This is a genomic window from Streptomyces sp. NPDC127038, from assembly GCF_042725875.1.
Taxonomy (GTDB): Bacteria; Actinomycetota; Actinomycetes; order Streptomycetales; family Streptomycetaceae; genus Streptomyces.
The window spans coordinates 1-56,074 of sequence record NZ_JBHXDQ010000058.1 but is presented as its reverse complement, the minus strand read 5'-3'; the positions used below and the strand labels follow the sequence as shown (position 1 = coordinate 56,074).

Below are 56,074 nucleotides of genomic sequence, written 5' to 3'. Positions count from 1 at the left end.
CTGGGCCGGGACGGTGGCCGGGCCGCGAACGCCGACGGCCGGGCGTCCCGGCCGGCCGGGACCCGGACGGCGGCCCGGGGGGCGACGGACACCGACACCGGCACCGGCACCGACACCGGCTCCGATGGGCGAGGAGCCCCGGCCGACAGCCGTACGGGGCGCACGGAAGGCACGGGACGTGCGGAGCGCGCGGACGGCGCCACGGCAGTCGGCACGGCCGGTGCGTCCGGCGTGCCCGGTCCTTCCGGCTCGCGGGGTTCCGGGTCGCGTTCCGGGTCCCGTGACGCGGGGGATTCCGCCGGGCCGGACGAGCGGATGCTGCCGCTTGACGACCACGACAAGTTCTCGCTGCGGATGCGGCACGCGGTCGGCGGGTTCATCGACGGGCCGCAGGCCTCCGTCGAGGAGGCCGACCAGGTGCTGGAGGAGCTCGCGGGCCGGTTCACCGAGGCGGTGACCCGGCGGCGACGCGACCTGCGCACGTCCTGGCAGTCCGGGGCCGAGGGCGCGACCACGGGCACCGACACCGAGCGGCTCCGGCTCGCCCTGCGGGACTACCGCGAGATGACCGAGCGGCTGCTGCGGCTCTGACCGGGCCGGGCATGCTCCCCGGTGAGAAGTGAGGCCGCGTCCCGGACCATGCCCCGGGACGCGGCCTCACGCGCACGCCCGCCGAGCGCCCCGCCCCGGCCGCCTAGGGCCCAGCGCACCGCCCGGCCTCACCCGGCCGCACGCACCGCGCACCGCCCCGGCCCTCACGCGGACCCGGTTCCGCCCCGTTCGCCCGGGGCCGGGGTCTCGCGGGCCGTGCGCCACTCCTGGACGAGCTTCTCCACGTCGTACGGCTTGAGCCCGAGCGGAGGTCCCGGCGGTGGTTTGAACATGACCTCGCGGATCTTGGCGTTGATGTCCTCGACGCTCCGCCGCACCGCCCGTTCCGAGGGGAGCGCGGGGACCGCCGCGAGCACGTCCTCCGCCTCCTTGCGCAGGGCCAGGGTGGGCGGCAGGACCGACAGCCCTTCACGGGCCATCTTCCTCTTGATCCACCAGAGTTCGTCGTACGGGGTGTCGGTGACCTCCGGCAGCGGCTTGCCCGCGCCGGGGAGTTCCGTGAACTCGCCGCGGGCCTCCGCCTGGCGGATCTGCCGGTCGACCCAGGACTCGAAGGTGACACCGGGTGGCTTGCGTTCGGTCATGCGTCCATTGTGCCGGAGGTCACACGGCGACGGTGAAGCTCGAATTATCATGCGGCGGCGACGGGGCAACCTCGTTCCCCGGCGGGACAATTGGACCAGCACCTCACGAAGGAGCGCGCGTTGCTCGAACTCACCATGGCCTCGGTGTCCGGAGCGGACGCCGGAGCGACGGCCGGGATGCAGATGGCCGACGCGCCGAGCGACCCCGGAGCGCTGCTGCGGGTGGGCAGGGACCGGGCCGTGTGCCGTCTCTCGCCCCCCGACGACTGGCTGTTCGTCTCCCGGGTGCACCTGGAGTTCCTGTGCGGCCCCGAGGGGTCCTGGCAGGTCACCTGGCTCCGGGGTTCGCACCCGGAGCCGTCCTCCGAGGTACGGCTGGTCCTCACCGGCCTCCAGCCCCAGCCGCTTCCGTACGGCGGCACGGCCAGACTTCCCGCGGGCGGCTCCGGCGAACTCGTCATCCAGGACCGCAGCGGCCCCCACACCGTGAACGTGGGCTTCTACCACGAGGTCTAGGACCGTTCGGCGGTGCGGGGCCGGAGGGGGCGCGGGGGAGGGTCCGGGCGGTCAGGCCCGTACGCGGGCGAGCGCGAAGCCGTCGTACCCCTTGCTGCCCACCGTCTGCACCGCCGTGCCGTCCAGCCTGGGGTGGGAGGCGAACAGTTCGAGCGCGGCCCGGGTGCCGACCACGCTCGGGTCGGTGCTCTCCGCGTCGGTGACCGCTCCGCCGCGGACCACGTTGTCCAGGACGATCACGGCGCCGGGCCGGGCGAGCCGGACCGCCCACTCGACGTAGTGCGGGTTGTTCACCTTGTCCGCGTCGATGAAGACGAAGTCGAAGGGCTCGGGATTCTCGTCCGCCAGCTTCGGCAGGGACTCCAGGGCGGGGCCCACCCGCACCTCGGCGATCTTGTCGAGGCCGGCCCGCGCGAGGTTGGCGCGGGCGACCTCGGCGTGCCGGGGGTCGTACTCCAGGGTGACCAGCCGTCCGTCGGCGGGCAGCGCGCGGCCCAGCCAGATCGTGCTGTAGCCGCCGAGCGTGCCGATCTCCAGGATGCGCCGGGCACCCTGGATCTCGGCGAGCAGCCGGAGCAGCTTGCCCTGGTTCGGCGCGACGTTGATGGGCGGCAGTCCGGCCGCGTCGCTGTCGCGCAGCGCGGCGGTCAGGACCTCGTCGGCGGGAGCCAGCAGGGTGGTGAAGTGGTCGTCGACGTCGTTCCAGAGCTGCGACTCGCTCATGCACCGGGCCTTTCGTAGCCTCGTTAGCTGCGCTAAAGACTTCCGGGACCGAACCTAGCCGCCGGCACCACGGTGTGCCAGCGGGATTCGGTCCGTTCCGGCGGATTTCGGCCCGGGATCGTGCGCGGTGCGTGTCAGCGGTCCGCGGGTTCCACCGCGGGCGCGGAGCCCGGCAGCGGCCGGCCCGCCGACTCCTTCATGAACCAGACGGCCGCACCGCCGATCACGGCGGCGCCCATCATGTAGTAGGCGGGCATCATCATGTTCCCGGTCGCGCCGATCAGGGCGGTGACGACCAGCGGGGTCGTGCCGCCGAAGAGCGAGACGGAGACGTTGAAGCCGATCGAGAGCGAGCCGTAGCGGACCCGGGTCGGGAACAGCGCCGGGAGCGCGGCGGGCATCGCGGCGGTGAAGCAGACGAGCAGCAGGCCGAGGGCGCCCATGCCGAGCGCGACGGCGAGCAGGCTGCCCTGGCGGATCAGCAGCAGGGCCGGGACGGACAGGGCGAGGAAGCCGGCGCAGCCCGCGGCGATCACCGGGCGGCGGCCGATCCGGTCGGTCAGGGCGCCCGCGAAGGGCTGCACGATCATCATCAGCGCCATCACGCCGAGGACCACGAGCAGGCCGTGCGTCTCGTCGTACTTCAGCTCGCTGGTCAGATAGCTCGGCATGTACGACAGCAGCATGTAGTCGGTGACGTTGAAGACCAGGACCAGGCCCATGCACAGCAGCAGGGTGCGCCACTGGCCGGTGATCATCTCGCGCAGCGGCACCTTGGGGCGGGCGGCCTCGGACTTCTCCAGCTCGGCGGCGAACGCCGGGGTCTCCTCCAGGCGCATCCGCAGATACAGGCCGACGATGCCCATCGGGCCCGCGATCAGGAACGGGACGCGCCAGCCCCAGGACAGCAGGTCGTCGGTGGACAGCAGCGCGGTCATGAGGGTCACCAGGCCGGCGCCGCCGATGTAGCCGGCCAGCGTGCCGAACTCCAGCCAGCTGCCGAAGAAGCCGCGCTTCTTGTCGGGCGCGTACTCGGCGATGAAGGTCGAGGCACCCGCGTACTCGCCGCCGGTGGAGAAACCCTGCACCAGGCGGGCCGCGAGCAGCAGGACGGGAGCGCCGACGCCGATCGTGCCGTAGGACGGGATCAGGCCGATCGCGAACGTGCCGGCCGCCATCAGGATCATGGTGAGGGCGAGGACCTTCTGGCGGCCGATCCGGTCGCCGAGCGGGCCGAAGACCATGCCGCCCAGCGGGCGCACGAGGAAGGCCGCGGCGAAGGCGCCGAAGGTCGAGAGCAGCTGCGCGGTCGGGTTGCCCGAGGGGAAGAAGACCTTGCCCAAGGTCACCGCGATGTAGCTGTAGACGCCGAAGTCGAACCACTCCATCGCGTTGCCGAGCGCCGCGGCCTTCACGGCGCGCCTGACGAGCGCGGGGTCGGTGACGGTGACCTCGGGGGAGACGGGGCGGGCGGGTGCGTGGACGGCGGGGGCCGCCGGGGTCGCGGTCGGCAAGGGCGTTCCTTTCGCAGGGGACGGGGACGGGTCCGCCCGGGAGCGGACCTCCGGCCCGCCCGGAGGCGGACCGAAGAAGCGACCTTAGGACCGTTCACCCCCGTCACGTGGCGTGCGCGACCGGCCACCCGGCGCACATAAAGGCCGTGTACGCAGGGGCGACGGGGCGGCCGGCGCCCTCCTCGGCGAGGGTCTTTTGTGATCCATGTCCCGGTCCCGGACGGGAACCGGACGCCTTTCCGGCCGTCGCGACCCCGACACGAACGCGGGAGCTCCCCGGCTCGGTCAGGTGTTCCCGTGCCGTTCGGCGAGGGTGGCCGTGTCGCACCGAGTCCTGATATGGGTTGACATAAGTGGCCCGTGAGAAGCGGGCCGGTCAATGGGTCGGGAGGGTCGACGGGGCGTGGCGGACGTGGAGCACGGCGGACGACCGGGCGAACGCTTCGTGGGGGCACCGGACGCGGCGCGGGCACGGCTGCGCACGCTCCGCGTCGCGCTCTGGGCCCTCGCCGCGACCCTCGCCGTACGACAGGTCGCCGCCGTCCTCGGCACGCCCAGGGCGGAGCGGCTGACGGACCTGGAGACCTGGGTCGGACCGAACGGCGTCCTGCACGTGACGGGCTCGCTGTACGACTCGACGCGGTTCACCGGCACCCCGTTCGGCGGTCTCGTCCTCAAACCCCTCACCCGTGCGGCGGAACAGACCCTCGGCTGGGGCTGGACCTTCGGCACCCTGCTCCTCGTCGTCGCCCTCGGCCTCGTCGCCGCCCGCGCCCTGCCGCCCCCCGTGAGCCGGCGCACGTCCCTGCTCGCGGCGCCCGTGGCCGTCAGCCTGCTGATGCTGTCGCTCCCCGTGCGCAACGCGCTCTACCTCGGCCAGACCGGCATCATCCCGGTGCTGCTCGTCCTGCTCGGCTGCTTCGCCGTCCGCGGGGAGCGCGCCTGCGGGGTCCTCGTCGGGCTCGCGGCGGCCCTCCAGCCCACCGTGCTGCTCTTCACGCCCCTGCTCCGGTACACCGGGCGCCGCCGTGCCGCCGCCTCCACCCTGACCACCTTCGCCGCCCTCACCGCCCTCGCCTGGGCCGTGATGCCCCACGACTCGAACAGATACTGGGTGCACCACCTGGCGGGCGTCGGCCTCGGCAAGGGCGCCGACGACGTCGCCAACCAGTCCCTGCACGGCGCGCTGCTGCGGCTCGGCCTCGCCGGACCGCCGGAGATCGCCCTCTTCCTGGCGCTCGGCGCCGCCGTCGCCGTCGTCGGGCTCCGTCGCGCGGTGCGCCACGCCCGTGACGGCCAGTTGCTGCTCGCCGTCGCGGTGACCGGCTGTGTCGCCGTCGCCGTCTCGCCCGCCACCTGGCAGCACCAGGTGCTGTGGGTGCTGCTCGCGCTCGTCGGCCGGGCCGGCCGCAGGACCCCGGACCGCCTGGTGTGGCCCGTCGCGGTCGTCCTCGTCATGACGCTGCCGGCCCGGATGATGCTGCCGGACATGCCGGTGCTCGACCCGCTCCGCGACAACCTCGTACTGATCGCCGCGCTGGCCGCCGCCACCGCCGTGCCGTTCCTGTCCCGCACCTCCCCGTACTACGCGAACCCGGTGCCGACCGGTCGCGCGGCGCCCGTCCCCACCCGGTGGAAGCGGGTCCCCGCGCTGCCCTCCGGCCGGGTCCTCGCCCGCCCGAACCTGCTGCTCGAACTGCTCCTGATCCGCGTCGGCTACTCCGCCTACGGCTCCGTCCGCCTCGCCGTGACCGACGGGTCCAACGCGATCGGCCGGCCCACGGCCGAGGAGCACGGCCGCCAGATCCTCGGCGTCGAAAGGTTCCTGGACCTCGACATCGAACGCTGGGTCAACCGCACGACCGCGCAGGTCCCCTTCCTGAGGGACTTCTTCGCCTTCTACTACGAGTCGTTCCACTTCGGCGTCCCGCTCACGATCCTCGCCGTGCTCTACGTCCGCCGTCCCGCCGACTACCGCTGGGCCCGGTCCGCCCTCGGCTTCGCCACCCTGCTCGCCCTCGTCGGCTTCTGGTTCTACCCGCTCGCCCCGCCGCGCCTGATGCCGGGCCTCGGCGTCATCGACACCGTGCACGGCGTGCAGGACTTCTCCAAGCCCGACTACGGCGTGCTCACCGCGCTGACCAACCAGTACGCGGCGATGCCCTCGCTGCACTTCGGCTGGTCCCTGTGGTGCGGGATCGTCGTCGTGATCCTCGCGCCCCGGCGATGGATGAAGGCGCTGGGCCTGCTGCACCCGCTCCTGACGGTCTCCGCGATCGTCGCGACCGGCAATCACTGGGTCCTGGACGCCGTCGGCGGCGCGGCCGTGGTCGGCGCGGGCTTCGGGCTGACGTACCTGCTTCAGGGCCCCCGCGTCCGGACGGCGGCGGGAGCGGTGAGGGCGGCGGTGGAGCCGGTGGGTCACGGGCCGGAGCCCGGGCCGGGGCCGGGGCCGGTGTGCGGGTCTCGGGGGAGGCAGGGGTGAGCGCGGGGACGGCCCCTGCCTCCCTCGGGACGGGCCGACGGAGCCGGGAGGCCGTCGGCCCGGGTGCGCGGTGCCGCCCGCTACGCGCGGGCGACCCGGAGTTCCTTGACGCCGTTGAGCCAGGCGGAGCGGAGGCGGCGGGGAGCGCCCGCCAGCCTGAGGTCCGGCAGCGCGTCCGCGATCGCGTTGAAGATCAGGTCGATCTCCAGCGTGGCCAGGGACTTGCCGAGGCAGAAGTGTGGCCCTCCGCCGCCGAAGCCGAGGTGCGGGTTGGGATCGCGGGTGATGTCGAAGACCTCGGGGCTCTCGAACACCTCGGGGTCGTTGTTGGCCGATGAGTAGAAGATGCCGACGCGGTCGCCCTTCCTGATCCGCTGCCCGCCGAGTTCGGTGTCCTGGGTCGCGGTGCGCTGGAAGGAGACGACGGGGGTCGCCCAGCGGACGATCTCCTCCGCGGTGGTCTTCGGCCGTTCCCGCTTGTAGAGGTCCCACTGGCCGGGGTGGGTGAGCAGGGCGTGCATGCCGTGCGTGATGGCGTTGCGCGTCGTCTCGTTGCCGGCGACCGCCAGCAGCAGCACGAAGAAGCCGAACTCGTCGGACGCCAGGTTCCCCTGGTCCTCCGCCGCCACCAGCGTGCTGACGATGTCCTTGGCCGGACACTGCTTGCGGTCCGCCGCCATGTTCATCGCGTACGAGATGAGCTCGGTGGCCGAATCGGCGCCGACCTCCTCGGTGATCGCGTACTCCGGATCGTCGTACGCCACCATCTTGTTGGACCAGTCGAAGATCTTGACGCGGTCCTCCTGCGGGACGCCGATGAGTTCCGCGATCGCCTGGAGCGGCAGTTCGCAGGCCACCTGGGTGACGAAGTCGAAGGAGCCGTCGGGGTCGGCCTGGGCGAGCGCGTTCGCCACGATCGAACCGGCGCGGGCGCGCAGCGCGTCCTCCAGCGAGCGGATGGCGCGCGGGGTGAAGCCGCGCTGCACGATCTGGCGGACCCGGGTGTGTTCGGGCGGGTCCATGTTCAGCATGATGAGCCGCTGGACCTCGATCTGCTCGCGCTGGATGTGCTCGTTGAAGCGGATGACGGCCGTGTTGAGGAACGAGGAGAACAACTCGGGGTGCGTCGAGACGTACTTGACGTCCGCGTGCCGGGTGACGGCCCAGTAGCCGTCGTCCTCGAAGCCGGCCACACCGGGCTGCTGCCGGATCCAGTGGACCGGTTCGGACCGGCGCAGCTCGGCGAACTCCGGGAGGGGCACGCGGTGGTGCAGCACATCGGGGTCGGTGAAGTCGAACCCGTCGGGCAGCGCTGGACAGGACATCGGCAACTCCAGGCTCTTTCTCACGCGGTTCTGACGGGTCATCAGGAACAGGGAATCGCCGTGAAGGTAGTAACGGGTTCTACAAGAGGCAAGAGGTGCGGGGCTCCCAATCGCGTGCGAGGTTTGTGTGGATCGCGGCTTCGGGAGCTGCACGACCCTTGCGGGGCGGGGGGTCCGCTCAGCAGACTGCACAGAGAACTGGTACGCGTTCTAGTTCTGCGCGGTGGGTGGGCCGGGACGCCCCGCGCTGCGCGGGTCAGCTGGGCCTGGCCGCCGGGCAGGCCTGAGGAGAGGACGAGCCCCCATGGCCGCGGAACCCGTGATCGTCGAAGCCGTACGGACCCCCATCGGCAAGCGCGGAGGCGCGCTCGCCAATCTGCACCCCGCCTATCTCCTGGGCGAGACCTACCGTGAACTCCTCGGCCGCACCGGCATCCCCGCCGACTGCGTCGAGCAGATCGTCGGCGGCACCGTGACCCACGCCGGCGAGCAGTCGATGAACCCCGCGCGCACCGCCTGGCTGACCGTCGGGCTCCCCTACGAGACGGCCGCGACGACCGTCGACTGTCAGTGCGGCTCCTCGCAGCAGGCCTCCCACATGGTCGCCAACATGATCGCGGCGGGTGTCATCGACGTCGGGATCAGCTGCGGTGTCGAGGCGATGTCGAGGGTGCCGCTGGGCTCGGGGTCCAAGCACGGTCCGGGCAAGCCGTTCCCCGACGAGTGGAACGTCGACCTGCCCAACCAGTTCGAGGCGGCCGAACGGATCGCGCGCCACCGCGGGCTGACCCGCGAGAACGTCGACTCCCTCGGGCTCATCTCGCAGGAACGCGCCGCCGTCGCCTGGTCCGAGGAGCGCTTCAAGCGCGAGACGTTCGCCGTGCAGGTGCCCACCACCGAGGACGAGCAGCGGGCCGGGCAGGGCATGTGGCGGCTCGTCGACCGGGACGAGGGGCTGCGCGACACCTCCATGGAGGCGCTGGCGAAGCTGAAGCCCGTGATGCCGACCGCCGTGCACACGGCCGGCAACTCCTCCCAGATATCGGACGGTTCGGCGGCCCTGCTGTGGGCGTCCAAGCGGATGGCGCGGGCGCTGAAGCTGCGGCCGAGGGCGCGGATCGTGGCCCAGGCGCTGGTGGGTTCCGACCCGCACTTCCACCTCGACGGTCCGATCGACGCCACCCGGGCCGTGCTCGGCAAGGCCGGGATGTCGCTGCGGGACATCGACCTCGTCGAGATCAACGAGGCCTTCGCGTCCGTGGTGCTGAGCTGGGCGCAGGTCTTCGAGCAGGACCTGGAGAAGGTGAACGTGAACGGGGGCTCGATCGCGCTCGGGCATCCCGTGGGTGCCACCGGGGCCCGGCTCATCACCACGGCGCTGCATGAACTGGAGCGTGCGGACAAGGAGTTCGCGCTGATCACGATGTGTGCGGGTGGGGGGCTCGCCACGGGGACGATCATTCAGCGGTTGTGAGGGTGCGGGGGCGCGTTGCGGATTGCGGGGCGCGGGGTGCGGGGTGCCGTGTGCGGGAGGGGGGGCGTTACTCCCGGCCCGAGACGGTCGCCGCCAGGGTCGCCGGGATCAGGGCGGCGATCAGGAGGGGGAGCGCCAGGCCGTGGTGCAGGACCAGCCACGCGCCGAGCAGGGCGCCCGCCGCCATCGCGAGGACGGAGGCCGTGCGGCGCGGGGAGTGGTGGCCCGCGCCGCCGCCGGCTCGGCTGTCCGCGGCCAGGCCGGTGAGGGTCATCGTCAGGACGGTGGTCGTCAGGTCGGCGATGCCGAGCCTGCGGACCGTCGCGTTGCGCAGGCCCATCGCGAAGGCCGTGACGGCGATCACCGTGTAGACGGTGGCGGTGGCGTGCGGGGCGGCGAAGGCGACCGCCGCGCAGGCGCCCGTCAGGACGGCCTCGGCGGCGAACACGGCGCGGGCCCAGGTGCGGCGGGGGCCGTCGCCCAGGCGCACGGTCGTCCGTCCGCCGGCTGTGGCGCCGGCCACGAAGAAGCACAGCGAGGTGAGGGTGTGCGGGACCGAGAAGCCGGGGGCGCCGGCGGCGGCGAAGCCGAGGACGACCACGTTGCCGGTCATGTTGGCCGTGAAGACGTGGCCCAGGCCGAGGTAGCTCACCGCGTCGATGAGGCCGCTGACGACGGTCAGTGACAGCAGCGCGGGCACCAGGCGGAGGCCTCTTGACTCGGAGTCGGTCATGGAGGTCAGTCCACCACGGCTCGGGCCGGTGGGTGGGTCGGGGCCGTGCCGGTGCATCAGGCCGTCGCCGTCGGGTGAGGTGTGGGCGTCGGTGGCGACGGCCATCGATGTACCGGCCCGGCCCCGACGGCGCGTACCCGGCTGCGGGTGAGAGATCCAGCCCCTCCGGCGTTTGAGGAGCGGGGTCTGGGGCGGAGCCCCAGGGGTGGGACGGGTAGGGGCGGAGGGGGCGAAAGAACGTTGTGGCCGGGTCGGGAGCCCCCGGGTACGACGAAGGCGGCCGCCCCGGGAACGGGGTGCCGCCTTGTGTGGTGGGCTGATCAGTACCAGCCGTTGGCCTGCCAGAAGCTCCAGGCGCCGGCCGGGCTGCCGTAACGGGAGTTCATGTAGTCCAGACCCCACTTGATCTGGGTCTTGGGGTTGGTCTTCCAGTCGGAGCCCGCGGAGGCCATCTTCGACCCGGGCAGGGCCTGGACCAGGCCGTACGCACCGGAGGAAGAGTTCGTGGCGCTGATGTTCCAGCCGCTCTCGTGCTCGACGATCTTGCTGAAGGCGTTGAACTGCGAGGCGTCCGGAATCATCGCGTGGGCGATCGACTTCGCGGAGGAGGCGCTGGTCGGCGTGGCGGCCTGGGCGGGCGCCGCGGCCAGGACCATACCGGCGGTGGCGGCGGCCACGGCGGTACCGGCGAGAGCCTTCTTCGGGTTGGAGACGATGCGGCGGATGACGGAGACGGACACGGAGAACCTGTTTCTTCGGGGACATGGAGTCGCTGGTACGCCGTGTCCACGTGGTGTGTGGAAGGAGCGGCGTACGTCGGCGCCGCGGCCCGTGGGGGCTCGTGGCGCCTGGCGACGTCCTCAAGACAAACAGGATCCCGGCCCGTCCGCAATGACCCTTTTTACTAGTTGTGGTCGCATTCGAGAGGGACGCGCGTGATGTGATGCGGCTCTCAAAGTGCAGGTCGGAGGGGGTGGGGGTGCGTGCATGCCAGGCGTCTTGATCTACTAAGCCGCCTCGTATGTGACCTGGGCCCTGTGGGCCGCTTCACCCCGCGCCTGACGGACGGTGCGGGGGAGGCCACGGGGTGCTGCCGGGTGATGTGACGTGGGTCCCGGATCACCGGGGGTCGAAGGTGACGGGGCTCTCGAAAGCGGCCCGGCGCGTGGCCCGGCGCAGTGCCTTCAGGAGGGTCGTGCCGATCGTCAGGGTCAGGACGACGGTGACGACCGCCCGGCCCAGGTCCCAGCCGAGGGAGGTGGCCAGGCAGTACGTGACGAAGCGGGCGAGGTTCGCGGGGAGGGCCGCGTGCGGGTCGAAGGCGATGTTCGAGGCCAGCGCGTCCATGAAGGGCCAGCCCGCCAGGTTCATGACGGTGCCGTACGCGAAGGCGGCGAGGAAGCCGTACGCGGCGAGCATCAGCAGTTCCGCGCGGCCGCGCAGCCGGTCCGGGCCCGGCAGGAGACCGGCCCCCATCGTGAACCAGCCCATGGCCAGCATCTGGAAGGGCATCCACGGCCCCACCCCGCCGGTCAGCAGCGCCGACGCGAACATGGTCACGGACCCGAGGACGTAGCCGAACCCCGGCCCGAGCACCCGCCCGCTCAGCACCATCAGGAAGAACATCGGCTCGATGCCGGCGGTCCCTGCCCCGATCGGGCGCAGCGCGGCGCCGGTCGCGGCCAGCACCCCGAGCATGGCGACCGCCTTCGGGCCGAGGCCCGACTCGGAGATCGTCGCCGCGACCACCGCGACCAGCAGGACGAGGAGCCCCGCGAACAGCCATGGGGCGTCCTGGGCGTGCGCGCTGACCTGCGAGCCGGGCCCCGCGAACAGCGGCCAGCCGAACCCGGCGGCCCCGGTCGCGCTGACCAGGACCAGGGCGGCGACGGAGCGCGGGCCGAGGCGGACGGCCCGGGCCTGCGGCTGTGGCCGGGTCCGGGGAGCGGGGGAGGCGGCCTCCGTCGTCCTCATGAGAGGGCACCTCTGACCTGGGCGACGGTGAGCCACGGCTCGGGGGCCAGGATCTTGGCGACCTGAGGGGCGAAGGACGGGGACGCGACGACCACCTCGGCGGTGGGACCGTCGGCGACGACCTCGCCGTCCGCGAGGATCACCACCCGGTCGGCGAGCTCGGCGGCGAGCTCCACGTCGTGGGTGGCGAGCACGATGGCGTGCCCCTCGGCGGCGAGTCCCCGCAGCACGGTGAGCAGCCGGGCCTTGGCCGCGTAGTCCAGGCCGCGGGTCGGCTCGTCGAGGAGCAGCAGCGGGGGACGGGCCGTGAGGACGACGGCCAGCGCCAGCGCCAGCCGCTGTCCCTCCGACAGGTCGCGGGGGTGGGTGGTGTCCGCGATGTCCGGCAGCAGCTCGGACACCAGCGCCCGGCAGGTTCCGGCGGCGGCCCCGGCGTCCTCGTCGGCCGCCGCGCACTCGGCGGCCACCGTGTCCGCGTACAGCAGGTCCCGGGGTTCCTGCGGTACGAGTCCCACGCGCCGTACGAGGTCACGCGGCGCCGTGCGGTGCGGGGGCGCCCCGCCGACCCGTACGGCACCCGAGGCCGGTTCGACCAGGCCGACCAGCGCCGCGAGCAGCGTCGACTTCCCGGCGCCGTTGCGGCCCATCAGCGCGATGGTCTCGCCCGGCCGCGCGGTCAGGTCGATCCGCCGCAGCGCCTCGACGCGCCCGCGCCGGACGGCCAGCCCGTCCACGACGGCCACCTCGGGTGGCGGTGCCACGGTGGCATGGTCCCGGGCCCGCTCGCGGTTGCGGCCGCGGAGCAGGCGGGAGAGCGGAGAGGGGGAAGGGGAGGGTGAGGTGCGGAGGGTGGGGGGCTGGGGCCTGACGGTCGGCTGCGGTGGTGGGGCGGTCGTCAGGCGTTCGCGCAGGGGGCCCGCCCGGCGTCGCGCGTCGCGCACGGTCAGGGGGAGCGGGGACCAGCCGGCCAGGCGGCCGAGGTCCACCACCGGCGGGCGCACGGGGGAGACGGCCATGATCTCGGAGGGGGTGCCGAGCGTCAGGGGTGCTCCCGGCGCCGGGAGGAGGGCGAGCCGGTCGGCGTACTGGACGACGCGTTCCAGGCGGTGTTCGGCCATCAGGACCGTGGTGCCGAGGTCGTGGACCAGACGCTGGAGGACGGCGAGGACCTCCTCGGCCGCTCCGGGGTCCAGGGCCGAGGTGGGTTCGTCGAGGACCAGGACCCGCGGGTGCGGGGTGAGCACCGAGCCGATCGCGACCCGCTGCTGCTGGCCGCCGGACAGGGTGGCGATCGGGCGGTCGCGGAGATCGGCCAGCGAGAGGAGGTCGAGGGTCTCCTCGACGCGGCGGCGCATCACGGCGGGTGCCAGGCCCAGCGACTCCATGCCGTAGGCCAGTTCGTCCTCCACCGTGTCCGTCACGAAGTGGGAGAGCGGGTCCTGGCCCACCGTGCCGACCACGTCGGCGAGTTCACGCGGCTTGTGGGTACGGGTGTCCCGTCCCGCGACGGTCACCCGGCCGCGCAGGGTCCCGCCCGTGAAGTGCGGGACCAGTCCGCTCACCGCGCCCAGCACCGTCGACTTGCCGACGCCCGACGGGCCGACCAGCAGCACGAGTTCGCCCTCCGGGACCTCGAAGTCCACGTCCCGGACGGCGGGTTCGGGTGCTCCGTCGTACGTCACGGAGACGTCCTCGAAGCGGATCACGATGACTCCTCGGGGGCAGGGGTCCGCCGGGGGGCCGGGGCGGCGAAGGCGGGGAGCAGGCCGAGCAGGACCACGGCGGCGGGCAGGAGCGGGAGGCCGGGGGCGACCAGGGGGACGACCCCGGGGCTCAGCCCGGCCGGGTCCCGGGAGGCGGCCACGATCATCAGGGCCGCGACCGCCACGCCCGATCCGGCGACCAGCCAGGCCCGCACCCCCCAGACGTCCGGCCGGTACCGGGTGCGCGGCGAGCGGCGCCCGCCCAGCCACAGGCCGCCGAGCGCCGCTCCCAGTCCGGCCAGCAGGACCGGGAGCCCGTAGCTGTCGCCGGCCGCGGTCAGCAGTCCGTAGGTGCCGGCGCAGACGCCGAGCAGACCGCCCAGGGTGAGGGCCCCGGTGGTCCGGCGCACGGCGGCCGGGACCTGTGCCGTACGCCCGTACCCGCGTGCGTCCATCGCCGCCGCAAGCGCGACCGAGCGTTCCAACGCGCCCTCCAGGACGGGGAGTCCGACGTGCAGCAGGCCGCGCAGCCCGCGGTCGGGGCGGCCACGGAGCCGGCGTGCGGCGCGCAGCCGCTGGACGTCGGCGATCAGATGGGGCGCGAAGGTGAGCGCGACGACCACCGCGACGCCCGCCTCGTACAGCGCTCCCGGCAGGGACTTGAGCAGCCGGGCCGGGTTCGCCAGGGCGTTCGCCGCGCCGACGCAGACGAGGAGGGCGGCCAGTTTCAGTCCGTCGTAGAGCGCGAAGAGCAGGCCTTCCGCGGTGACCCGGCCGCCGACGCGTATCCCCTGGGCCCAGTGCGGCAGGGGGATCTCGGGCAGGGTGACGATCACGTGCGTACCGGGGATCGGGGAGCCGAGGACGACGGCGAAGACCAGACGGATCCCGAGGACGGCCACGGCCAGTTTCACGAACGCGGTGTAGGAGCGGGCCCAGGGCGCGTCGGTGCGGTGGGTGGCCACCACGAAGCCGGCCACCGCCATGAGCAGCGCGAGGAGCAGGGGGTTGGTGGTGCGGGAGGCGGCGGTGCCGAGGCCGAGGGCCCAGATCCACCAGGCACCGGGGTGCAAGGCGTCGGCGCGGGCCCCGGCAGGGGTGGCGGCGCCGGTCGTACGGTCCGCGCCACCGCGAGGACGGGGCCGGGAACGGGAGTCCGGTGACGGCCCGGCCGGGTCGGCGGGCGGGGGTGACCCCGCACCGCCGGGGCGCGGCGACCGCTCCGCCGGGACGGCGTTCGGCGGCCCTTCCGCCGGGGCGGGACCCTGCCGGAACGGCGCCCCGGCAGAGCGTCGGGAACCCGGGGTCCGGGATTCCCGCTGCTGTCCGGGCAGCGGGGAACCCCACCGTGCCGTCGGACGGGTGCCCGGGGCGGAGGTGGGGCGGTCGTGGTCGCCCTCGTTCATGGCCGGTGCCTCAGCCCTTGCGCCGGCGGGACTGCCACACGGCCGCCGCGCCCAGCACGGCCACCGCCGCCGCTCCCGCCAGCAGGCCCACCGAGGGGCCGTGACCGGCGGGCGCGGAGGCGTGCGGACGTGCGGACGCGGTCGGACCGCCGGCCGCGACCGGGTCGCCGCAGCCCGTCCGCGGATAGCCCGTGATGGCGCACAGCAGGGCGTTGGTGTCGTAGCGCAGCGGAGCCGCGACCGCCGCCAGGGCCTCGGCGGTGCTGGCGTCGGGGGCGACCTGGGCGCAGGCGGTGCGCGCGGACGGCGGTGTCTCGCCGGACGGGGCGTCGGCGGGCGTTCCCGGGTCGATGACCAGGGCCACCCGCTTCTTGCCGTGCCGAGCGGGCGTCCTGGCGCAGATCGCGTCGAACTCCCGCTCCCCGCGCGGCTGTACGGCGTGCTGGGAGTCCTCGCTCACCGCGAAGCGGAAGCCCTGGACATCGCCGTCGGACGGCCGCGCGGTCGACGGGCCCTGGGTGGCGTACGTCCACTTCCCGCCGGTCAGGTCCCAGAAGGACCAGTAGCGGTAGCCGACGGCTCCGGCCTGCCCCGCGCCGCCGAGGACGAGGAGCAGGAGGGCGGGCACGAGGGTCAGGGCGAGCGCGGTCGTCCGACGGCCGGTCACAGCTGCTGCTTCTTGTTGCGGCCGCTGAGGAGGAAGCCGATGCCGATGCCCGCGACCAGGCCGACGCCGATGATCCACCAGACGGCGAGCCCGTTGCCGCCGTCCTTCTTCTCGTCCTTCTTCTTCTCGCTCGGGCTCGCCGAGGCGCCGGCCGCGACCGGCGCCGGGCCGGTGGCGGTGAGCCGGGCCACCAGGTCCTCGCCGCCGAAGGCGCGCGGGTCGGTGCCGGTGGCGTGCGCGGCGAAGATGAGCTGCGCGTACGCGGCGGGGCCGGACTTGGCGGCCCAGTCCGCGGAGTTCTTCTCCAGCCAGGCGAGCGGCTTCTGCGCGTCCTTCGTCGCGCCGACGGCCGCGAGCGCCACGACGGCGTCCGCCGTGTTGCCGTAGTCGGGCTGGTCCTTGGCGCCCGGGAGCGCGGACTTCAGGTACGAGGTCTTCGCCATCGCCTTGGCGAGGTAACCGGCGCCGTTGGCCGAGGCGTCCGCCAGGTCGGGGGTGTCGGAGGTGACGCAGCCCTTGAGGTCGAAGGCGTTGCCGGTCTCCGCGACGAAGCCCTGGCCCATGCCGGCGGTCACGCCCGCCGCGGTCGCGTCCGCGTTCGCGACCAGCTTGCCCTTCTTGTCGGGCTGGTAGGCGAAGGCGCCTTCGCCGTCCTTGCCGCAGGGCGCCGACAGCTTCACCAGGGCGTCGAGGGGGGACTTGCCGTCCTTGGAGACGTCCTTGGGCTTCTCGCCCACGGCCTTCAGCGCGCCGACGACGACGGACGTCGAGTTGGTGTCGCTGGGGCCGCCGGCCATGTAGCCCCAGCCGCCGTCCTTGTTCTGCACGGACTTCAGCCAGGTGACGGCCTTGCCGGTGGCGTCGTCGTGGCCGCCGAGCGCGGCGAGGGCCTGGACGGCGGCCGCGGTGCTGTTGGTGTCGACCTGGGTCTTCGCGTCGCACGCGGCGGTCGCGTCGGCGCGGTACGCGGCGAAGGCGCCGTCGGCGCACTGCTGGCCGGTCAGCCAGTCCACGGCCTTGACCGCGGGCTTCACACCGACGGTGTGCTCGGCGAGCAGCGCGAGCGACTGCCGCCAGACACCGTCGTAGGTCGGGTCGGCGGTGCCGAACAGGCCCGAGGGGAGCGCGGCCGAGGGGGACGGCGAGGGGGACGAGCCCGCCGCGAAGGCGGCCGGTGCGACGACCGCCCCGATGACGGCGGTGGCGGCCAGTACCGCTGCGGTGCGGCGAACAAACATGACTCTCCCCTGCGGGGAGCCGGGCGGCACCGGGCACGCTGAGGCATCCGGGTGGCTCCGGCTCCGTATCCCTCGACGATGCCGGCCGTCGGCGGGCTGCCGAGGGCACGAGCCGGTCACGTCCCGTGCGAGGCGATCCGGCTCACCACCGGAGTGGTTCACGGTTGCGGGTCAGCGCCGGAATTGCACCGGCTTCTCCTCGTAAGGGTGTGATGACGACGCGCACACTCTACCGGCCGCCCGGATTCCGGCGGATGTTGCCTGGGGCACGGGACCGGAGTGACCTGGGCGACATCCGCTAGGTTCGCCTCATGCGTACGGGGAGACTGCTCGGCTCGGGGCGTTCGGCGGATGTCTACGAGATGGACGGGGCGTGGGTGCTGCGGCGGATGCGCGGGGGCCGGGGTGACGCGGCGGCCGAGGCGGCGGTGATGCAGCACCTGCATGCGCACGGCTATCCGGTGCCGGGTGTGCGGGCCGCGACCCGGGCGGACCTGGTGATGGAGCGGCTGTCCGGGCCCACCATGCTGGAGGCCTTCGGCCAGGGGCTGCTCTCCGCCCAGGAGGCGGGTCTCACCCTGGCCCGGCTGCTGCGCAAGCTGCACGCCGTGCCCGCCCGGCTCTCCGCCGACCCGGCCGTCCGGGTGCTGCATCTGGATCTGCACCCCGACAACGTGATGCTCACCCCGGACGGGCCGAAGGTCATCGACTGGTCCAACAGCGAGGAGGGGGCGCCCGGTCTCGACTGGGCCATGTCCGCCGTGATCCTCGCGCAGGTCGCCGTCGGCGGCGAGGCGATCGGGGGCGTGGCGGAGGAGACGCTGGAGGCGCTCCTCGACGGGAACGAGGACCAGCTGACCGGGGCGGGGCTCGCGGAGGCGGGCCGGCGGCGGGCCGCCGACCCGATGATGAGTCCGGGCGAGGTCGAACTCCTCGGTGAGGCGGACGAGTTGATACGGGAGTTGTTGGCGGGCTGAGCCGACGACGGGTACGGGCGGCCGTGTCATACCGCCGTGTACGTCACCGGATCGCTGCCCGTGACCGGCTCGGCCCGGCCCAGCTTCACCAGCCGGCGGATGTGGGCCTCGGCCTCGGAGACCGCGATGTTCCGTGATCCGTAGGGGATCTCGGCCCACGGGCGGTTCCACTCCATGCGCTCGGCGAGCTGCCAGGGGGTGAGCGGGACGGCGAGCAGCGCGAGCAGGCCGGTGAGCCGCTCCTCGTGGTGCGCGAGCAACTCCGCGACCCGGGAAGGGGCGTCGGTGAACACGTGCTGGTGGGCGGGGAGCACCTCGGCGGGGGCGAGACGGCCGACGCGCTCCAGCGAGTCGAGGTAGTCGCCGAGGGGGTCGGCGATCTCCCCGAGGCCCTCGACGCCGTTGGCCCAGGGCGGGCGTCCGTGGGTGTCCGGGTCCTCGTAGAGCCCGATGTGCGGGGTGATCCTGGGCAGCAGGTGGTCGCCCGAGAACAGCCGTCCGTTGCCGGGCAGACGGGCGGGGTGGGTCTCCTCCAGGTGCAGGCACACGTGTCCGGGCGTGTGGCCGGGGGTCCAGATCGCGCGCAGCCGGCGGCCGGGCAGGGGCAGGAACTCGCCGGGGACGATCTCGCGGTCGGGCAGCGCGGGGGAGAAGCCGGGCAGGGTGCCGGGGCGGCTGAGCGGACCCCGGGCCTCGCGGAGCGGGGCGACATGGGCGTCGGGGGCTCCGGAGGCCTCCAGCTTGTTGGCCATGTAGGCGAACCAGCGCTCGGGCCGGTTCTCCCGGGTCCGCCGGACGATCGCCGTGTCGGCCGCGTGCATCGCGATCCAGGCGCCGGACGCCTCGCGGACCCGGCCGGACAGGCCGTGGTGGTCGGGGTGGTGGTGGGTGATGACGACGCCGTGGATCTCCTCGACGGAGGTTCCGCAGCCGGTGATTCCCCCCGTGAGGGTGTCCCAGGAGGCGGGGTCGTCCCAGCCCGTGTCGACGAGGACGGGGCCCGCGTCGGTGTCGAGGAGGTACACCAGCGTGTGGCCGAGCGGGTTGTCCGGGATGGGGACCCTGATCGACCGTACGCCCCCGCCGTGATCGGTCATCTGCGTCATGCGCTTCCACCCATCGCCGATTCCCGCCACTATAACTAGAACGGGTTCCAATGGGAGCCCAAGTCGACTGTTCCCCGCAGGCGTTCGGTGCTGTCCGTGCCGTGGACTCGTGTGGCGGGAACTGGTATCCCTTCTCGTATCTGATGGATCGTCAGACAAGGCGCCGGAGGGCGTCCTCGGGAGGCAGTCGGCCATGACGGAGCTCGTGGAGCACGGACAGCTGTTCATCGGCGGGGAGTTGACCGACCCGCTCGGCAAGGACGTCATCGAGGTGATCTCGCCGCACACCGAGGAGGTCATCGGCCGGGTGCCGCACGCCTCGGCGGCGGACGTCGACCGGGCGGTCGCGGCGGCGCGCCGGGCGTTCGACGAGGGGCCCTGGCCGCGGGCGAGCCTGGACGAGCGGATCGCGGTCGTGACCCGGATCAAGGACGCCATCGCCGTACGCCACGAGGAGATCGCCCGGGTCATCTCCTCGGAGAACGGCTCCCCGTACTCCTGGAGCGTCCTCGCGCAGGCCCTCGGCGCGATGATGGTGTGGGACGCGGCGATCACGGTCGCGCGCGGCTACACCTACGAGGAGACCCGCGACGGGGTCCTCGGCAAGCTGCTCGTCCGCCGTGAGCCGGTGGGCGTGGTGGCGGCCGTGGTGCCGTGGAACGTCCCGCAGTTCGTGGCGGCGGCCAAGCTCGCGCCCGCGCTGCTGACCGGCTGCACCGTCGTCCTGAAGCCGTCGCCCGAGTCGCCCCTGGACGCCTATCTGCTCGGCGAGATCGCGCGGGAGGCCGGGCTGCCCGAGGGCGTCCTGTCGATCCTCCCGGCCGACCGCGAGGTCAGCGAGTACCTGGTCGGGCACCCCGGCGTCGACAAGGTCTCCTTCACCGGCTCGGTCGCGGCCGGCAAGCGGGTCATGGAGGTGGCCTCCCGCAACCTCACCCGCGTGACGCTGGAGCTGGGCGGCAAGTCGGCCGCCGTCGTGCTGCCCGACGCGGACCTCGCCACCGCGGTCCCCGGGATCGTCTCGGCGGCCTGGATGAACAACGGCCAGGCCTGTGTGGCCCAGACCCGCATCCTGGTGCCCCGCTCGCGCTACGACGAGTTCGCCGAGGCCTTCGCCGCGGCGGCGAACGCCCTGGTCGTCGGCGACCCGCTCGACCCGGCCACCCAGGTCGGCCCCCTGGTCGCCGAACGGCAGCGGCGGCGCAACCTCGACTACATCCGCATCGGCCAGGAGGAGGGCGCCAAGATCCTGGCCGGCGGCGGGCGTCCGCGGGGTCTCGACCGCGGCTGGTACGTCGAACCGACGCTGTTCGGGGACGTCGACAACGCGATGCGCATCGCCCGGGAGGAGATCTTCGGCCCGGTGATCTGTTTGCTCCCCTACGGCGACGAGGCCGAGGCCGTGAAGATCGCCAACGACTCCGACTACGGGCTGAGCGGCAGCGTCTGGACCGCGGACGTCGCCCACGGCATCGACGTCGCCCGCCGGGTCCGTACCGGCACCTACTCCGTGAACACCTTCAGCCTCGACATGCTGGGCCCCTTCGGCGGCTACAAGAACTCGGGCCTGGGCCGGGAGTTCGGACCCGAGGGGTTCGGCGAGTTCCTGGAGCACAAGATGATCCACCTGCCGGCCGGCTGGGAGGCCTGAGGATGGGCGACCGCTGGCGGATCGAGGTCGACCGGTCCGTCTGCATCGGCTCGGCCCAGTGCGTCCACCTCGCGCCGGGCGCCTTCCGCCTCGACTCCGGCATGCAGTCCCACCCCGTCGACCCGGAGGCCGACGCAAACGAGAGGATCCTGGAAGCGGCCGAGGGCTGCCCGGTCGAGGCCGTCATGATCTCCCTGCTGACCGGCGGCGAGCCGGTGTTCCCGCCGGAGGAGTAGGCCGTGGGGCCGGGCGCGGGGACGGCCCGGGCCCTGGATATCCTCCAGCCGTTTCGACGGATCGACCGGGGCGGGATGCGTGCGCAAGTCCGAGGCCAGGAAACTCATCGGGGAAGCGAGAGAGGCGTTCGACGCCGGGGAGTGGCAGCGGTCCGCCGACCTCCACGAACAGGTGCTCGCGCATTTCCCCGACGAGGAGCCGAGCGCGGTGTGGTGGTACGACGCCGCGCTCGCCCACAAGTTCCTGCGGAACTGGGAGAAGGCTCTCGACCTCGGGCGCGAGGCGGCGGCCCGTTCCCCGCGCGGCGAGGGCGATCCCGCGTACTGGAACCTCGGGATCGCCGCCACGATCCTGCGGGACTGGGCGACGGCCCGCGACGCCTGGAGCGGCTTCGGCATCGAACTCCCCGGCGGGGAGGGCGAGATCGACGGCCGCTTCGGCGCCGCCTGTGTGCGGCTGGACACCGAGGGGCAGCGGGAGGTCGTGTGGATCGAGCGGTTGTGCCCGACCCGGGGCCGCGTGGTCAACGTGCCCGTCACGGGCGGACGCCGGTACGGCGAGATCGTGGTCCACGACGGCGAACCCAAGGGGGAGCGGGTCTACGACGGCACGGCGTTCCCGGTGTTCGACGAGCTCACGCTCTTCGAGGCCTCGCCGCTGCCGACCCTGGAGGTGAGCGTCGCCGCGGGCGAGGCCGGGGACCTGGAGGCGCTGCTCGCCCTGTTCACCGAGCACGGCTTCGGCGCCGAGCCGGCCAGTGCCGTACGCGTGCTCTGCGCCTGTTGCAGCGAGGGCACCCATCAGCAGGAGCGCGAGGTCCTGGCCGGAGCCCAGGCGGTGTCGCTCGCCGCCCCGGAGTCCCAGGCGCGGCTGCTGCTGGAGCGCTGGGCGGGAGAGAGGGCGATCGGCCGGAGCTGGAGCGGTCTGGCGAGCGTCGGCTGACCGGGGCACGCGCGGCCACCGCGGGCACACCGGCTCGCGGGGCCGGCCCGGGCGTTCCGTACGCCCCGGACCTACCCCTCGGACGGGTCCGTCAGGTCGATCAGGCGGCAGACCGTCTCGATGTCTATCTTGACCTGGGCGATGGAGGCGCGGCCCGAGAGCCAGGTGATCAGGGCCGAGTGCCAGGTGTGCTCGATCACCCGGACGGCGGAGAGCTGGGCCGGCGTCGGGTCGTCCAGGCCCATCGCGTCCAGGATGATCACCGTGGTCTGCCGCGACACCTGGTCGACCTCGGGGCTGACACTGCGGTCCGCGAACGTGAGCGCGCGGACCATCGCGTCCGCCAGGTGCGGCTCGCGCTGGAGGGCCCGGAACGCCCGCATCAGGGTCTCCGCCACCCGCTCCGCGGCCGTTTCCCCGGCCGGCGGCTTCTTGCGCAGCGTCCCGTGCATGTGCTCCAGCTGGTCCTGCATCGTGGCGACCAGCAGATGCACCTTCGAGGGGAAGTAGCGGTACAGGGTCCCGAGCGCGACCTGCGAGGACTCCGCGACCTCGCGCATCTGCACGGCGTCGAAGCCGCCCCGGCTGGCCAGCTGCGCGCTCGCGTGCAGGATCCGGCGGCGGCGCGCCTCCTGCCGCTCGGTGAGCGGCGGAGAGGCGGGATGCGACATGGGGTGCGGCCGGGTGGGCGCGGCGCCGGACCTGGCGGGCGTGCTGGCCCCCGGCGCCGGTCGCGCGTTCTTCGAGTCCGCCTTGGCTTCCGCTGGCATGGGTCCGTTCCGTGACATCGGCGAGAGGGAGCGACGAGCCGGCCCGGCAGGGCGCGGCACCACCGAGTGGATCAGCCGATTCCGCCGCCCGGTCGTGGCGTGAATCACCTGCTCCACCGCTCACAGCGGCGCTACCTGCCGGTAGATTCAGTGCTCCGTGAACGATCAAGTCTGAAACTTGTTCTAGATTAGCGTCCCGGCGTAATCTCGCGGGAAATCGCAGGGAGAAGGGGACCGGAAGTGACCGCTGAGGCCATGGAGGCGGCCCCCGGGAAGGGTGCGGCAGCCGACGGGGAACGACCCCTGCGCATCGCACTCCTCACCTACAAGGGAAACCCGTTCTGCGGCGGCCAGGGTGTCTACGTACGGCACCTCTCGCGCGAACTCGCCCGCCTCGGCCACCGCGTCGAGGTCATCGGATCCCAGCCCTACCCCGTGCTCGACGAGGGCCTCGACGGCCTGAGCCTCACCGAGCTCCCCAGCCTGGACCTGTACCGCCAGCCCGACCCCTTCCGCACCCCCGCCCGCGGCGAGTACCGGGACTGGATCGACGCCCTGGAAGTCGGCACGATGTGGACCGGCGGCTTTCCCGAGCCGCTGACCTTCTCGCTGCGCGCCCGCCGTCATCTGCGGTCCAGGCGCGGCGAGTTCGACGTCGTCCACGACAACCAGACCCTCGGCTACGGCCTGCTCGGGGACGTCGGCGCCCCGCTGGTGACGACCATCCACCACCCCATCACCGTCGACCGGCAGCTGGAGCTGGACGCCGCCGAGGGCTGGCAGCGCCGCGCCTCGGTCCGCCGCTGGTACGCCTTCACCCGCATGCAGAAGCGCGTCGCCCGCCGGCTGCCGTCCGTCCTCACCGTCTCCGGCACCTCCCGCCAGGAGATCGTCGACCATCTGCGGGTCGAGCAGGACCGCATCCACGTCGTCCACATCGGCGCCGACACCGACCTCTTCTCGCCGGATCCGTCCGTGCCCCAGGTGCCGGGCCGCATCGTCACCACCTCCAGCGCCGACGTGCCGCTCAAGGGCCTGGTGTTCCTCGTCGAGGCGCTCGCGAAGGTCCGTACCGAACACCCGGGCGCGCACCTCGTCGTCGTCGGCAGGCGCGCCGAGGACGGGCCCGTCGCCCAGGCCATCGAGCGCTACGGCCTCGAAGGCTCCGTCGAGTTCGTCAAGGGCATCTCCGACGCCGAACTCGTCGACCTCGTCCGTTCGGCCGAGGTCGCCTGCGTTCCCTCCCTGTACGAGGGCTTCTCGCTGCCCGCCGCCGAGGCGATGGCCACCGGGACACCGCTGGTCGCCACCACCGGCGGAGCGATCCCGGAGGTCGCGGGCCCCGACGGCGAGACCTGCCTCGCGGTCCCGCCCGGCGACCCCGGAGCGCTGGCGGCGGCCCTCGGCCGGCTCCTCGGCGACCCCGCCCTGCGGGCCCGGCTCGGCTCCGCCGGGCGCGAGCGCGTCCTCGCACGCTTCACCTGGGCCAAGGCGGCCGAGGGCACGGTGGCCCACTACCGTGCGGCGATGGCCCTCCCCGCGTCCCGGCCCCGCCCGCGCGCCGCCGCGGGCACCGACGGGCGCGGCGGCGCGCCGGACACCGGCACCCCGGTGACCCCGGGACCCGACCGCGCCGAGGCCACGGAGGCGACTCCCGCCGCCGAAGAACTAGTTGCAGCCAACCGCGAAAGCAGGGCCACGTGCTGACCGTCGACTTCTCCCGGTTCCCGCTCGCCCCCGGCGACCGCGTCCTGGACCTCGGATGCGGTGCCGGCCGGCACGCCTTCGAGTGCTACCGGCGGGGAGCCCAGGTCGTGGCCCTCGACCAGAACGCCGAGGAGATCCGCGAGGTCGCGAAGTGGTTCGCGGCGATGAAGGAGGCCGGGGAGGCGCCCGCCGGGGCCACCGCGACGGCCATGGAGGGCGACGCGCTCGCGCTGCCCTTCCCCGACGAGTCCTTCGACGTCGTGATCATCTCCGAGGTCATGGAGCACATCCCCGACGACAAGGGCGTCCTCGCCGAGATGGTCCGCGTGCTCAAGCCGGGCGGACGCATCGCCGTCACCGTGCCGCGCTACGGCCCGGAGAAGGTCTGCTGGGCGCTGTCCGACGCCTACCACGAGGTCGAGGGCGGCCACATCCGCATCTACAAGGCGGACGAACTGCTCCGGAAGATCCGCGAGGCCGGACTGCGCCCCTACGGCTCGCACCACGCGCACGCGCTGCACTCGCCGTACTGGTGGCTCAAGTGCGCGTTCGGCGTCGACAACGACAAGGCGCTGCCCGTACGGGCGTACCACAAGCTGCTGGTCTGGGACATCATGAAGAAGCCGCTGGCCACCCGGGTCGTCGAACAGGCGCTGAACCCGGTGATCGGCAAGAGCTTCGTGGCGTACGCGACCAAGCCGCACCTGCCGAAGCTCGCGGACACCGCAGGCTCCGCGAAGGCCGCTTCCGAGGCGGACGCCACGTGACCACTCCCCGGCGGACAGAACACCTCGTCCTGCCCGGGGTCCTCACCGCCGAGGAGGCCACCGCCACCGTGCGCGGGATCCTCGCGGTGCAGCGCCACGACGGAGCCATCCCGTGGTTCCGCGGCCACCACCTCGACCCGTGGGACCACACCGAGGCCGCCATGGCCCTCGACGCGGCCGGCGAGCACGAGGCCGCCGAGCGGGCCTACGAGTGGCTGGCGCGGCACCAGAACGAGGACGGCTCCTGGTACGCGGCCTACGCGGACGGGGACTTCGAGAACGTCACCGACCGCGGGCGCGAGACCAACTTCTGCGCGTACATCGCCGTCGGTGTCTGGCACCACTACCTCGCCACCGGCGACGACATGTTCCTGGACCGCATGTGGCCCGCGGTCTACGCGGCCGTGGAGTTCGTGCTGCGGCTCCAGCAGCCCGGCGGGCAGATCGGCTGGAAGCGCGAGGACGACGGGCGGGCGGTCGAGGACGCGCTGCTGACCGGGAGTTCCTCGGTCCATCACGCGCTGCGCTGCGCCCTGGCCATCGCCGAGCAGCGCGAGGAGCCGCAGCCCGACTGGGAGCTGGCGGTCGGCGCGCTGCGGCACGCGATCCGGCTCCACCCGGAGCGGTTCCTCGACAAGGACCGCTACTCCATGGACTGGTACTACCCGGTGCTCGGGGGCGCGTTGACGGGCGCCGAGGCCAAGTCCCGTATAGACGAGGGCTGGGACCGCTTCGTGGTGCCCGGTCTCGGGGTGCGCTGCGTGGTGCCCAACCCGTGGGTGACCGGCGGCGAGTCGGCCGAACTCGCCCTGGCCCTGTGGGCGGTGGGCGAGTCCGACCGGGCGCTGGAGATCCTCCAGTCCATCCAGCACCTGCGCGACGCGAAGTCCGGTCTGTACTGGACGGGTTATGTCTTCGAGGACCGGGCCGTCTGGCCCGAGGAGCTCACCAGCTGGACGGCGGGCTCCCTGCTGCTCGCGGTCGCCGCGCTGGGCGGCGACGAGGCCACGTGCGCGGTCTTCGGCGGCGAGCGTCTGCCCGTCGGCCTGGACCCCGACTGCTGCACGACGACGCGCTGAAGGCCCGGACGGTCCAGGGTTCCTGGACCGTCCGGACGCCGGGGACCCGCTGTGCGCTCCCGGCCTTCGGTGCCGGTCAGTGGCGGTGCATGCGGTTGGCCACCGCGTGGCCGATGAACAGGTAGACGACGGCGGCGAGACCGTAGCCGGCGACGACCCGCGCCCACGCCTTGTCGAAGGTGAACAGGTCACGCGACCAGCCGGCGAGCCAGCTGGCGGTGCTGTGGATGAACTGCACGAGTTCGTTGCCACGGTTGGCGTCGAGCAGATACATCAGGATCCAGAGACCGAGGATGACGGCCATGACGTCCGCGATGATCGCGATGACCGTCCCCGCCTGATTCGAGCCGTTGCGATATCTAGGGGACATGTCCAGCGGATTGCCCGCCGATCCAGGATGAAACCCGAACGGTTCCGGCCGTGTACGCGGCGGGTGCGGTCCGGCGCCGAACGGGTCCCGCCGGGTGGTGCGGTCGGGCCCCGAACAGGTTCCGCCGGGTGGCAGGGTCCGGCTCCGAACGGGTCCCGTCCGGTGGCGCGGTCGGCCGGGGCGGGTGAGGCTGCCGGGGAGAGCCGTGTTCGCCCGCGGGGCGGGAGAGCCGGCGGACCGGGGAGAACCGTCCCCTCATCCGGAGGATCCCGTGCCTGTACCCATACGGCGCCTGATCGTGGCGCTGACTCTCTCCTGTGTCCTGATCGGCGGCGCCACGGCCTGTGGTGGCGGCGGCTCGGGCCAGGACACCGCCGCCGTGGCGGAGATGGCCGCCACTCCCACGCCGACCACGTCGGCCGAGAAGCAGAAGTTCGCCAAGACCCGCTTCGTGGCCAACGCCGGGCTCGCGGCGGGCGCGACCTACCAGTGGATCGTCAAGCCCTGGAAGGCCGGCAAGTTCAAGAAGGGCGCCAAGGGCCGCAAGCTCGCCCTGGTCAAGGCCGGGCTCGCCGGAGTCTTCGCGTACAACCGGCTCAAGGCCGCCTCGAAGAACGCCGAGGGCGATCCCGCCCTGTCCAAGGCCGTCGCGCCGCTCGCCGCGGGGATCGCCGCGCTCAAGGGCCTGCCCGCCAAGCTGCGCAAGGGCGACTCCACGGACTCCGTCGTGAACTCCTTCGACGACGTCATCAACCAGGTGAAGGCGGCCGGGAAGAGCGCGGGTGCCGAGGTCAAGGACAAGGTGCCGTCGGCGTCCCAGCTCAGCGGCGGTTAGACCGGCCGCGGGGCAACGGCCACTCCCGTCCTAGGAGTTCAGCTCGGCCAGGACGCGCAGGGTGTGGGGGTCCGGGGACAGGACCAGCAGGTCGGTCACCGGGCCCTTGCGCCACAGCTCCAGCCGCTCGGCGATGCGTTCACGCGGACCGACGAGCGAGATCTCGTCCGCGAAGGCGTCCGGCACGGCCAGCACGGCCTCCTCCCTGTGCCCTTCCAGGAACAGCCGCTGGATCAGGCGGGCCTCCTCCTCGAAACCCATCCTGGCCATCAGGTCGGCGTGGAAGTTACGGGCCGCGTGGCCCATCCCGCCGATGTAGAAGCCGAGCATCATCTTGACCGGCAGCAGCCCCTCCGCCACGTCGTCGCAGACCCGGGCCCGGGCCATCGGCGCGACGAGGAAGCCCTCGGGCAGCTCCGTGAGCGAGGCCTCGTACGCCTGTGGGCGGGTCGGCGACCAGTACAGCGGCAGCCAGCCGTCCGCGATCCGGGTCGTCTGCGCGATGTTCTTCGGGCCCTCGGCGCCGAGCAGCAGCGGCAGTCCGGCCCGCAGCGGGTGCGTGATCGGCTTCAGCGCCTTGCCGAGGCCCGTGCCGTCGGGGCCCCGGTAGGGATGGGAGTGGAAGCGCCCGTCGAGTTCGACCGGCCCCTCGCGCCTGAGGACCTGGCGTACGACGTCGACGTACTCCCGGGTCGCGGTCAGCGGCGACTTCGGGAACGGCCTTCCGTACCAGCCCTCGACGACCTGGGGCCCCGAAAGACCGAGGCCGAGCATCATGCGCCCGCCCGACAGATGGTCGAGGGTGAGCGCGTGCATCGCGGTCGTCGTGGGGGAGCGGGCGGCCATCTGCGCCACGGCCGTGCCGAGCCGGATCCGGGTCGTGTGCGCGGCGATCCAGGTGAGCGGGGTGAACGCGTCCGAACCCCAGGACTCCGCCGTCCACACCGAGTCGTAGCCGAGCCGCTCCGCCTCCACGGCGAGCGGAACATGGTCCGCCGAGGGGCCGCGCCCCCAGTAGCCGAGCGCGAGACCGAGCCGCATGTCGCCTCCAGAGCAGGCATTCTGACGATCCGTCAGTTACTAGGTGCTGCGACTGTACGACAACGGCCCCCCGCCGGAAAGGGCGAGGGGCCGTCGCGAGGGCGGGAACGGGTCAGCCGCGCTGGATCCCCGAGGTGTCCTGAAGCACACCACGACGACCGTCCTGCGTCTGCGCCACGATGGTCGCGCCGCGCTGCTCGACGGCCAGGTACCAGGTGCCGGGCGCCAGTTCGGCGATCGGCGACTGGGCGCCGTCCTCCGAGAACAGCGGCCGCGCGACCGGGACGGCGAACCAGAACGGCGAGAAGTCCTGGGCCGGGGTCTGCGTCTGCGGCACCGACGGCTGGCTCGGCTGCCCGCCGAACGACGGCGCGGGCTGCGAGGGCTGGGCGCCGAACGGCTGCTGGCCGGGCTGACCGGGCTGCGAGGCACCCGGGTAGCCGTAACCACCCTGCGGCTGACCGCCGTAGGGCTGCGGGGCGTGCGGGGCCGGGGCACCCATGAGGGCGGCCTGGAGGGCGGGCACGAGCGGCGTCGCGACGGCCGCACCGGCCAGCACGAGGGCCGCGATGAAGCCGAGGATGAGACCGGCGGCGGCGCTGGCGCCGTCACCGACGTCGACGAGCGACCAGAACAGGGTCCACGAGACGAGAACCGTGAACGCCACGCCGACCGTGCCGAGGTCGAGCCCGAGGACCTTGCGCGGCTGCGGCAGGCAGCGGTTGATGACGATCAGCGCGGCGCCGATGACCCCGCCCATGTACACGCCGAGGCCGTAGCCGAGGTTGTCCCAGGCATTCGTTGTCAGGTTGAACCCGGAAACGGAGTAGAGGTGCAGGAACGACGCGATGAAGAGCAACACCGCTGCTCCGATCACCACGCCGTCGCCTCGAGTGAGGGAGCGGATATTCACTTCAGGTCCTTCGTCTGTCGTCTCGTCGTCGGTGAGGCATCGCTGTGCACCGTGTCGCCGACATGGTGCCGTTGTCGGGACTCGGTGTGAAGCGCGGGGGGTAGCCCTTTATCGTACGGACGACACTATCGCCCGGACGATCAGGGTGTCGCCGGGTTGGATCCGTAGATCACTACCCGTGCAGGAATCCAACGATTCCTTCAGAGATCCCCCGTGCCGCTTTGTCTCTCCACGCGCTGCTGGTGAGCAGCGCAGCGTCCTTCGTATCGCGCATGTTGCCGCACTCGATGAACACCTTGGGAACCGTTGACAGATTGAGACCGCCGAGATCCTTACGGACCACCAGTCCGGTTCCGTCACCGACGTAGTTGGAGGGCGCGCTGCCCGTCTCGCGGACGAACAGACCGGCGATGTGCTCGCCGAGATCGCGGGAGGAGGCGACGATCGGGCGGGTGTCCGCGGAGCCCGCGTGCACCGACGCAGGGAGGATCACGTGGAAGCCGCGGTTGCCCTGCGCCGATCCGTCGGCGTGGATGGAGACGACCGCGTCCGCGTGCGCCGCGTTGCCGATACGGGCCCGCTCGTCGATGCAGGGGCCGAAGGAGCGGTCGCCGTTCTGGGTCAACTTCACCGTGGCGCCCTCCTTCTCGAGGATCGCCCGCACCCGGTTCGCGACGTCGAGGGTGAACCGGGCTTCCGTGTAACCGGCGTTGGTCGAGGTCCCGGTGGTGTCGCACTCCTTCCAGTTCGTTCCGATGTTCACCTTGCGGTTGATCTCGGACGTGTGCTGGAAGTTGTTCGGGTTGTGCCCCGGGTCGATGACGATGACCTTGCCCTTGAGCGAGCCGGAGCCGGAGACGACGGGCGCGGACGAGGAGGAGGACGCCGGGGCCGACGGCGTACCCGGCTTGGCGTCGTCCGTCGCCGAGGCGGACGGACGCGAGGAGTGGGCGGTGGAGCCGGCGGAGCGGGGCGCGGGGGACGAGGACGCGGGAACGGCCCGGTCGGAGCCGCCCCCCGAGTCGTCTCCCACGGCCTGCCACACCAGCCAGCCGGCCAGCGCGCCGGGCACGAGCGCGGCGAGCGCGACAGTGAGCGGACCGCGCCGGAAACGGCGCGGCTGGGGCGGATCGAAGTCTGGGCCTACGTACGACACGTCAGCGACTCTAACCGTGCGTCCGGGTCCCTGCGTCGGTTCGCCGCAGGACGCGCAGTGAGCCGGACACCGCCGTCTCGGTGAACTCGCCCGATTCCAGGGCACGGAGGTAGACGCGGTAGGGAGCCTGACCGGTGAACTCGTCCACGGGGTCGGGGAACACGTCGTGGATGACCAGGAGGCCGCCCTCGGCGACGTGCGGCGCCCAGCCCTCGTAGTCGCCGTTCGCGTGTTCGTCGGTGTGGCCGCCGTCGATGAAGACGAGGCCGAGGGGCGTGCCCCAGAAGGCGGCGATCTGCGGGGAACGGCCGACCAGCGCGACCACGTGCTCCTCAAGGCCCGCCCGGTGCAGGGTGCGGCGGAAGGTGGGGAGCGTGTCCATCAGGCCGATCTCCGGGTCGACCGTGGACGGGTCGTGGTACTCCCAGCCCGGCTGCTGCTCCTCGCTGCCCCGGTGGTGGTCGACCGTGAGCGCGGTCACCCCGGCCTCGCGGGCCGCGTCGGCGAGCAGGATGGTGGAACGGCCGCAGTACGTGCCGACCTCCAGGAGCGGCAGCCCGAGCCGTCCGGCCTCGACGGCGGCCTCGTGCAGCGCGAGCCCCTCGTCGAGCGGCATGAACCCCTTCGCGGCCTCGAAGGCGGCGAGGATCTCGGGCTTGGGTGCCGCGGGCATGGGGTTCCTCCAACGGTGCGGACGACGGTCTACGCCGAGCATCGTGCACCACACCCCCGCCGCGTGGGCGGCGGGGGTGGCGATGATCACCGTGAGCGAAGGATCACTCGGTACGAGACGCCGGGACAGGGTGTGACCCGTCCCGGGTGTCGGTCTCACGCCGTGACGTCGGCGCTCTCGGCCGGGAGCGGCAGGTCGAGGGCGACCGGCAGCTCGTCGCCCGCGTGCGTGGCCGACGAGGCGAGCGGGCCGTGGCCCGCGGCCCGCGCGGCCAGCACGTACGCGCCCCCGTCCGGCACGGCGAGCGCGTAGCTGCCGTCCTCGGCGGAGTGGGTGGCACCCGCCTGCCGGCCGTGCCGGTCGATCAGCGTGACCTTGGCACGGGCGACCGGGCCGCCGTCGGCGTCCAGGACCCGGCCGCGGAAACCGCCGAGCACCTCGTGCGCCCGCTCCAGCGCCGCGTCCTCCTCGCTGCTCGCGACCAGCGAGGGCTTGGTGGCGGGGCGGCGGCCCGGCAGGAAGAACGCCATGACCAGACCGGCCGCGACGGCACCCGTGGCGATCACGAACGACACCCGGAAGCCGTGCATGGTGGGGATCGCGACCCCGCCGACGTGGTGCGCCGTGTTGGCGAGCACCATGCCGATCACGGCGCTCGACACCGACGTGCCGATGGAACGCATCAGGGTGTTCAGACCGTTGGCCGCGCCCGTCTCCGAGGCCGGGACGGAGCCGATGATCAGGGCGGGCAGCGAGGAGTAGGCGAGGCCGATGCCCGCGCCCAGGATGACCGCGATGACCAGCGACTGCCAGGCGGCGTTCATCAGGCCGAGACCGGCGCCGTAGCCGATCCCGATGATGATCATGCCGATGATCAGGGTGACCTTCGGGCCGTACTTCGCGGACAGCCGGGCGTACACGGGCGCCGTGACCATCATCGTCAGGCCGAGCGGCATGACGAGCAGACCCGCGCTCACCATCGACTGGCCGAGGCCGTAGCCGGTGGACTTCGGGAGCTGGAGCAGCTGCGGCAGGACCAGCGAGACGACGTAGAAGGAGACACCGACCATGATCGAGGCGAGGTTGGTGAAGAGGACCGCGGGGCGGGCCGTGGTGCGCAGGTCGACCAGAGGGGCCTTCAGCCGCAGCTCCATCGCGCCCCACAGCAGGAGCACGACGACGGAGGCGCCGAACAGACCGAGCGTGGTGGGGTCGGTCCAGCCCCAGTCGCTGCCCTTGGTGATCGGCAGCAGGAAGAGCACGAGCCCGGCGGACAGACCCGCCGCGCCCAGCACGTCGAAGGTGCCCTCGGCGCGCATCGGGGACTCCGGTACGACGAGGAGGGTCAGGGCGATGGAGAGGACGCCGAGGCCGGCGGCGCCGTAGAAGAGGGCGTGCCAGTCGGCGTGCTGGGCGACGAGGGCCGCGGCGGGCAGCGCGAGTCCGCCGCCGACGCCGATCGAGGAGCTCATCAGGGCCATCGCGGAGCCGAGCTTCTCGCGGGGCAGCATGTCGCGCATCAGGCCGATGCCCAGCGGGATCGCGCCCATCGCGAAGCCCTGGAGGCTGCGGCCGACGATCATCGGCAGCAGGGCGCTGCTCAGCGCGCTGACCAGGGCGCCGGCCACCATCACCGACAGGCTGGTGAGCAGCATGCGCCGCTTGCCGTAGAGGTCGCCGAGGCGGCCCATGATCGGGGTGGCCACGGCGCCCGCGAGCAGGGTCGAGGTCAGGACCCAGGTGGCGTTGCTGGGCGCGGTGCCCAGGAGTGTCGGCAGGTCCTTGATCACCGGAACGAGCAGGGTCTGCATGACCGCGACAACGATGCCCGCGAAGGCGAGCACCGGCACGGTCGCGGCGCCCGGCCTCCGCGCTGGGCTGCCGGTCGTCGTGTGCGTCATGGCGGGGGCCTCCAGGCCGTAGGAAAGCGAGCTCTCGCGAGAGAGCGGAGTCAAGGGGGTGGTCCGTGTGCGGATGCGGGACGGTCGGTCGGTGATCCGGAGGGACACGGGGGACGTCGGTCGGCTGATCCACGCAGGTACGTGCAGGGGGAACCCGGTGCGCCTGGGCAACTATTCCGATGCTTCGGCGTACTAACGAATTCTTGACCGATCCATGGGTATCTGACCTACCGTCAGAATGGAACGTGTTCTAGTCTGGCGCGGATCCGCGCACCCCGGGGTCCTCGTGGGTCCGGGCATCGGGTCTTCGCGGGTCCAGGCGTCGGGACCTCGCGGATCCAAGCGGATCCAGGCGCCTTGGGCCTTTGGGGAACCTTCGGGGAGGCAGGCATGGGCATCGCGGTCACGCCGGAGCAAAGGGAGCTCGCCGAGGCCGTAAGCGGCTGGATCGCCCGCGCCGTGCCGGCCGGGGAGGTCCGCAAGCTGCTGGACTCCCCGGGTACCGGCCGGCCCCCGTTCTGGGACGCGCTCGCCGCGCAGGGGCTGCTCGCCGTGCACGTTCCGGAGGACCTCGGCGGTGGCGGCGGGGATCTGGTGGACCTCGCCGTCGTCGTGGAGGAGGCCGCGCGGGCGGCGCTGCCGGGACCGTTCGTCGCGACCGCGCTGGCGGCGGCGGTGCTGGCGACGGACGTCATGGGCGAGGCGGGCGAGGGGCCCGCATCGGGTGCGGCGGCCGGTTCCGTACGAGGGGCAGGGCGGGCGGATCTCGTACGGGCCCTGGCCCGCGGGGAGCGCATCGGCGCCGTGGCGTTCGGCACCGGCTCCCTGACCGCCCGCCCGGTGGACGGCGGATACGTGCTCGACGGGACGGCACCCCCCGTGCTCTCCGGCGCCGACGCGGACGTCCTCCTGCTCGCCGCGTCCGGCGGGACACCCGCCGACCCCGGCCGCACCCTCTGGTTCGTCACGGACGCCGCCGAGATGGCCGTCCGGGCGCACGAGAGCGCCGATCCGACCCGGGCGACCGCCGAGGTCCGGGCCAGGGGAGTACGGGTTCCCGCCGACCGGGTTCTCGCGGTCGGCCCCTCACTGGTCCGGGACCTCGCCGCCGTCGTCCTCGCCGCGGACGCGTGCGGCACCGCCGCCTGGTCGCTGGACACGGCCGCCGCGCACGCCAGGGTCCGCGAGCAGTTCGGCCGCCCCATCGGGCACTTCCAGGGCGTCAAGCACCTGTGCGCCGACATGCTGCTGCGGCTGGAACAGGCGCGGGCGCTCACCTGGGACGCGGCACGCGCCGGACGGGAGCGGCCCGGCGTACGGGGCTTGGCGGCCTCGCTCTCGGTCGGCACCGCCCTCGAAACCGCCTGCTCCTGCGCCAAGGACTGCGTCCAGATCCTCGGCGGCATCGGCTTCACCTGGGAACACGACGCCCATCTGTATCTGCGCCGGGCCCTGGTGGCACGGCAGCTGCTCGGGGCCGGGGGAGGACACCTGCGGCGGGCGGTACGGCTCGCGCGCGAGGGCGTACGGCGGGAACTGCGCCTGGAGCTGCCCCCGGAAGCCGCCGGACACCGGGCCGGGGCCCGGGCGGTGATCGGCCGGGCGCGCGGACTCGGCCCGGCGGACGCCCGCCGGGCCCTCGCGCCCACCGGGTACGCCGCCCCGCACCTGCCCCCGCCGTACGGCCTGGGCGCGGGACCCGTGCACCAGCTCGCCGTGCAGCAGGAGCTGGCCGCGGCCGGGGTGCGCGTCAGCGATCTGGGCATCGCGACCTGGGTCGTCCCCTCCCTCATCGCCCACGGGACCCCCGAGCAGCTGGAGCGCTATCTGCCGGCCACCCTGCGCGGCGACCTCCTGTGGTGCCAGCTCTTCTCCGAGCCCGGCGCCGGGTCCGACCTCGCCTCGCTGCGCACCCGCGCCGAGCGGACGCCCGACGGGCGCTGGCGGATCAACGGGCAGAAGGTGTGGACCAGCGCGGCGCAGTGGGCCGACCACGGCATCCTGCTCGCCCGGACGGACCCGGACGCGCCCAAGCACAAGGGGCTCACCTACTTCGTCGTCGACATGAAGAACACCGACGGCATCGGCATCCGCCCGCTGAAGGAGATCACCGGCGACTCCCTGTTCAACGAGGTCTGGTTCGACGACGTGCTGCTGCCGGCGGACGCGGTGGTCGGCGAGGTCGACGACGGCTGGCGGGTCGCCCGCACCACGCTCGGCAACGAACGCGTCCACATGGCCGACCAGTTGACCTTCGACACCGGCCTGGAGGCGCTGATACCCGCCGACGTCGACGCCGTCCGGCTGGGAGCCCTGCTGGCCGAGGCCCACGCCCTCGCGTGCATCACCCTGCGCACCACGCTCCGCCAGGTCTCCGGTGCGGAGCCGGGCGCGGGCGCCTCCGTCCGCAAACTCGCGCAGACCGCGCACCAGCAGCGGGTCGCCGAACTCGCCCTCGAACTCCTCGGCCCCGAAGGGGCGTTGTGCGAGGGGCCGGGGGAGCGGGCCGTGCACGGATTCCTGCTCTCCCGGTGTCTGACCATCGCGGGCGGCACCACCCAGGTCCAGCTCAACGTCGTCGCCGAGCGCATGCTCGGCCTGCCGCGGGACTAGGAGCGTCATGAGGACGTACGTCGTCGGGGTCGGCACGACCCGGTTCGAGAAGCCCGAGACCCGGGACTGGCAATACTGGGACATGGCCAGGGAGGCGGGCACCGGCGCCCTCGCCGACGCGGGGATCCCTTACACGGAGGTGGAGCAGGTCCCCGTCGGCTACTGCTTCCAGCCGTCCACCGCCGGTCAGCGCGCCGCGTACGAACTCGGCCTGACCGGCGTTCCCGTGTACAACGTGAACAACAACTGCGCCACGGGAGCGAGCGCGTTGATGCTGGCCCGGCAGTTCGTGGAGGGCGGCGTCAGCGACTGCGTGCTCGCGCTGGGCTTCGAGAAGATGAAGCGGGGATCGCTCGGATCGGGCGCCGACGGCGGGGACTTCGCGACCTCGCCCGTCGCCCGCCACTACGGGATCATGGCGGCCCGGCACGGCTTCGAGATGTCGCCGCCCACCGCGCAGATCTTCGGCGACGCGGCCCGCGAGCACATGGAGCGGTACGGCACGACCGAGGCGCAGCTCGCCGCCGTCGGCGCCAAGAACCACCGCCACTCCGCGAACAACCCGGACGCCCAGTTCCAGGACGTGTACTCGGTCGAGGAGGTCCTCGCGGCGAAGGCCGTGCACCGTCCGCTCACCCGGCTCCAGTGCTCGCCCACCTCGGACGGGGCCGCCGCGGCCGTCGTCGTCTCCGAACGGTTCGCCGAGCGGCACGGTCTTCAGGACCGGGCGGTCGAGATCGTCGCCCAGGCGATGACCACCGACACCGAGGAGTCCTTCGCCTCCGGATCCTGCATCGACGTCGTGGGCCTGCCGATGTCGCGCCGGGCCGCGCGCCAGGTGTACGAGCGTGCCGGGCTCGGCATCGAGGACGTGGACGTCGTGGAGCTCCACGACTGTTTCTCCGTCAACGAACTGCTGACCTACGAGGCGCTCGGCATGTGCGCGGAGGGGGAGTCGGGGCCCCTCGTGGAGTCGGGGGCCACCACGTACGGCGGGCGCTGGGTGGTGAACCCCTCCGGCGGACTGATCTCCAAGGGGCATCCGCTGGGGGCGACCGGGATCGCCCAGGTCGCCGAACTCGTCCGGCAGTTGCGAGGCCGGGCCGGGGCACGGCAGGTCCCGGGGGCGCGGGTCGGTCTGGCCCACAACATCGGCCTGGGCGGCGCGGCCGTGGTCACCCTGCTGCGCCTGCCCTAGGGACTGCCGGACGTCGCCGGGCAGCGCCGGTCCAGGGGTGCGGTGCGTCGCCGGGCAGCGACGGTCCAAAGGGTGCGGGGCGTCGCCCGTCGGGCGGGACTTCGCGGACGGTCCTAGGTCCGGTGCCGTACGCCGGGCCGGGACGAAATCCTGATGCAAGGACCGTCGGCGGGTTGAGAGCATGACAGCCATGCTCCGAACCGCCGAAGACACCCGGACCTCAGCCCGTACCGCCCCGCCCACCTGGCTGGTGATCGCGCTCGCGTGCGCTGGGCAGTTCCTGGTCGTCCTGGACGTGTCCGTCGTCAATGTGGCCCTGCCCTCGATGCGGACCGACCTCGGGCTGAGCGCACCCGGACTCCAGTGGGTCGTCAACGCCTACTCGATCGCCTTCGCCGGGTTCATGCTGCTCGGCGGGCGGGCCGGTGATCTGTACGGGCGCAAGCGGATGTTCCTGGTGGGCCTCGCGCTCTTCACGCTCGCCTCGGCGGCCGGCGGTCTCGCCCAGGAGGGCACCCAACTGCTCCTCGCCCGCGCCGCCCAGGGCCTGGGGGCCGCGGTGCTCGCGCCCTCGACGCTGACCATCCTGACCTCGGCCGTCCCCGAGGGCGCCGCCCGCGCGCGGGCCATCGCGACCTGGACCGCCGTCGGCGCAGGCGGCGGAGCGGCGGGCGGACTCGTCGGCGGACTGCTGGTCGACGGACTGTCGTGGCGCTGGGTGCTCCTCATCAACGTCCCCGTCGGAGCGCTCGTCCTGGCCGGCGCGGCACGCAGGCTGCCGGAGAGCCGGGCCGGGGACGGGCGGCGGCTCGACCTGCCCGGCGCCCTCCTGGTGACGGCGGGCCTCGCGACCCTGGCGTACGGGATCGTGCAGACGGAGGCCCGGGGCTGGACCGCGCCGGCGACCCTCGTCCCGCTCTGCGCGGGAGTCCTCCTCATCGGGGTCTTCCTGGCCGTCGAGGCGCGGACCGCGTCGCCGCTGATGCCGCTGAAGCTGCTGCGGCTGCGGTCGGTGGCGTCGGCGAACGCGGCGATGTTCGTGTCCGGTTCGGCGATGTTCTGCATGTGGTTCTTCATGACGCTGTACGCGCAGAACGTGCTCGGCTACTCGCCGCTGGGCGCGGGCCTCGCCCTGGTGCCCAGCTCGCTCGCCGTGGTCGCCGGCTCGAAGTCGGCGCCCCGGCTGATGCCGGTCGTCGGGGCGCGCAACGTGGCGGTCCTCGGCACGCTCCTGGCCGCGGCTGGCTTCGGCTGGCAGTCGACGATGACGGCGGACGGCCCCTACCTCACGGCGATCATGCTGCCCGGCGTCCTGATGATGGCCGGCGCGGGTCTGGCCGCGACGCCGCTGGCCGCGCTCGCGACCTCGGGCGCGGTCCCGGAGGACGCGGGGCTGGTGTCGGGCCTGGTCAACACCTCGCGGGTGATGGGCGGTTCGCTGGGGCTCGCGGTCATGTCCACGATCGCGGCGGCCCGTACCGGCGGAAGCCCCTCCGGTGAGGCACTGACCGCCGGGTACGCGCTGGCGTTCCGCGTCAGCGGCGTGATGCTGCTGGCCGGTGCGGTGATGATGCTCCTGTGGCTGCCGCGGGGAATCTCCCGGCGGTGAGGCAACGGAATCCGGTGCCCGTGGACTCCTTCAGTCATCTAGGAGGTGCTCATGGGGGATCGGAAGCAGGCCCGGGACGCGGAGTTCCGGGACTTCGTCACCGGCCGCTGGCCGCGGCTGATGCGTACGGCGTTTCTCCTGACGGGGGAGCAGCACGCCGCCGAGGACCTGGTCCAGACGACGCTGGAGCAGGTGTACGTGGCGTGGCGCAGGGTGGGTTCGGCCGATGAGCCGGAGGCGTACGTACGGCGCGTGATGATCAACGCGCACGCCCGAAGACACCGCAGGAAGCTCAAGGAGTTCCTCGCGCCCAAGGACGACGCGGGGCTCGGGCGCGAGATCCCCGACAGCGGGGACGCGATCGCCCGCGCCGACGACCGCGGCGCGCTGATCACGGCACTGGCGGGGCTGCCCCCGCGCCAGCGCCAGGCGGTGGTCCTGCGCTACTGGGAGGACCTGAGCGAGAGCCAGGCGGCCGCGGCGATGGGCTGCTCGGTGGGGGCCGTGAAGAGCAACGCGGCCAAGGGGATAGCGAAACTGCGGGTCGTACCGGGCCTGGCGGACACGGTGACGCAGGGAGGGCGGATCTGATGAGCGCGCACCAGGAGACGGGACACGACGGGGTGACGGACGCGGACATCGCCTTCCTGCTGGCCAGGGCGGCGGACGGGGTCGAGATCGGCACGGCCCCCTGTGAGGCGGTGCTGCGCGGCGGACGCCGTCGCAGGACACGCCGGTGGGCGGTCGCGGCCGCGGCGGCGCTGGTGCTCGCGGGCTCGACGGGGACGCTGGCCCTGGCGGGGGGCCCGGGGCGCGACAGCCGGGTCGACCGGGTCGTCACGACGCCGCCCTCGCCCGAGCGGCGGCACGTGTACGCGCCCCAGCGCACCTTGCTGGCGAGCGCCCGGGACAACGGCAAGGACTGGAGCGTGACGGTCGACGTGTGGGGGGCTCCGAGGAACCGCGCCGAGGCCGCGCGTCAGTGGACCGCGATGGGCGAGTCCGGGGTGCGGCCGGCGGACGCCAAGAGGGCGAGCGAACTGGTCGGCGCGAGCCGGTACTTCGTGCACCTGGTCGTGGACGACGACGCGACGACGGTGATGTGGGGGGAGTACGACGGGAGCGACAGCCCGTCGTACAAGGGTCTCGTCTACGGCGCGATGCCGCTGCACACGGGCCGGCACGGCGCGGCCGACACCCGCAACCGACTCGTGATCGGCGATGTCACCGCCGCCACCCGGCGGCTCACGTGCACCTGGGACGACGGAACGACGACGCAGGTCCCCAGGGCCACCGAGGGGTCCGGCTTCGCGTGGGCCTTCAAGCCGCTGATCCGCGAGGTCAAGGGGTCCCCGGCCGACTGGTTCGTGTGCCTGGCCCCGGAGGGCAGGAGCTACAAGTCGGTCCGGGTGACACCGTGAGGTGAACCGCGGGACGCCGACGGGGCCGGCTACAGCCAGCCCTGTTGGCGGGCCTCGCGCATGGCCTCCATGCGGTTGCGGGTGCCCGTCTTGCCGATGGCGGAGGACAGGTAGTTGCGGACGGTCGACTCGGAGAGGTGCAGCTTTCCGGCGATGTCGGCGACGGTCGCGCCGTCCACGGACGCCTTCAGCACGTCGCACTCGCGGGCCGTGAGCGGACTGGGCCCGGCGCTCAGCGCGGCGGCGGCGAGCGCCGGGTCGATGACGGTCTCCCCGGTCAGCACCCGCCGGATCGCCTCGGCCAGTTCCTCCACGGGCCCGTCCTTGACCAGGAACCCGGCGGCGCCCGCCTCCATGGCTCGCCGCAGATAGCCGGGACGGCCGAAGGTGGTCAGGATCAGTACCCGGCAGTCGGGCGCCTGCTCCCGCAGCGCGGCGGCGGCGTCCAGTCCGCTCATCCCCGGCAACTCGATGTCCAGCAGGGCCACATCGGGCCGTCCGGTGAGCACCGCGTCCACGATCTCGTCGCCCGCGGACACCTGCGCGACCACCTCGATGTCCGGCTCCATCCCGAGCAGCAGGGCGAGCGCCCCGCGCATCATCTGCTGGTCCTCGGCGAGCAGGACACGGACGGACTTGGCGGGCCGGTGGTCCCGGGGCATCTCGTTCACGCGGCCAAGCGTAAGGCGGGAGGAACGCCAGGACGCCCGTTCCGCACGCTTTCGCCGCCGCCGGGAAATCGCCCTTCTCCGGGTCCGCGCGTCTTGACGCTCCCCGGCGGCGGGCCAATAATCGCCTCGGAATTCAGCGATCCCCTTTGCCGTTCCCGGGCCGGACCGTTTTCCGTAAACGTTCGGAATATCGACCGGGAATGAGTTCGGTATTTCGATCGAACGATGTCCGGTATTTCGACCGGGCACCCGCACTGTCCTACCAGGAACGGAAAGAGGTGCACCGTGTTGTCATCCTTCGTGCGCTTACAGGGCCTCGGAAGCCGGGTGCCGGCCGTGCTGTCGGTGCTGGCGGCCGTCGTCGCGCTCGCCGTCGGCGCGCCGCGGGCCACCGCCGCGGGCTCGCTCCCCTGCGACGTCTACGCCGCCGCCGGCACCCCCTGCGTGGCCGCGCACAGTCTCGTCAGGGCGCTCTCCTCCTCGTACGGCGGCTCGCTCTACCAGGTGAAACGCGCCTCCGACGGCGCCACCGCGGACATCGGCCTCCTCACGGCCGGCGGCTACGCGAACGCGGCGGCGCAGGACTCCTTCTGCGGCGGCACCACCTGCATCGTCACGAAGATCTACGACCAGTCCTCACGCCACAACGACCTCACCGTCGAGGGCGCGGGCGGGGCCGGCGCGGCCGATGTCGGGGCGCCCGCGGACGCCCTGCCGGTGACCGCCGGCGGCCACCAGGTCTACGGCCTGGAGATCTCGGCCGGCATGGGCTACCGGGACAACTCCACCTCGGGGGTCGCCACCGGCGGCGGCGCCGAGGGGATGTACATGGTGACGTCCGGCACCCATGTCAACGGCAGCTGCTGCTTCGACTACGGCAACGCCGAGACCAACAACCAGGACACCGGCAACGGGCACATGGACGCGATCAACTTCGGTACCGAGTGCTGGTTCTCGCCCTGCTACGGCCAGGGACCCTGGGTGCAGGCCGACCTGGAGAACGGGCTGTTCCAGTCCGACGCCGGATACAGCAGGAACACGTCGAACACCGGCACCGGCGCGATGCCCTTCGTGACTGCGCTGCTGAAGAACAACGGCCAGGACCATTTCGCGCTGAAATACGGAAACGCCCAGTCGGGCGGTCTCACGACCACCTATTCCGGGGGCGAACCCACCACGAGCGGCTACTCGCCCATGCATCAGGAGGGCGCGATCGTGCTGGGCACCGGCGGCGACAACAGCAACGGCTCCATCGGGTCCTTCTTCGAGGGCGTCATGACCTCCGGCATCCCGACGGACGCAGCGGACGGCCTGGTGCAGTCGAACATCGTGTCCGTCGGCTACGGCGGCCCGACCGGCAGCACCGGCTCGCTCACCGCCGGGTCCGAGATCTCGCTGCGCGCGACCACCGCCTGCTGCACGGCCGACTACATCCGCCACCAGAACGACGCGGCCGTCGTCTCGGCCGTCACGTCGGCGAGTTCGGCCCTCGACAGGAGCGACGCCACCTGGATCGTCCGCAAGGGACTGGCCGACGGCTCCTGCTGGTCCTTCGAGTCGCGGAACTACCCGGGCGACTTCCTGCGGCACTTCGACTACCGGCTCTACCGCCAGCCCATGACCGGCACCGCGCAGTTCAGACAGGACGCCACGTTCTGCGCCGGCACCGGCAAGAGCGGTACGGGGACCTCGTTCGCCTCGTACAACTACCCGACGCGATACCTCCGGCACTACGACTACAACGTCTACATAGCGAGCGACGGCGGCTCGAACGCCTTCGACAGCGCCACCTCGTGGACGGACGACGTGAGCTGGGCCGTCACGGCCCCCTGGGCGCCGTAACCGCCCGACGTCCGGACGGTCGCCGCCCGGCGACCGCCCGGCCGCCGGGGGTCAGCGGCCCGTGGGCAGGTTGGCCCCGCCGGTGCAGTCGAGGACGACACCGGTCATGAAGCCGTTGGTGGCCAGCAGGTGCAGGGCGCGGGCGATGTCGCCGGGACGGCCGACCCGGCCCGCCGGGGTGGCGTCGGCGATCCCCTGGAACAGCACCTCGCGCCGCGCGGCGGGCATGGCGTCCCACCAGGGCGTGTCGACGACCCCGGGGGAGACGGCGTTGATCCGCAGCGGCGCCAGTTCGACGGCGAGCGGCGGGACCATCGCCTCCAGGGCGCCGTTGATCGCGGCGAGTCCGGCCGTGCCGGGGAACGCGGCGCGCGCCGAGGCCGCGGTCACCAGCGTCACCGAGCCGTCCGCGCGCAGGTGCGGCAGCGCGGCCCGCAGGATGCGCACGTACGGCCAGAACTTCGCGGCGAACCCGGTCTCCAGCTCGGCCAGGTCCAGTTCGGCGAAGGGACCGGCGCCCGCGGCCCCGCTGAGCGACAGGACCAGGTGGTCCAGCGGGCCGGACCCGTCGAAGAACGCGTCGATCTGCGCGGGGTCCGTGCCGTCGAGGCGGTACGTGGTCGTCTTCCCGCCGATCCGCGCGGCGGCGGCCTCCAGCTTCTCCCGGTCGCGGCCGGTGACGACGACCTCGGCGCCGTCCGCGGCGAACAGGGCCGCCGTGGCCTCGCCGATGCCGGAGCTGCCGCCCATCACGACGACGCGCTGTCCGGCGAGCGGGAGGCCTGGGGAGGGGGCGGTGCCGGGGCCGGTGGCGGTGGTGCTCGGGGTGGTGCTCGTGGTGTTCGGGGTCGTGCTCATGGCGGGGCTTCCCCTTCCGGAGCGTCGAGGCTGCTGCTGAGCCCCTTGACGAGACTGTCGGTCTCGTTAAAGTGTTGCCGAGACTGATGGTCTCGTCAAGGGATCGCGGAACCGGACCGCCGGAATGGGAGAAGATCGGGCCATGGAAGCGAACGACACCGAGGGCCCGGCCGCCGGTACGGGGCCGGGAGAGCCCGCGGCGCGGCCGCACACCGGGCGGCGGCGGAACGAAGCCGTACGGCAGGCCGTCCTCGACGCGGCGCTGCGGCTGCTCGTGGAGTCGCAGGGCGCCCCCATCACCGTCGAGGCCGTCGCGCGCGCCGCCGGCGTCGGCAAGCAGACCCTCTACCGCTGGTGGCCCTCGAAGGGGGCGGTCCTGCTGGACGCCCTCACCGACCGCGCCGGCCAGGACGTACCGCCGCCCGACACCGGATCACTGCGCGAGGACCTGCGCGCGGTGGTCGGCGCCACCTTCGACGCGGCCCAGCGCGCCCCCTGGGGCCCCGCCCTGCGCACCCTCGTCCGCGAGGCGGCGGGCGACCCCCACCTCGCCGAGCTGCTGCGCGCCTACACCGGCACCCGGCGCGCCCTGCTGCGCGACGTCCTCGACCGCGGCCGCGCGCGCGGCGAACTCCCCGCGGGCCGAGACCTCGACCTCATGGTCGACCAGGTCTACGGCCTGTTCTGGTACCGCTTCCTGCTCGGCCACGCCCCCCTCGACGCGGCCGCCGCGGAACGCCTCACCGACTCGCTGCTCGGACCCGGCGCCCCCTGAGGGGCACGGCTCACCTCGACGCCTCGGTCAAGTCCGCCGCGTCCACCGGGAGTTCGGCCCGCACCTCGAAGCCGCCGCGCGGGGCGGGGCCCGCCCGCAGGGAGCCGCCCGCCGCGGCGAGGCGCTCCGTGAGGCCCTTGAGGCCGGTGCCGCCCACGCCCGGCTCGGGCTCCGCCGGGGAGGCGTCCGTGCCGTTGTCCGAGACCGTCAGCCGCACGAGGTCCGCGGTGCCGTCGACCGTGATCTCGCAGCGCGTCGCGTCGCTGTGGCGCACCACGTTGGTGACGGCCTCGCGCAGCACCCAGCCGAGCAGGGCCTCCGTCTGCGGGACCAGGGGCGGCCCCGACTGCCGTACGACCGGCTCCACCCGCGCAGCGGCCAGCACCGAACGGGCTCCGTCCAGCTCCGTGGCGAGACTGCCCTCGCGATAGCCGGTGACGGCCTCGCGGATCTCCGTCAGCGCCTGCCGGCCGACGGACTCGATGTCCGTGACCTGGGCGAGGGCCGCGTCCAGATCGCGGGGAGCCAGACGGCGGGCCGCCTCCGACTTCACCACGATGACGGAGAGCGTGTGCCCGAGCAGGTCGTGCAGGTCGCGGGAGAAACGCATCCGCTCCTTCTCCACCGCCCGCCGCGCCAACTCCTCCCGGGCCGCCCGCAGTTCACGCACCGCCTCGGACAGGGACAGGATCGCGGCCGTCACCATCGTGGACAGGAACGTGCCGTAGGCGACGTTCACCGCGTCCCAGCCCGCACGGACGAAGGAGACCGCCGCCGCGAGCGCCGTCAGACCGAACCCGATCCTCCCGAGCCACGGCCCGCGCACCACCGCCCCGGTGGCCAGCCCGAGCAGGGGGAAGAAGTACAGCCAGGTCCCCCCGTAGCCGAGGGCCAGGCCGCAGGTGATCACGCCCATCAGCACCAGCGCCACCCGGGTCGAGCGGGCCTCCCGCTTCGTCCGCACGAACGCGCGGAACGTCACGTAGATGTACAGCGAGTTGAAGGCGAACAGACCGAGACCGCCGATCCACGGGTTCGCCGTCCTGCCCTGGAGGAGGTTGGAGAAGGCGCCCATGCCCAGGAGCAGCCAGGGCAGCAGCGCGAAGCCGGTCGGCGGCGGGCCCGGGTTCTCGGGCATCGCGCCGCCGCTCCTGCGCGCCGCCCGCCGTTCGGCCTTGAAGCGCTGCATGTCGGCCCTCCAGCGCCGGCGTTCGGCCCGCAGCGCGCGGATCTGGCAGCGGATGCCTTCCATCCCGGGCATGTCCCGTCCCCCGTCTCAGACAGTTCGTGCGGATCGACGGTAGGAGATCACGGCGTACGAACCGAACACCAGCAGCCAGGCGGCGAGCACCGACACCGCCGTCAGACCCGGTGCCCGGCCCTCGGTGACCGACACGCCGAGCTGCGCGAACCGGTTCGTGGGCGTGTACGCGGAGACCGAGCGCAGCCAGCCGGGGAAGAGGGTGAGCGGGAACCACAGCCCGCCGACCACCGCGAGCCCCAGATTGCACACCATGTTCACCACACCCGTCGTCTGCGCGGTCATGCGGTAGCCGTTGCCGAGACCCAGCAGGGTGAAGGGGACCGAACCGAGCCACAGCAGCAGGGCCGTCGCGGCCCACTGCCAGGCGTCCATCCGTACGCCGTTGACCAGACCGCCGGCCGCGAGCACCGCGACGATCGAGGGCAGCACGGTCACCGAACCGGTCAGCGCCCGCCCGAGCACGACCTGGCGCGAGGTCATCGGCGTCACCCGGAGCTGCCGCAGCCAGCCGGTCACCTTGTCCTCGGCGACCCCGCCGCCGGTGTTCAGCGCCGAGCCGACCGCCCCGTAGGCGGCCATCCCGACCATCGAGGCGGTCCTCCACGCCCCGTCGTCGCCCCCGCCGAGGTTGGTGAACAGCAGATACATCATCACCGGCATCGCCACGCCACCGATAACGAAGCCGGTGTCGCGCAGCGTCCGGCGCACTTCGAGCCGCAGATAGTCGAACATCACACCGTCTCCCGTCCGTGCGAGGTGAGGGCCATGAACGCGTCGTCCAGGGACGCGGGGGCGACCTCCAGGCCGCGGATCGCGCCCCGTTCGGCCAGCGCGACCACCGTCGCGTCCGAGTCGTCGGTGCGCAGCCGGGCCCGTTCCCCGCGCACCTCCACCGCCACCACCCCGGGCAGCAGCGCCAGGTCGTCCGGGGCGGGCCCCGCCAGGTCGAAGGAGACCAGGTTGCCGCCCGCCGCCCGCCGCAGCTCCTCCCCGGTGCCGTCCGCGACGATCCGCCCCCGGTCGACGACGACGATCCGGTCGGCGTGCGCGTCGGCCTCCTCCAGGTAGTGCGTGGAGAACAGCACCGTGTGGCCGCGCCGGGCATAGGCCCGCATCGACTCCCAGAACGCGTGCCGCGCCTCCACGTCGAGCGCCGCGGTGGGCTCGTCCAGCACGATCAGCGCGGGGTTCCCGGCGAGCGCCACCGCGAACCGCACCCGCTGTGCCTGTCCGCCGGACAGCCGGTCCACGCGCCGCCCGGCCAGTTCCGTGACGCCCGCGAGCCGCAGCGCCTCGGCCACCGGGAGGGGACGCGGATAGCGCCCCGCCACGAAGGAGACCAGCTCCCGCACGGTGATCCGCGGCACCGGCCGGGTGTCCTGGAGCATCGCGCCGACCCGCCCGGCGCGCACCGCGTCCTGCGGGCGGGCGCCGTAGAGCTCGACCGAGCCCTCGTCCGGCTCGTCCAGGCCGAGCAGCAGGGAGATCGTCGTCGACTTCCCCGCCCCGTTGCGGCCCAGCAGGGCCACCGTCTCGCCGGCCGCCACGTCGAGGTCCAGACCCGCGACGGCGCGTACGTCGCCGAAGGTCTTGACCGCGCCCCTGAAGCGCACCGCCGGCGCGGTCCCGGCCGCCGGTGGTGCGGACGTCCCCAGCGGCTCTCCCGCCGCCGCCCCCGCTGTCGTCCCCGTCGTCTGTGTCATGACTACGACGCTAGGGGCCGGGGGCGGTGCCCCGGCAGATGCGATTGTCGGCGATCCGCCGGGACAAATGTCACGGCCTCCGGCGCGACGCGTTCCCGTGAAGAGCCGGTGTGGCGACTCGATCTGACATGGCGTCAGTAGTCTTCACAAGTGCTGGACGCTGGGCTATACAAGGGGTCGCCGGACTGGAACGCGTTCTAGAACGAGCGTGCTCCGCGGCCCAGTGTCGACCTCGGTGCGGCCGACGGTGCGGACGGCCGCACCGAGGTCTTTCGCGCAGTCGAGCAAGGAGCCCCATGCCCATTGACGCCGCCAAGGCCGTCGCAGCGGAACCGCGGACCGGCGAGATCGCCTGGAGCCACAAGGACGTCCAGCTCTACCACCTGGGGATCGGCGCGGGCGTTCCCGCGACCGACCCCGACGAACTGCGCTACACCCTCGAATCCCGGCTGCACGTCCTGCCGAGCTTCGCCACCGTCGCGGGCGCCGGCTCACCCGGCGTGATCGGCGGACTGTCCATGCCCGGCGTCGACGTCGACCTCGCCCGGGTCCTGCACGGCGGCCAGAGCGTCCGCCTGCACCGCCCGATCCCCGCCGAGGGCACGGCCACCGCCACCGGACGGATCGCCGCCGTCTACGACAAGGGCACCGCCGCCATCCTCGTCATGCGCACCGAAGTCGCAGACGCCGACGGCCCGTTGTGGACCAACGACGCCCAGATCTTCGTACGCGGCGAGGGCGGCTGGGGCGGCGACCGGGGCCCCGGCACCCGCCTCGAAGCCCCCGCCGGCCCGCCGGACCGGACCGTGGAACGCCCGGTCCGCGAGGACCAGGCCCTGCTCTACCGGCTGTCCGGCGACTGGAACCCGCTGCACGCCGACCCCGAGTTCGCCAAGCTCGCCGGGTTCGACCGGCCCATCCTGCACGGGCTGTGCACGTACGGCATGACGCTCAAGGCCGTCGTCGACACCCTGCTCGGCGGCGATGTCACCCGGGTCCGCTCGTACACCACCCGCTTCGCCGGCGTCGTCTTCCCCGGCGAGACCCTGCGCATCCGGATGTGGCGCGGCGACGGCGCGGTCCGGGTGGCGGTGAGCGCGGCCGAACGGGACGACGCGCCGGTCCTCGCCGACACCGTCGTCGATCACGCCTGACACCCGTAGGAACCGTCCCGAGGGGAGCCGCACCATGCGCGCAGCCGTACTGCACGAGACAGGCCAGGACAAACTGGAGGTCCTCGACGACGTCGAGGCGGTGGGCTTCGGGCCCGGCAAGGTGCGCGTCCGGGTACGGGCCACGGGACTGTGCCACTCCGACCTGTCCGCGATGAACGGCGTGCTGCCCCAGCCCGCGCCGTTCGTGCCCGGACACGAGGGCGCGGGCGAGGTCACCGAGGTCGGCGAGGGCGTCACCCACGTGAAGCCCGGCGACCGCGTCGTCATCTGCTGGCTGCCCGCCTGCGGCGCCTGTCCCTCCTGCAAGCGGGGCCAGACCGAACTGTGCCTGGCCGGATTCATGAACGCCGGCACCCCCAACTTCAGGCGCCCCGGCGGTGACGTCTTCGGCTTCGCGGGCACCGGCACCTTCGCCGAGGAGGTCGTCGTCGCCGCCGGCTGCGCGGTCCCCGTCCCCGACGACGTGCCCTACGACATAGCCGCCCTGATCGGCTGCGGGGTCACCACCGGACTCGGCGCCGCCCTCAACACCGCCGACGTGGAAGCCGGTTCGTCGGTCGCCGTCATCGGCTGCGGAGGCGTCGGCATCTCCGCGATCCAGGGGGCCCGGCTCAAGGGCGCCGCGGAGATCGTCGCCGTCGACCCGGTCGCGTCCCGCCGCGAGGCCGCCCTCCGCTTCGGCGCCACCCGGGCCGTGGCGCCCGACGAACTCGCCGACGCCAAACAGTCGGTGACCGCGGGCGAGGGCTTCGACTACGTCTTCGAGGTCGTCGGGAAGTCCGTCACCGCCCGCACCGCCTACGACCACACCCGCCGCGGCGGCACCCTCGTCGTCGTCGGCGCCGGAGCCATGGACGACCACCTCCAGCTCAACATGTTCGAGCTGTTCTTCGACGAGAAGCGCATCCTGCCCTCCATGTACGGCGGCGGGGACGTCCTGCGTTCCTACGAGCGCACGATCGCCCTGTGGCGCGCCGGCCGCATCGACCTCGAAGGCCTGATCACGCACCGGGTGCCGCTGGCCGGGATCAACGAGGCGCTCGACCAGATGCGTTCGGGCACCGCGCTGCGGACGTGCATAGAGATCTGACCGGGGCGCCCGCCGGCGCGGACCGCCACCACGACCGCTAAGGATCCTGATGTCACTGCCACTCGAAGGGCTCACCGCGATCGTCACCGGCGCGGGACGCGGGCTCGGCCGGGCCGAGGCGCTGGAACTGGGCCGGCTGGGCGCCGCCGTCGTCGTCAACGACTACGGACAGTCCGGACGGGACGGCTCGGGCGAGGCCTCGGCCACCCCGGCCGAGGAGGTCGCCGCCGAGATCCGTGCCGCGGGCGGCCGGGCGCTCGCCCACACCGGGGACGTCTCCGACCACCGACAGGCCCGCGAACTGGTCGAGTCGGCCGTCACCGGCTTCGGTGGGCTGGACATCCTCGTCAACAACGCGGGCATCCTGCGCGACCGGATGGTCTTCTCGATGACCGAGGACGAGTGGGACTCGGTCGTCAGGGTCCATCTCAAAGGCCATTTCAACACCACCCACTTCGCCTCCGCCCACTGGCGGGCCCGCTCCAAGGCGGCCGGCGGGCCCGTCTACGGACGGATCGTGAACACCTCCTCGGAGGCGTTCCTCGCCGGCTCCGCCGGACAGCCCAACTACGCGGCGGCCAAGGGCGGGATCGTCGGCCTGACCACCTCGACGGCGCTGGCGCTCGCCAAGTACGGCGTCACCGCCAACGTCATCTGCCCGCGTGCCCGCACCCGGATGACGGAGGACGTCTTCGCCGGATTCGGGCTTCCCGAGGAGGGGCTCGACCCGCTCGCCCCCGAGCATGTCGCCCCGCTCGTCGGCTACTTGGCCTCTCCGGCCGCCGCGCACGTCAACGGACAGCTTCTCGTGGTGCACGGCGGCATGGTCGCGGTCGTCGAACGGCCGCGGGTGGCGGCCAAGTTCGACAGCAAGCAGGACACGTTCAGCCATGACGAACTCGACGCGCTGCTCACCCCGTACTACGCGGACCGGCCGCGCGGCGAGACGTTCGCGGCGGCGGAGGTGCTGGCGCTGAAGCGGGACGGGTCCCCGCGCTGAGCGGACGTCCCCCCGGAGGACCGGTGCCGCGATCGATACGGCCCCGCTCGCCATGGTGCGAGCGGGGCCGTGTGTCGTTCGGTGTGCCGTGGGAGCCGGGCCCCCTGCGGACCGTCAGGCCGTCGTGGCCTGCTGGCCGGACGGCTTGCGGTGGCGGCCGTGAGGGGTCGCCTCGTCGTCGTGGCCGGAGACCGGGCCGCGGTGCTTGCCGTGGCCTTCGGACCCGGTCGCCGACGTCTCGTGGACGTCCCCGACCGGCGCTTCCATGGTGCTGGTGTCGTTCATTGAAGTGTTCACCCCGTATGCAAGATCCTTCTTTACAGCCGGGGGAGTCTAACGTGCGGTCATCGCACGGGAGTCGGAGGGTGACGTTTCTTCGCCCGTCCTGTCCCTTTTCTCCTCGTCCGTGTGGGCCAGTACACACGGACCGCCGGATTCCAGGGAGTTCAAGGACCCCAGGGACTCCAGGGGATCCGAGGACTCCACGGGCGCCTGCGGGGCGGTGGGGAGCGGACGCAGGGTGACCTGTCCCCTGAACGCGCCGACGGACTGCGGTGTGTCGGAGGTCCCGCTCCCGGGGGTGTCTCCGTCCACCGGCTTCGGGCGCACGCGGGCGCCGAGGCTCATGCCGGGCGGGGGCGTTTCGGCGACCTTGGTCCAGAGGGGCGGTTCGGGCGGGGCCGGGGCCGTGACGGGAGCGGCGGGGGCGTGGCCACCGGCGTCCGGGGCCGGGGCGGCGGGGGCGCCGGCCCCGGTGACGGGACCTGCGCCGACCGACGTGGCGGGCGGAACCGGCTCGGCCGTCTCGACGACGACGGTCATGCCGCCGGGGAGGGTCCCGTCGGCCCTGGTCCTGAGCCCCATGCCGGGCGGGGGCGTCTCGGCGACCTTGGTCCACAGTCCGGGCTCGGTCGTCGGCGCCGCGGCCCGGCGCGGCGGCGCGGGCACGGGTGCCGTGGACACGGAGGTCACGGGTGCGGGCGCGGCCATGGACACCGAGGTCCTCGGCGTGGACGCCATGGGCGCGGGCTGCTGGGTGACCCTGGTCCAGCGGCTGGGCCGGACCGGCCCTGTGGCCTCGGGGGCGCGCCCCACGGCCGGCGGGAGCGGTTCGGCGTTCCCGGCGGCGGCGAGCCGTACGACGGGAGGCAGCGGCTCGCCCGTCCCGTGACCGGGATACGGGCCGTCCGCCCCCGGGGTCCCGGCGGGCAGGGCCCTGGGCGTGAGGCTCGTCACCGTGGACAGCGTCTTTGGCCCCTCGGAGGCGGGGCCCGCACCCGGCCACGGCGCTCCGGCGGCTTCCGCGGCGCCTGCGGCACTTGTCCGGGGTGCTCCGGGCCCGTCCACGGCGTGGGGCGTGCCCGGCTGCGGCGCGAGGGCGGGGCTCGCACCCGGCTGCGGCGAAGCGGCCGCTTGGATGCCGCGGGTGGTGCCGGCCTGCGGCGCCACGGGCCCGTTCACGGCGAAGGGCGTGCCCGGCTGCTGCGCTACGGCGGGGCTCGCACCCGGCTGCGGCGACCCGGCCGCTTGGATGCCGCGAGCGGTGCCGGCCTGTGGCGCCCGGGGCCCGTCCACGGCTTGGGGCGTGCCCGGCTGCTGTGCTCCGGCCGCTTCGGCGGTGCGTGCGGCACCCGCGTGCGGTGCTCCCGGCCCGTCCACGGCGTGGGGCCTGTCCGGTTGCGGCGCGACCGTTGCGGCTGCGCCCGGCTGCGGCGACCCGGGCCCGGCCACGGGGTGGGGGGCACCCGCCTGCGACGTCCCGGGCCAGTCCAAGGCGCGTGCGGCACCCGCGTGCGGTGCTCCGGGGGCGTCCACGGCGCGGGCGGCGCCCGTTCCCGGAGACCCGGGCCCGGCCGCGGGGTGGGCGGTGGTCGTTCGGGAGGGGTCCGGTTCGGGAACGGCTCGGGCCGAGGCCGTCCGCCATGTCGCGCGGTCGTCGGTGGCCCGGGTCGCCGCCTCCTTGCGGGCGCGGGCGATGCCGTCGCTCAGCGCCAGGTGGGCCGGGATCGCCCGGGGCGGGTCGATCGCCGCGATCCGCCGGGGCGGAACGGCCGGAGGGACGGTCCGCAGGGGAGCCTGCTGAAGGGGGAGCGGTCGCGGTGCGGGGAGACCGGGCAGGGACGGAACCCCCGCGTCCGGATCCTCCGCCCCCTCGGGCGCCTCCAGCCGCGCGACCCCGCACGGGACGCCCCCGGTGACGTACGGCAGCCGGAGCACCCCCTCCGCGGTCCACAGTCCCGTGCCGGGCAGCCAGCCCTCGGGCGCCGGGCGATGGTGGATACGGCGTTCGGACGGGCGCCACACACCCACCCAGGTGCCCCCCGGCCCGTCGAGGCGCAGGGCGACCGCGCAGGACTCCGGGGTGAGCACCTGGCCGGGCTGGATCGCGAACGGGCTGATCGAACAGCCCGTCGCGCTCAGACAGTCCGGGAAGCGGACGGGCAGGGTGCTGCCGAGCACGCCCCAGCCGAGCCGGTCCCGGCCGGGGGACGGCGCGTCGGACCGGATCAGCAGCAGCCCGCTGTCCGCGTCCGCGAGGAGCAGCCGGTCGTTGCTGTGCTCGGCGATCTGGAGAAGCGGTGAGACCTCGCCGCCGCGCTCCAGGTCGACGACCACCGTCTTGGTGCGGCCGTCCAGGGACCGGTCCAGCGCGAGCAGCCGCCCCGTGCCGTCCAGCCACACCCCGCCCGAGCAGTGGCCCGGCACCTCGGCCATGTGCTCCGGGCCGAACGCGCCGCCCGCCACCAGCCACACCGCCGTCGATCCCCGGCCCACCGCGAGGGCGTAGGCGCGTTCGCCGTCCGGAGCGGGCGGCAGCAGCCGCAGCACCGTGCCGGCGTCGGGGCACTCCACAGCGCCGAGCGGCAGCTCGCCCGTGCCCGGCCCGGTCGGATAGAGCAGGGAGAAGGTGTGACGGCCGTCGTCCACGCGATGGATGAGCACCCTGCCGTCGGAGAGCGGCAGCACCTCGTTGCCGGGCTCCTCCGGCTGCGGACCGGGCAGCGGTACGGCGTACGGCTCGGGTCCGTCCAGCGTCCAGCGCTCCGGGTACCAGCGCTCGCCGTCGTGGGCGAGCCGTGCCCCGTAGGCGCCGTCGGCGGTGATCACACAGCCGGGAGGAGCGGCCCACCGGCCCGCCGCGTCACCGTACTCGGCGCCGCTCGCGCGCCCGCTCCTCGCCAAGGGTTCTCTCGCACCGGCCGTCATCGTTCGGTCACCTCCGGCGACGAAGGTAGTTTTCGCACGCACAGGCGGGGAGGCGACGGGCTGCTGCTTCACACATAAGGGTGGCCGTGTCCGGATTCGCCTGAGGGAACGGGTCGGATGTGCTGAAGGATGGCGGGAAGCCGTGCACGGCCGTACGCCGGGATGCGGCCGCCCGCCGCCGCCCCGGCACGGGTCCCGTGGGCCCGCCGGCCGCGCGGGCGCCGGTCCGCACGGGTCCGTGGTCCGCGACCGGCCGGACAGGGACCTGGGGCAGGTAGCCTTTCCCCGTGCCCCGTCTGTCTGAAGTCATCGCCGCGCTCGACGCCCTGTGGCCCCCGGAGCGGGCCGAGGGGTGGGACGCGGTCGGCACCGTCTGCGGCGACCCCGACCAGGAGGTCACGCGCGTCCTCTTCGCCGTCGACCCGGTCCAGGACATCGTCGACGAGGCGGTCAAGCTGGACGCCGACCTGCTCGTCACCCACCACCCGCTCTATCTGCGCGGTACGACGACCGTGGCGGCCGGCACCTTCAAGGGCCGGGTCGTGCACACGCTGATCAAGAACGACATCGCGCTGCACGTCGCCCACACCAACGCCGACCGCGCCGATCCGGGGGTCAGCGACGCGCTGGCCGGAGCCCTGGACCTCCGGGTCGTACGGCCCCTCGTCCCGGACACCACCGACCCCGAGGGGCGCCGCGGCCTCGGCCGGGTCTGCGAGCTCGACCATCCGCTGACCGTGCGCGAACTCGCCGCCCGGGCCGCCGAGCGGCTGCCCGCCACCGCGCAGGGCATCCGTGTCGCGGGCGACCCCGACGCGCTCGTACGCACCGTCGCCGTCAGCGGCGGCTCCGGCGACAGCCTCTTCGACGACGTGCGTGCCGCGGGCGTCGACGCGTTCCTCACCGCGGACCTGCGGCACCACCCGGTGTCGGAGGCCCGCGCCCACAGTCCTCTCGCGCTGCTCGACGCGGCGCACTGGGCCACCGAGTGGCCCTGGTGCGAGCTGGCCGCCGCCCAGCTCGACGAGATCTCCGACCGGAAGGGATGGGGACTGCGCGTCCACGTCTCCCGGACGGTCACCGACCCCTGGACCGCCCACGCGGCCTCACACCACGAAACCTCAGGAGCCCCCAACTGAACGCCGCGCCCGCCGACCAGATCCGACTTCTCGACGTCCAGGCCCTCGACTCCCGTGCGCAGCAGCTCGCGCACAAGCGGAGGTCGCTGCCGGAGCACGCCGAGATCGAGTCGCTGAACAAGGACCTCACCCAGCTGCGCGACCTGCTCGTGGCCGCGCAGACCGAGGAGAGCGACTGCGCCCGCGAGCAGACCAAGGCCGAGCAGGACGTCGACCAGGTGCGTCAGCGCGCCGTGCGCGACCAGCAGCGGCTCGACTCGGGTGCCGTCACCTCCCCCAAGGACCTGGAGAACCTCCAGCGCGAGATCGTCTCCCTCGCCAAGCGCCAGGGTGACCTGGAGGACGTCGTCCTGGAGGTCATGGAGCGCCGCGAGTCCGCCCAGGAGCGGGTCGGCGAGCTGACCGAGCGGGTCTCCTCCGTCCAGGGGAAGATCGACGACGCGACCGCGCGCCGTGACGCCGCCTTCGAGGAGTTCGACGGCGAGACGGCCTCGGTCACCAAGGAGCGCGAGGTCATCGCCGCGTCGGTGCCCGCCGACCTGCTCAAGCTGTACGACAAGCTGCGCCTCCAGCAGGGTGGCGTCGGCGCCGCCCGGCTCTTCCAGCGCCGCTGCGAGGGCTGCCGTCTGGAGCTCAACATCACCGAGGTCAACGAGGTGAAGGCGGCCGCTCCCGACACCGTGCTGCGCTGCGAGAACTGCCAGCGCATCCTGGTGCGCACGTCCGAGTCCGGCCTGTAGGGAGTCCGGCTCGTGCGGGAGTTCATCGTCGAGGCCGACGGGGGTTCCCGGGGCAACCCGGGGCCCGCGGGCTACGGCTCCGTCGTCATCGACGCGGCGACCGGGGAGACGCTGGCGGAGCGCGCCGAGTTCATCGGCGTGGCCACCAACAACGTCGCCGAGTACCGGGGCCTGGTCGCCGGTCTCGAAGCGGCCCGCGACCTCGACGCGACCGCGCGGGTCAGGGTCCGGATGGACTCCAAGCTCGTGGTCGAGCAGATGTCCGGACGCTGGAAGATCAAGCACCCGGACATGAGGCCGCTGGCGGCGCGGGCGGCCGGGGTCCTTCCGGGCTCCCAGGTCACGTACGAGTGGATCCCGCGCGAGCGCAACAAACACGCGGACCGGCTGGCCAACGAGGCGATGGACGCGGGCAAGCGGGGCGAGCGCTGGTCCCCGCCGGAACCGGCCACCCGCTCCACACCCCCCGAGCCGCCGGCCCCACCCGGCAACGCGACAACAGGCGCGGCCAAGGCCCGAGCGGCCCTGAAACAAACCCGCACGGAAACGCCCCGCGAGCCCCGCGCCGGGGCCGACCTGGCCGCCCGCTCACCGGCACCGGAGGTGCCCCGCAAGGGGCGCGAGGAACTGCGCGCCCAGCCGTCGACGGCCGACGGCCGGGCGACGACGCCGGCCGGCACGCACATGCCC

At 73.2% G+C, this 56,074-nt stretch carries 51 protein-coding genes and 1 riboswitch (1 of these 52 cut by a window edge); of the genes, 25 read left to right on the top strand and 26 right to left on the bottom strand.

Annotated features, from left to right (window positions below; translation table 11 throughout):
* Positions 1-591 carry the 3' portion of a hypothetical protein gene (locus ACFWI4_RS31385; RefSeq protein WP_387203158.1) on the top strand. Its footprint begins 198 nt before the window's first position, so only the last 591 of its 789 coding nucleotides appear in the window; its start codon lies beyond the left edge, outside the window; it ends in the stop codon at positions 589-591.
* A 164-nt stretch (positions 592-755) separates the two neighbouring features.
* Here ACFWI4_RS31385 and ACFWI4_RS31380 read toward each other — a convergent pair whose 3' ends face one another.
* Positions 756-1,196, bottom strand: a complete 441-nt coding sequence (locus ACFWI4_RS31380) for a DUF1992 domain-containing protein (protein WP_387203133.1) — start codon at positions 1,194-1,196, stop codon at positions 756-758.
* A gap of 120 nt (positions 1,197-1,316) precedes the next feature.
* Here ACFWI4_RS31380 and ACFWI4_RS31375 point away from each other — a divergent pair, with 120 nt between their 5' ends.
* Positions 1,317-1,712 carry a hypothetical protein gene (locus tag ACFWI4_RS31375; protein WP_385406064.1) on the top strand — a complete coding sequence of 132 codons (396 nt, stop codon included), beginning with the start codon at positions 1,317-1,319 and terminating at the stop codon, positions 1,710-1,712.
* Positions 1,713-1,763: 51 nt separating this feature from the next.
* Here ACFWI4_RS31375 and ACFWI4_RS31370 read toward each other — a convergent pair whose 3' ends face one another.
* Together ACFWI4_RS31370 and proP are read right to left on the bottom strand one after the other, a co-directional pair.
* Complete coding sequence (locus ACFWI4_RS31370) at positions 1,764-2,435, bottom strand: O-methyltransferase (RefSeq protein ID WP_387203130.1); 672 nt, start codon at positions 2,433-2,435, stop codon at positions 1,764-1,766.
* A 134-nt stretch (positions 2,436-2,569) separates the two neighbouring features.
* Entirely contained in the window at positions 2,570-3,949 is a 1,380-nt protein-coding gene (gene proP, locus ACFWI4_RS31365; RefSeq protein ID WP_387203127.1) for a glycine betaine/L-proline transporter ProP, read from the bottom strand.
* A gap of 403 nt (positions 3,950-4,352) precedes the next feature.
* Here proP and ACFWI4_RS31360 point away from each other — a divergent pair, with 403 nt between their 5' ends.
* A complete protein-coding gene (locus ACFWI4_RS31360) occupies positions 4,353-6,434 on the top strand; it encodes a bifunctional glycosyltransferase 87/phosphatase PAP2 family protein (protein WP_387203125.1) in 2,082 nt (693 codons plus the stop codon).
* A gap of 80 nt (positions 6,435-6,514) precedes the next feature.
* Here the strand turns inward: ACFWI4_RS31360 and ACFWI4_RS31355 are convergent, their stop codons facing one another.
* The gene (locus ACFWI4_RS31355) at positions 6,515-7,759 is read right to left on the bottom strand and encodes a cytochrome P450 (RefSeq protein WP_387203155.1); all 1,245 of its coding nucleotides are present in this window, start codon (positions 7,757-7,759) and stop codon (positions 6,515-6,517) included.
* A gap of 304 nt (positions 7,760-8,063) precedes the next feature.
* On the opposite strand from ACFWI4_RS31355, the gene ACFWI4_RS31350 reads away from it, so the two are divergent.
* Positions 8,064-9,233, top strand: a complete 1,170-nt coding sequence (locus ACFWI4_RS31350; RefSeq protein WP_387203123.1) for a steroid 3-ketoacyl-CoA thiolase — start codon at positions 8,064-8,066, stop codon at positions 9,231-9,233.
* Positions 9,234-9,300: 67 nt separating this feature from the next.
* Here ACFWI4_RS31350 and ACFWI4_RS31345 read toward each other — a convergent pair whose 3' ends face one another.
* From ACFWI4_RS31345 to ACFWI4_RS31315, 7 genes are all read right to left on the bottom strand, one after another.
* The gene (locus ACFWI4_RS31345) at positions 9,301-9,966 is read right to left on the bottom strand and encodes a YoaK family protein (protein ID WP_387203152.1); all 666 of its coding nucleotides are present in this window, start codon (positions 9,964-9,966) and stop codon (positions 9,301-9,303) included.
* Positions 9,967-10,286: 320 nt separating this feature from the next.
* Entirely contained in the window at positions 10,287-10,706 is a 420-nt protein-coding gene (locus ACFWI4_RS31340; RefSeq protein ID WP_387203120.1) for a transglycosylase SLT domain-containing protein, read from the bottom strand.
* 379 nt (positions 10,707-11,085) lie between these two features.
* The gene (locus ACFWI4_RS31335; protein ID WP_387203117.1) at positions 11,086-11,940 is read right to left on the bottom strand and encodes an ECF transporter S component; all 855 of its coding nucleotides are present in this window, start codon (positions 11,938-11,940) and stop codon (positions 11,086-11,088) included.
* A complete protein-coding gene (locus tag ACFWI4_RS31330; protein WP_387203115.1) occupies positions 11,937-13,646 on the bottom strand; it encodes an ABC transporter ATP-binding protein in 1,710 nt (569 codons plus the stop codon). Before ACFWI4_RS31330 ends, ACFWI4_RS31335 begins: the two co-directional genes overlap by 4 nt.
* Positions 13,643-14,716, bottom strand: coding sequence for a CbiQ family ECF transporter T component (locus ACFWI4_RS31325; RefSeq protein WP_385406083.1), 1,074 nt, complete (start codon positions 14,714-14,716; stop codon positions 13,643-13,645). Before ACFWI4_RS31325 ends, ACFWI4_RS31330 begins: the two co-directional genes overlap by 4 nt.
* 343 nt (positions 14,717-15,059) lie before the next feature.
* Positions 15,060-15,716, bottom strand: a complete 657-nt coding sequence (locus ACFWI4_RS31320) for an SCO2322 family protein (RefSeq protein ID WP_387203112.1) — start codon at positions 15,714-15,716, stop codon at positions 15,060-15,062.
* The gene (locus ACFWI4_RS31315; protein ID WP_387203109.1) at positions 15,713-16,954 is read right to left on the bottom strand and encodes a prenyltransferase/squalene oxidase repeat-containing protein; all 1,242 of its coding nucleotides are present in this window, start codon (positions 16,952-16,954) and stop codon (positions 15,713-15,715) included. The genes ACFWI4_RS31320 and ACFWI4_RS31315 overlap by 4 nt, the downstream gene beginning before the upstream one ends.
* Before the next feature lie 134 nt (positions 16,955-17,088).
* Positions 17,089-17,152, bottom strand: a riboswitch (cobalamin riboswitch).
* Between the two features lie 113 nt (positions 17,153-17,265).
* On the opposite strand from ACFWI4_RS31315, the gene ACFWI4_RS31310 reads away from it, so the two are divergent.
* Positions 17,266-17,931 carry a phosphotransferase gene (locus ACFWI4_RS31310; protein WP_387203106.1) on the top strand — a complete coding sequence of 222 codons (666 nt, stop codon included), beginning with the start codon at positions 17,266-17,268 and terminating at the stop codon, positions 17,929-17,931.
* 26 nt (positions 17,932-17,957) lie between these two features.
* Here ACFWI4_RS31310 and ACFWI4_RS31305 read toward each other — a convergent pair whose 3' ends face one another.
* The gene (locus tag ACFWI4_RS31305) at positions 17,958-19,037 is read right to left on the bottom strand and encodes an MBL fold metallo-hydrolase (protein ID WP_387203103.1); all 1,080 of its coding nucleotides are present in this window, start codon (positions 19,035-19,037) and stop codon (positions 17,958-17,960) included.
* Between the two features lie 193 nt (positions 19,038-19,230).
* Between ACFWI4_RS31305 and ACFWI4_RS31300 the strand changes: the two genes are divergently transcribed.
* The 3 genes from ACFWI4_RS31300 to ACFWI4_RS31290 all read left to right on the top strand — a co-directional run bounded on the left by ACFWI4_RS31300 (position 19,231) and on the right by ACFWI4_RS31290 (position 21,867).
* The gene (locus tag ACFWI4_RS31300) at positions 19,231-20,688 is read left to right on the top strand and encodes an aldehyde dehydrogenase (protein ID WP_387203100.1); all 1,458 of its coding nucleotides are present in this window, start codon (positions 19,231-19,233) and stop codon (positions 20,686-20,688) included.
* Between the two features lie 2 nt (positions 20,689-20,690).
* On the top strand, positions 20,691-20,924 hold the full coding sequence (locus ACFWI4_RS31295; RefSeq protein WP_387203097.1) for a ferredoxin: 234 nt from the start codon (positions 20,691-20,693) through the stop codon (positions 20,922-20,924).
* 79 nt (positions 20,925-21,003) lie between these two features.
* Positions 21,004-21,867 carry a tol-pal system YbgF family protein gene (locus ACFWI4_RS31290; protein WP_387203094.1) on the top strand — a complete coding sequence of 288 codons (864 nt, stop codon included), beginning with the start codon at positions 21,004-21,006 and terminating at the stop codon, positions 21,865-21,867.
* 71 nt (positions 21,868-21,938) lie between these two features.
* On the opposite strand, the gene ACFWI4_RS31285 is transcribed toward ACFWI4_RS31290, so the two are convergent.
* Positions 21,939-22,637, bottom strand: coding sequence for a TetR family transcriptional regulator (locus tag ACFWI4_RS31285; protein ID WP_387203091.1), 699 nt, complete (start codon positions 22,635-22,637; stop codon positions 21,939-21,941).
* 240 nt (positions 22,638-22,877) lie between these two features.
* Here ACFWI4_RS31285 and ACFWI4_RS31280 point away from each other — a divergent pair, with 240 nt between their 5' ends.
* From ACFWI4_RS31280 to ACFWI4_RS31270, 3 genes are read left to right on the top strand one after another with little or no spacing between them, the layout of a single operon-like run.
* A complete protein-coding gene (locus ACFWI4_RS31280) occupies positions 22,878-24,344 on the top strand; it encodes a glycosyltransferase family 4 protein (RefSeq protein WP_387203088.1) in 1,467 nt (488 codons plus the stop codon).
* On the top strand, positions 24,338-25,111 hold the full coding sequence (locus tag ACFWI4_RS31275) for a class I SAM-dependent methyltransferase (protein ID WP_385406013.1): 774 nt from the start codon (positions 24,338-24,340) through the stop codon (positions 25,109-25,111). Before ACFWI4_RS31280 ends, ACFWI4_RS31275 begins: the two co-directional genes overlap by 7 nt.
* A complete protein-coding gene (locus ACFWI4_RS31270) occupies positions 25,108-26,190 on the top strand; it encodes a prenyltransferase/squalene oxidase repeat-containing protein (RefSeq protein ID WP_387203084.1) in 1,083 nt (360 codons plus the stop codon). The genes ACFWI4_RS31275 and ACFWI4_RS31270 overlap by 4 nt, the downstream gene beginning before the upstream one ends.
* Before the next feature lie 76 nt (positions 26,191-26,266).
* Here the strand turns inward: ACFWI4_RS31270 and ACFWI4_RS31265 are convergent, their stop codons facing one another.
* Entirely contained in the window at positions 26,267-26,560 is a 294-nt protein-coding gene (locus ACFWI4_RS31265) for a hypothetical protein (RefSeq protein WP_339129087.1), read from the bottom strand.
* 271 nt (positions 26,561-26,831) lie between these two features.
* Here ACFWI4_RS31265 and ACFWI4_RS31260 point away from each other — a divergent pair, with 271 nt between their 5' ends.
* Positions 26,832-27,395: a hypothetical protein gene (locus ACFWI4_RS31260; RefSeq protein ID WP_387203081.1), complete on the top strand. Its 564-nt coding sequence runs from the start codon at positions 26,832-26,834 to the stop codon at positions 27,393-27,395.
* A gap of 30 nt (positions 27,396-27,425) precedes the next feature.
* Here ACFWI4_RS31260 and ACFWI4_RS31255 read toward each other — a convergent pair whose 3' ends face one another.
* The 5 genes from ACFWI4_RS31255 to ACFWI4_RS31235 all read right to left on the bottom strand — a co-directional run bounded on the left by ACFWI4_RS31255 (position 27,426) and on the right by ACFWI4_RS31235 (position 33,079).
* Entirely contained in the window at positions 27,426-28,436 is a 1,011-nt protein-coding gene (locus ACFWI4_RS31255; RefSeq protein WP_387203078.1) for an LLM class F420-dependent oxidoreductase, read from the bottom strand.
* Positions 28,437-28,548: 112 nt separating this feature from the next.
* Positions 28,549-29,316, bottom strand: a complete 768-nt coding sequence (locus ACFWI4_RS31250; RefSeq protein ID WP_387203075.1) for a hypothetical protein — start codon at positions 29,314-29,316, stop codon at positions 28,549-28,551.
* Positions 29,317-29,521: 205 nt separating this feature from the next.
* Positions 29,522-30,505: an N-acetylmuramoyl-L-alanine amidase gene (locus ACFWI4_RS31245; protein WP_387203072.1), complete on the bottom strand. Its 984-nt coding sequence runs from the start codon at positions 30,503-30,505 to the stop codon at positions 29,522-29,524.
* Between the two features lie 10 nt (positions 30,506-30,515).
* Complete coding sequence (locus ACFWI4_RS31240; RefSeq protein ID WP_387203069.1) at positions 30,516-31,178, bottom strand: class I SAM-dependent methyltransferase; 663 nt, start codon at positions 31,176-31,178, stop codon at positions 30,516-30,518.
* Positions 31,179-31,333: 155 nt separating this feature from the next.
* Positions 31,334-33,079 carry an MFS transporter gene (locus tag ACFWI4_RS31235; RefSeq protein WP_387203066.1) on the bottom strand — a complete coding sequence of 582 codons (1,746 nt, stop codon included), beginning with the start codon at positions 33,077-33,079 and terminating at the stop codon, positions 31,334-31,336.
* A 390-nt stretch (positions 33,080-33,469) separates the two neighbouring features.
* Between ACFWI4_RS31235 and ACFWI4_RS31230 the strand changes: the two genes are divergently transcribed.
* From ACFWI4_RS31230 to ACFWI4_RS31210, 5 genes are all read left to right on the top strand, one after another.
* On the top strand, positions 33,470-35,692 hold the full coding sequence (locus tag ACFWI4_RS31230; RefSeq protein ID WP_387203063.1) for an acyl-CoA dehydrogenase: 2,223 nt from the start codon (positions 33,470-33,472) through the stop codon (positions 35,690-35,692).
* Positions 35,693-35,699: 7 nt separating this feature from the next.
* Entirely contained in the window at positions 35,700-36,890 is a 1,191-nt protein-coding gene (locus ACFWI4_RS31225; protein WP_387203060.1) for a lipid-transfer protein, read from the top strand.
* 181 nt (positions 36,891-37,071) lie between these two features.
* Positions 37,072-38,499, top strand: coding sequence for an MFS transporter (locus tag ACFWI4_RS31220; protein WP_387203057.1), 1,428 nt, complete (start codon positions 37,072-37,074; stop codon positions 38,497-38,499).
* A gap of 51 nt (positions 38,500-38,550) precedes the next feature.
* A complete protein-coding gene (locus tag ACFWI4_RS31215; protein ID WP_387203054.1) occupies positions 38,551-39,090 on the top strand; it encodes a SigE family RNA polymerase sigma factor in 540 nt (179 codons plus the stop codon).
* Positions 39,090-39,920, top strand: coding sequence for a hypothetical protein (locus tag ACFWI4_RS31210; RefSeq protein ID WP_387203051.1), 831 nt, complete (start codon positions 39,090-39,092; stop codon positions 39,918-39,920). The genes ACFWI4_RS31215 and ACFWI4_RS31210 overlap by 1 nt, the downstream gene beginning before the upstream one ends.
* A gap of 29 nt (positions 39,921-39,949) precedes the next feature.
* Here ACFWI4_RS31210 and ACFWI4_RS31205 read toward each other — a convergent pair whose 3' ends face one another.
* A complete protein-coding gene (locus tag ACFWI4_RS31205) occupies positions 39,950-40,582 on the bottom strand; it encodes a response regulator (RefSeq protein ID WP_387203149.1) in 633 nt (210 codons plus the stop codon).
* Positions 40,583-40,816: 234 nt separating this feature from the next.
* Between ACFWI4_RS31205 and ACFWI4_RS31200 the strand changes: the two genes are divergently transcribed.
* The gene (locus ACFWI4_RS31200) at positions 40,817-42,433 is read left to right on the top strand and encodes an alpha-L-arabinofuranosidase B (protein ID WP_387203048.1); all 1,617 of its coding nucleotides are present in this window, start codon (positions 40,817-40,819) and stop codon (positions 42,431-42,433) included.
* A gap of 51 nt (positions 42,434-42,484) precedes the next feature.
* On the opposite strand, the gene ACFWI4_RS31195 is transcribed toward ACFWI4_RS31200, so the two are convergent.
* A complete protein-coding gene (locus ACFWI4_RS31195) occupies positions 42,485-43,291 on the bottom strand; it encodes an SDR family oxidoreductase (protein WP_387203045.1) in 807 nt (268 codons plus the stop codon).
* A 142-nt stretch (positions 43,292-43,433) separates the two neighbouring features.
* Between ACFWI4_RS31195 and ACFWI4_RS31190 the strand changes: the two genes are divergently transcribed.
* On the top strand, positions 43,434-44,066 hold the full coding sequence (locus tag ACFWI4_RS31190; RefSeq protein WP_387203042.1) for a TetR/AcrR family transcriptional regulator: 633 nt from the start codon (positions 43,434-43,436) through the stop codon (positions 44,064-44,066).
* Between the two features lie 10 nt (positions 44,067-44,076).
* Here the strand turns inward: ACFWI4_RS31190 and ACFWI4_RS31185 are convergent, their stop codons facing one another.
* The 3 genes from ACFWI4_RS31185 to ACFWI4_RS31175 are packed head-to-tail and all read right to left on the bottom strand — an operon-like array spanning position 44,077 to position 46,943.
* Positions 44,077-45,327, bottom strand: a complete 1,251-nt coding sequence (locus ACFWI4_RS31185) for a sensor histidine kinase (protein WP_387203040.1) — start codon at positions 45,325-45,327, stop codon at positions 44,077-44,079.
* A 15-nt stretch (positions 45,328-45,342) separates the two neighbouring features.
* Positions 45,343-46,062, bottom strand: a complete 720-nt coding sequence (locus ACFWI4_RS31180) for an ABC transporter permease (protein WP_385400376.1) — start codon at positions 46,060-46,062, stop codon at positions 45,343-45,345.
* Positions 46,062-46,943, bottom strand: coding sequence for an ATP-binding cassette domain-containing protein (locus tag ACFWI4_RS31175; RefSeq protein ID WP_387203145.1), 882 nt, complete (start codon positions 46,941-46,943; stop codon positions 46,062-46,064). Before ACFWI4_RS31175 ends, ACFWI4_RS31180 begins: the two co-directional genes overlap by 1 nt.
* Before the next feature lie 386 nt (positions 46,944-47,329).
* Between ACFWI4_RS31175 and ACFWI4_RS31170 the strand changes: the two genes are divergently transcribed.
* Genes ACFWI4_RS31170 through ACFWI4_RS31160 form a run of 3 tightly spaced genes read left to right on the top strand, consistent with a single transcriptional unit; the run spans position 47,330 to position 50,298 of the window.
* Entirely contained in the window at positions 47,330-48,187 is an 858-nt protein-coding gene (locus ACFWI4_RS31170) for a MaoC/PaaZ C-terminal domain-containing protein (protein ID WP_387203036.1), read from the top strand.
* Positions 48,188-48,221: 34 nt separating this feature from the next.
* Entirely contained in the window at positions 48,222-49,298 is a 1,077-nt protein-coding gene (locus tag ACFWI4_RS31165) for a Zn-dependent alcohol dehydrogenase (RefSeq protein ID WP_387203032.1), read from the top strand.
* A 49-nt stretch (positions 49,299-49,347) separates the two neighbouring features.
* Positions 49,348-50,298 (top strand): 3-oxoacyl-ACP reductase, encoded by a 951-nt coding sequence (locus tag ACFWI4_RS31160; RefSeq protein ID WP_387203029.1) that lies wholly within the window; start codon positions 49,348-49,350, stop codon positions 50,296-50,298.
* Between the two features lie 114 nt (positions 50,299-50,412).
* On the opposite strand, the gene ACFWI4_RS31155 is transcribed toward ACFWI4_RS31160, so the two are convergent.
* Both ACFWI4_RS31155 and ACFWI4_RS31150 read right to left on the bottom strand, forming a co-directional pair.
* Positions 50,413-50,583 carry a hypothetical protein gene (locus ACFWI4_RS31155; RefSeq protein ID WP_387203026.1) on the bottom strand — a complete coding sequence of 57 codons (171 nt, stop codon included), beginning with the start codon at positions 50,581-50,583 and terminating at the stop codon, positions 50,413-50,415.
* A gap of 48 nt (positions 50,584-50,631) precedes the next feature.
* Positions 50,632-53,505 carry a hypothetical protein gene (locus ACFWI4_RS31150; RefSeq protein ID WP_387203023.1) on the bottom strand — a complete coding sequence of 958 codons (2,874 nt, stop codon included), beginning with the start codon at positions 53,503-53,505 and terminating at the stop codon, positions 50,632-50,634.
* Positions 53,506-53,792: 287 nt separating this feature from the next.
* On the opposite strand from ACFWI4_RS31150, the gene ACFWI4_RS31145 reads away from it, so the two are divergent.
* The 3 genes from ACFWI4_RS31145 to ACFWI4_RS31135 all read left to right on the top strand — a co-directional run.
* Entirely contained in the window at positions 53,793-54,644 is an 852-nt protein-coding gene (locus ACFWI4_RS31145; protein WP_385400391.1) for a Nif3-like dinuclear metal center hexameric protein, read from the top strand.
* Complete coding sequence (locus ACFWI4_RS31140) at positions 54,641-55,384, top strand: zinc ribbon domain-containing protein (protein WP_385400626.1); 744 nt, start codon at positions 54,641-54,643, stop codon at positions 55,382-55,384. Before ACFWI4_RS31145 ends, ACFWI4_RS31140 begins: the two co-directional genes overlap by 4 nt.
* A 12-nt stretch (positions 55,385-55,396) precedes the next feature.
* Positions 55,397-56,074 (top strand): reverse transcriptase-like protein (locus ACFWI4_RS31135; RefSeq protein WP_387203019.1); only part of this gene is annotated, 678 nt, incomplete at its 3' end.

What these genes read in the sequence shown, in the direction of transcription:
- ACFWI4_RS31225 (WP_387203060.1), top strand. Translation starts at nt 35,700, where the DNA reads ATGAGGACGTACGTCGTCGGGGTCGGCACGACCCGGTTCGAGAAGCCC.
- ACFWI4_RS31235 (WP_387203066.1), bottom strand. Translation starts at nt 33,079, where the DNA reads ATGACGCACACGACGACCGGCAGCCCAGCGCGGAGGCCGGGCGCCGCG.
- ACFWI4_RS31150 (WP_387203023.1), bottom strand. Translation starts at nt 53,505, where the DNA reads ATGACGGCCGGTGCGAGAGAACCCTTGGCGAGGAGCGGGCGCGCGAGC.
- ACFWI4_RS31265 (WP_339129087.1), bottom strand. Translation starts at nt 26,560, where the DNA reads ATGTCCCCTAGATATCGCAACGGCTCGAATCAGGCGGGGACGGTCATC.
- ACFWI4_RS31345 (WP_387203152.1), bottom strand. Translation starts at nt 9,966, where the DNA reads ATGACCGACTCCGAGTCAAGAGGCCTCCGCCTGGTGCCCGCGCTGCTG.
- ACFWI4_RS31230 (WP_387203063.1), top strand. Translation starts at nt 33,470, where the DNA reads ATGGGCATCGCGGTCACGCCGGAGCAAAGGGAGCTCGCCGAGGCCGTA.
- ACFWI4_RS31355 (WP_387203155.1), bottom strand. Translation starts at nt 7,759, where the DNA reads ATGTCCTGTCCAGCGCTGCCCGACGGGTTCGACTTCACCGACCCCGAT.
- ACFWI4_RS31255 (WP_387203078.1), bottom strand. Translation starts at nt 28,436, where the DNA reads ATGCGGCTCGGTCTCGCGCTCGGCTACTGGGGGCGCGGCCCCTCGGCG.
- ACFWI4_RS31165 (WP_387203032.1), top strand. Translation starts at nt 48,222, where the DNA reads ATGCGCGCAGCCGTACTGCACGAGACAGGCCAGGACAAACTGGAGGTC.
- ACFWI4_RS31190 (WP_387203042.1), top strand. Translation starts at nt 43,434, where the DNA reads ATGGAAGCGAACGACACCGAGGGCCCGGCCGCCGGTACGGGGCCGGGA.
- ACFWI4_RS31305 (WP_387203103.1), bottom strand. Translation starts at nt 19,037, where the DNA reads ATGACGCAGATGACCGATCACGGCGGGGGCGTACGGTCGATCAGGGTC.
- ACFWI4_RS31155 (WP_387203026.1), bottom strand. Translation starts at nt 50,583, where the DNA reads ATGAACGACACCAGCACCATGGAAGCGCCGGTCGGGGACGTCCACGAG.
- ACFWI4_RS31295 (WP_387203097.1), top strand. Translation starts at nt 20,691, where the DNA reads ATGGGCGACCGCTGGCGGATCGAGGTCGACCGGTCCGTCTGCATCGGC.
- ACFWI4_RS31205 (WP_387203149.1), bottom strand. Translation starts at nt 40,582, where the DNA reads ATGCCCCGGGACCACCGGCCCGCCAAGTCCGTCCGTGTCCTGCTCGCC.
- ACFWI4_RS31350 (WP_387203123.1), top strand. Translation starts at nt 8,064, where the DNA reads ATGGCCGCGGAACCCGTGATCGTCGAAGCCGTACGGACCCCCATCGGC.
- ACFWI4_RS31210 (WP_387203051.1), top strand. Translation starts at nt 39,090, where the DNA reads ATGAGCGCGCACCAGGAGACGGGACACGACGGGGTGACGGACGCGGAC.
- ACFWI4_RS31240 (WP_387203069.1), bottom strand. Translation starts at nt 31,178, where the DNA reads ATGCCCGCGGCACCCAAGCCCGAGATCCTCGCCGCCTTCGAGGCCGCG.
- ACFWI4_RS31215 (WP_387203054.1), top strand. Translation starts at nt 38,551, where the DNA reads ATGGGGGATCGGAAGCAGGCCCGGGACGCGGAGTTCCGGGACTTCGTC.
- ACFWI4_RS31310 (WP_387203106.1), top strand. Translation starts at nt 17,266, where the DNA reads ATGCGTACGGGGAGACTGCTCGGCTCGGGGCGTTCGGCGGATGTCTAC.
- ACFWI4_RS31380 (WP_387203133.1), bottom strand. Translation starts at nt 1,196, where the DNA reads ATGACCGAACGCAAGCCACCCGGTGTCACCTTCGAGTCCTGGGTCGAC.
- ACFWI4_RS31200 (WP_387203048.1), top strand. Translation starts at nt 40,817, where the DNA reads ATGTCCGGTATTTCGACCGGGCACCCGCACTGTCCTACCAGGAACGGA.
- ACFWI4_RS31170 (WP_387203036.1), top strand. Translation starts at nt 47,330, where the DNA reads ATGCCCATTGACGCCGCCAAGGCCGTCGCAGCGGAACCGCGGACCGGC.
- ACFWI4_RS31285 (WP_387203091.1), bottom strand. Translation starts at nt 22,637, where the DNA reads ATGCCAGCGGAAGCCAAGGCGGACTCGAAGAACGCGCGACCGGCGCCG.
- ACFWI4_RS31370 (WP_387203130.1), bottom strand. Translation starts at nt 2,435, where the DNA reads ATGAGCGAGTCGCAGCTCTGGAACGACGTCGACGACCACTTCACCACC.
- ACFWI4_RS31300 (WP_387203100.1), top strand. Translation starts at nt 19,231, where the DNA reads ATGACGGAGCTCGTGGAGCACGGACAGCTGTTCATCGGCGGGGAGTTG.
- ACFWI4_RS31160 (WP_387203029.1), top strand. Translation starts at nt 49,348, where the DNA reads ATGTCACTGCCACTCGAAGGGCTCACCGCGATCGTCACCGGCGCGGGA.
- ACFWI4_RS31185 (WP_387203040.1), bottom strand. Translation starts at nt 45,327, where the DNA reads ATGCCCGGGATGGAAGGCATCCGCTGCCAGATCCGCGCGCTGCGGGCC.
- ACFWI4_RS31315 (WP_387203109.1), bottom strand. Translation starts at nt 16,954, where the DNA reads ATGTTTGTTCGCCGCACCGCAGCGGTACTGGCCGCCACCGCCGTCATC.
- ACFWI4_RS31195 (WP_387203045.1), bottom strand. Translation starts at nt 43,291, where the DNA reads ATGAGCACGACCCCGAACACCACGAGCACCACCCCGAGCACCACCGCC.
- ACFWI4_RS31335 (WP_387203117.1), bottom strand. Translation starts at nt 11,940, where the DNA reads ATGAGGACGACGGAGGCCGCCTCCCCCGCTCCCCGGACCCGGCCACAG.
- ACFWI4_RS31220 (WP_387203057.1), top strand. Translation starts at nt 37,072, where the DNA reads ATGACAGCCATGCTCCGAACCGCCGAAGACACCCGGACCTCAGCCCGT.
- ACFWI4_RS31180 (WP_385400376.1), bottom strand. Translation starts at nt 46,062, where the DNA reads ATGTTCGACTATCTGCGGCTCGAAGTGCGCCGGACGCTGCGCGACACC.